This is a genomic window from Streptomyces sp. NBC_01283 (genome assembly GCF_041435335.1).
Lineage (GTDB): Bacteria > Actinomycetota > Actinomycetes > Streptomycetales > Streptomycetaceae > Streptomyces.
This window is the reverse complement of record NZ_CP108430.1, coordinates 7095001-7152671: the sequence shown is the minus strand read 5'-3', so window position 1 is coordinate 7152671 and position 57671 is coordinate 7095001. Positions and strand designations below refer to the sequence as shown.

At 70.9% G+C, this 57671-nt stretch carries 50 protein-coding genes and 3 rRNA genes (2 of these 53 only partly in view); 16 read left to right on the top strand and 37 right to left on the bottom strand.

Features of this window, described 5'->3' with window-relative positions; all coding sequences use genetic code 11:
* From OG302_RS32425 to OG302_RS32415, 3 genes are all read right to left on the bottom strand, one after another.
* Window positions 1–967, bottom strand: the 5' portion of a protein-coding gene (locus OG302_RS32425) for a glycosyltransferase family 4 protein (protein WP_371530007.1). Its footprint begins 314 nt before the window's first position; 967 of the gene's 1281 nt are visible here — the first part of the coding sequence; the start codon lies at window positions 965–967; the stop codon falls past the left edge of the window.
* Window positions 968–1131: 164 nt separating this feature from the next.
* Window positions 1132–2412 (bottom strand): ABC transporter substrate-binding protein, encoded by a 1281-nt coding sequence (locus OG302_RS32420; RefSeq protein WP_371530006.1) that lies wholly within the window; start codon window positions 2410–2412, stop codon window positions 1132–1134.
* Entirely contained in the window at window positions 2387–2896 is a 510-nt protein-coding gene (locus tag OG302_RS32415) for a hypothetical protein (protein WP_371530005.1), read from the bottom strand. Before OG302_RS32415 ends, OG302_RS32420 begins: the two co-directional genes overlap by 26 nt.
* A 201-nt stretch (window positions 2897–3097) precedes the next feature.
* On the opposite strand from OG302_RS32415, the gene OG302_RS32410 reads away from it, so the two are divergent.
* Genes OG302_RS32410 through OG302_RS32400 form a run of 3 tightly spaced genes read left to right on the top strand, consistent with a single transcriptional unit; the run spans window position 3098 to window position 7576 of the window.
* Window positions 3098–3610, top strand: a complete 513-nt coding sequence (locus OG302_RS32410) for a hypothetical protein (protein WP_371750302.1) — start codon at window positions 3098–3100, stop codon at window positions 3608–3610.
* A 4-nt stretch (window positions 3611–3614) separates the two neighbouring features.
* Window positions 3615–6878: an ATP-binding cassette domain-containing protein gene (locus OG302_RS32405; protein ID WP_371530004.1), complete on the top strand. Its 3264-nt coding sequence runs from the start codon at window positions 3615–3617 to the stop codon at window positions 6876–6878.
* Window positions 6875–7576: an ATP-binding cassette domain-containing protein gene (locus OG302_RS32400; RefSeq protein ID WP_371530003.1), complete on the top strand. Its 702-nt coding sequence runs from the start codon at window positions 6875–6877 to the stop codon at window positions 7574–7576. Before OG302_RS32405 ends, OG302_RS32400 begins: the two co-directional genes overlap by 4 nt.
* On the opposite strand, the gene OG302_RS32395 is transcribed toward OG302_RS32400, so the two are convergent.
* Window positions 7551–8495: a transglycosylase family protein gene (locus OG302_RS32395; RefSeq protein ID WP_371530002.1), complete on the bottom strand. Its 945-nt coding sequence runs from the start codon at window positions 8493–8495 to the stop codon at window positions 7551–7553. The genes OG302_RS32400 and OG302_RS32395 overlap by 26 nt on opposite strands.
* A gap of 120 nt (window positions 8496–8615) precedes the next feature.
* On the bottom strand, window positions 8616–9248 hold the full coding sequence (locus OG302_RS32390; protein WP_371530001.1) for a transglycosylase family protein: 633 nt from the start codon (window positions 9246–9248) through the stop codon (window positions 8616–8618).
* 527 nt (window positions 9249–9775) lie between these two features.
* On the opposite strand from OG302_RS32390, the gene OG302_RS32385 reads away from it, so the two are divergent.
* Window positions 9776–10579 carry a hypothetical protein gene (locus OG302_RS32385; protein WP_361833899.1) on the top strand — a complete coding sequence of 268 codons (804 nt, stop codon included), beginning with the start codon at window positions 9776–9778 and terminating at the stop codon, window positions 10577–10579.
* A 178-nt stretch (window positions 10580–10757) separates the two neighbouring features.
* Window positions 10758–11057 (top strand): hypothetical protein, encoded by a 300-nt coding sequence (locus OG302_RS32380; RefSeq protein ID WP_371530000.1) that lies wholly within the window; start codon window positions 10758–10760, stop codon window positions 11055–11057.
* A 72-nt stretch (window positions 11058–11129) separates the two neighbouring features.
* Here the strand turns inward: OG302_RS32380 and der are convergent, their stop codons facing one another.
* The 6 genes from der to OG302_RS32350 all read right to left on the bottom strand — a co-directional run bounded on the left by der (window position 11130) and on the right by OG302_RS32350 (window position 16218).
* Complete coding sequence (gene der, locus OG302_RS32375; RefSeq protein ID WP_371529999.1) at window positions 11130–12602, bottom strand: ribosome biogenesis GTPase Der; 1473 nt, start codon at window positions 12600–12602, stop codon at window positions 11130–11132.
* A gap of 70 nt (window positions 12603–12672) precedes the next feature.
* On the bottom strand, window positions 12673–13359 hold the full coding sequence (locus tag OG302_RS32370; RefSeq protein ID WP_371529998.1) for a lysophospholipid acyltransferase family protein: 687 nt from the start codon (window positions 13357–13359) through the stop codon (window positions 12673–12675).
* Window positions 13317–14000, bottom strand: coding sequence for a (d)CMP kinase (cmk, locus tag OG302_RS32365; protein WP_371750301.1), 684 nt, complete (start codon window positions 13998–14000; stop codon window positions 13317–13319). Before cmk ends, OG302_RS32370 begins: the two co-directional genes overlap by 43 nt.
* A 166-nt stretch (window positions 14001–14166) precedes the next feature.
* The gene (locus OG302_RS32360) at window positions 14167–15252 is read right to left on the bottom strand and encodes a prephenate dehydrogenase (protein ID WP_371529997.1); all 1086 of its coding nucleotides are present in this window, start codon (window positions 15250–15252) and stop codon (window positions 14167–14169) included.
* The gene (gene aroH / locus OG302_RS32355; RefSeq protein WP_361833889.1) at window positions 15249–15611 is read right to left on the bottom strand and encodes a chorismate mutase; all 363 of its coding nucleotides are present in this window, start codon (window positions 15609–15611) and stop codon (window positions 15249–15251) included. Before aroH ends, OG302_RS32360 begins: the two co-directional genes overlap by 4 nt.
* Before the next feature lie 133 nt (window positions 15612–15744).
* Entirely contained in the window at window positions 15745–16218 is a 474-nt protein-coding gene (locus tag OG302_RS32350; protein WP_371529996.1) for a YidB family protein, read from the bottom strand.
* A 190-nt stretch (window positions 16219–16408) separates the two neighbouring features.
* Here OG302_RS32350 and OG302_RS32345 point away from each other — a divergent pair, with 190 nt between their 5' ends.
* From OG302_RS32345 to OG302_RS32330, 4 genes are read left to right on the top strand one after another with little or no spacing between them, the layout of a single operon-like run.
* Entirely contained in the window at window positions 16409–17089 is a 681-nt protein-coding gene (locus tag OG302_RS32345) for a hypothetical protein (protein WP_371529995.1), read from the top strand.
* Window positions 17090–17117: 28 nt separating this feature from the next.
* Window positions 17118–17711, top strand: a complete 594-nt coding sequence (locus OG302_RS32340; RefSeq protein WP_371529994.1) for a DUF6529 family protein — start codon at window positions 17118–17120, stop codon at window positions 17709–17711.
* Window positions 17708–18184 (top strand): Rieske (2Fe-2S) protein, encoded by a 477-nt coding sequence (locus OG302_RS32335; RefSeq protein ID WP_371529993.1) that lies wholly within the window; start codon window positions 17708–17710, stop codon window positions 18182–18184. Before OG302_RS32340 ends, OG302_RS32335 begins: the two co-directional genes overlap by 4 nt.
* A 22-nt stretch (window positions 18185–18206) precedes the next feature.
* A complete protein-coding gene (locus OG302_RS32330; protein ID WP_371529992.1) occupies window positions 18207–18902 on the top strand; it encodes a DNA polymerase beta superfamily protein in 696 nt (231 codons plus the stop codon).
* On the opposite strand, the gene OG302_RS32325 is transcribed toward OG302_RS32330, so the two are convergent.
* The 11 genes from OG302_RS32325 to OG302_RS32275 form a co-directional block, all read right to left on the bottom strand.
* Window positions 18899–19906, bottom strand: coding sequence for an ADP-ribosylglycohydrolase family protein (locus OG302_RS32325; RefSeq protein WP_371529991.1), 1008 nt, complete (start codon window positions 19904–19906; stop codon window positions 18899–18901). The genes OG302_RS32330 and OG302_RS32325 overlap by 4 nt on opposite strands.
* Window positions 19903–20640, bottom strand: coding sequence for an NUDIX domain-containing protein (locus OG302_RS32320; RefSeq protein ID WP_371529990.1), 738 nt, complete (start codon window positions 20638–20640; stop codon window positions 19903–19905). Before OG302_RS32320 ends, OG302_RS32325 begins: the two co-directional genes overlap by 4 nt.
* A gap of 131 nt (window positions 20641–20771) precedes the next feature.
* Window positions 20772–22007 (bottom strand): pseudouridine synthase, encoded by a 1236-nt coding sequence (locus tag OG302_RS32315; protein WP_371529989.1) that lies wholly within the window; start codon window positions 22005–22007, stop codon window positions 20772–20774.
* Window positions 22008–22017: 10 nt separating this feature from the next.
* Entirely contained in the window at window positions 22018–22683 is a 666-nt protein-coding gene (gene scpB / locus OG302_RS32310; RefSeq protein WP_371529988.1) for an SMC-Scp complex subunit ScpB, read from the bottom strand.
* The gene (locus OG302_RS32305) at window positions 22680–23639 is read right to left on the bottom strand and encodes a ScpA family protein (RefSeq protein WP_371529987.1); all 960 of its coding nucleotides are present in this window, start codon (window positions 23637–23639) and stop codon (window positions 22680–22682) included. The genes scpB and OG302_RS32305 overlap by 4 nt, the downstream gene beginning before the upstream one ends.
* Window positions 23640–23657: 18 nt before the next feature.
* A complete protein-coding gene (locus OG302_RS32300; RefSeq protein WP_371529986.1) occupies window positions 23658–24254 on the bottom strand; it encodes a hypothetical protein in 597 nt (198 codons plus the stop codon).
* Complete coding sequence (locus OG302_RS32295) at window positions 24239–25432, bottom strand: ParA family protein (protein ID WP_371529985.1); 1194 nt, start codon at window positions 25430–25432, stop codon at window positions 24239–24241. Before OG302_RS32295 ends, OG302_RS32300 begins: the two co-directional genes overlap by 16 nt.
* Before the next feature lie 324 nt (window positions 25433–25756).
* Window positions 25757–26872 carry an alanine dehydrogenase gene (ald, locus tag OG302_RS32290; RefSeq protein ID WP_361834627.1) on the bottom strand — a complete coding sequence of 372 codons (1116 nt, stop codon included), beginning with the start codon at window positions 26870–26872 and terminating at the stop codon, window positions 25757–25759.
* Between the two features lie 144 nt (window positions 26873–27016).
* Entirely contained in the window at window positions 27017–29116 is a 2100-nt protein-coding gene (locus tag OG302_RS32285; RefSeq protein WP_371529984.1) for a tetratricopeptide repeat protein, read from the bottom strand.
* A 167-nt stretch (window positions 29117–29283) separates the two neighbouring features.
* Window positions 29284–29910, bottom strand: coding sequence for an NUDIX domain-containing protein (locus OG302_RS32280; RefSeq protein WP_371529982.1), 627 nt, complete (start codon window positions 29908–29910; stop codon window positions 29284–29286).
* Window positions 29911–29996: 86 nt separating this feature from the next.
* The gene (locus OG302_RS32275) at window positions 29997–31664 is read right to left on the bottom strand and encodes a CTP synthase (RefSeq protein WP_371529981.1); all 1668 of its coding nucleotides are present in this window, start codon (window positions 31662–31664) and stop codon (window positions 29997–29999) included.
* 415 nt (window positions 31665–32079) lie between these two features.
* Between OG302_RS32275 and OG302_RS32270 the strand changes: the two genes are divergently transcribed.
* Window positions 32080–33891 (top strand): glycoside hydrolase family 15 protein, encoded by a 1812-nt coding sequence (locus tag OG302_RS32270; RefSeq protein ID WP_371529980.1) that lies wholly within the window; start codon window positions 32080–32082, stop codon window positions 33889–33891.
* A 152-nt stretch (window positions 33892–34043) separates the two neighbouring features.
* Window positions 34044–35681: a PucR family transcriptional regulator gene (locus OG302_RS32265; protein ID WP_361833862.1), complete on the top strand. Its 1638-nt coding sequence runs from the start codon at window positions 34044–34046 to the stop codon at window positions 35679–35681.
* A gap of 17 nt (window positions 35682–35698) precedes the next feature.
* Here OG302_RS32265 and OG302_RS32260 read toward each other — a convergent pair whose 3' ends face one another.
* From OG302_RS32260 to recN, 3 genes are all read right to left on the bottom strand, one after another.
* Complete coding sequence (locus OG302_RS32260; protein WP_371529979.1) at window positions 35699–36844, bottom strand: glycosyltransferase family 4 protein; 1146 nt, start codon at window positions 36842–36844, stop codon at window positions 35699–35701.
* 502 nt (window positions 36845–37346) lie between these two features.
* Window positions 37347–38123 carry a hypothetical protein gene (locus OG302_RS32255; RefSeq protein ID WP_371529978.1) on the bottom strand — a complete coding sequence of 259 codons (777 nt, stop codon included), beginning with the start codon at window positions 38121–38123 and terminating at the stop codon, window positions 37347–37349.
* A gap of 46 nt (window positions 38124–38169) precedes the next feature.
* Entirely contained in the window at window positions 38170–39897 is a 1728-nt protein-coding gene (recN, locus tag OG302_RS32250; RefSeq protein ID WP_371750300.1) for a DNA repair protein RecN, read from the bottom strand.
* Between the two features lie 234 nt (window positions 39898–40131).
* Here recN and OG302_RS32245 point away from each other — a divergent pair, with 234 nt between their 5' ends.
* Window positions 40132–41481, top strand: coding sequence for an FtsX-like permease family protein (locus tag OG302_RS32245; RefSeq protein ID WP_371529977.1), 1350 nt, complete (start codon window positions 40132–40134; stop codon window positions 41479–41481).
* Between the two features lie 40 nt (window positions 41482–41521).
* Here the strand turns inward: OG302_RS32245 and OG302_RS32240 are convergent, their stop codons facing one another.
* The 3 genes from OG302_RS32240 to OG302_RS32230 are packed head-to-tail and all read right to left on the bottom strand — an operon-like array spanning window position 41522 to window position 43609.
* Window positions 41522–42427, bottom strand: coding sequence for an NAD kinase (locus tag OG302_RS32240; protein WP_371750299.1), 906 nt, complete (start codon window positions 42425–42427; stop codon window positions 41522–41524).
* 11 nt (window positions 42428–42438) lie between these two features.
* The gene (locus tag OG302_RS32235; protein ID WP_371529976.1) at window positions 42439–43254 is read right to left on the bottom strand and encodes a TlyA family RNA methyltransferase; all 816 of its coding nucleotides are present in this window, start codon (window positions 43252–43254) and stop codon (window positions 42439–42441) included.
* Between the two features lie 7 nt (window positions 43255–43261).
* On the bottom strand, window positions 43262–43609 hold the full coding sequence (locus OG302_RS32230) for a hypothetical protein (protein ID WP_371529975.1): 348 nt from the start codon (window positions 43607–43609) through the stop codon (window positions 43262–43264).
* A 42-nt stretch (window positions 43610–43651) separates the two neighbouring features.
* Here OG302_RS32230 and OG302_RS32225 point away from each other — a divergent pair, with 42 nt between their 5' ends.
* Window positions 43652–43999, top strand: a complete 348-nt coding sequence (locus OG302_RS32225; RefSeq protein WP_371529974.1) for an SCP2 sterol-binding domain-containing protein — start codon at window positions 43652–43654, stop codon at window positions 43997–43999.
* On the opposite strand, the gene OG302_RS32220 is transcribed toward OG302_RS32225, so the two are convergent.
* Genes OG302_RS32220 through OG302_RS32210 form a run of 3 tightly spaced genes read right to left on the bottom strand, consistent with a single transcriptional unit; the run spans window position 43983 to window position 46956 of the window.
* Complete coding sequence (locus OG302_RS32220) at window positions 43983–44873, bottom strand: ABC transporter ATP-binding protein (RefSeq protein WP_371750298.1); 891 nt, start codon at window positions 44871–44873, stop codon at window positions 43983–43985. The genes OG302_RS32225 and OG302_RS32220 overlap by 17 nt on opposite strands.
* Window positions 44874–44887: 14 nt before the next feature.
* Window positions 44888–45916, bottom strand: a complete 1029-nt coding sequence (locus OG302_RS32215) for an iron chelate uptake ABC transporter family permease subunit (RefSeq protein WP_361833846.1) — start codon at window positions 45914–45916, stop codon at window positions 44888–44890.
* Window positions 45913–46956 (bottom strand): FecCD family ABC transporter permease, encoded by a 1044-nt coding sequence (locus tag OG302_RS32210; RefSeq protein ID WP_371529973.1) that lies wholly within the window; start codon window positions 46954–46956, stop codon window positions 45913–45915. Before OG302_RS32210 ends, OG302_RS32215 begins: the two co-directional genes overlap by 4 nt.
* A 355-nt stretch (window positions 46957–47311) precedes the next feature.
* Between OG302_RS32210 and OG302_RS32205 the strand changes: the two genes are divergently transcribed.
* Complete coding sequence (locus tag OG302_RS32205; RefSeq protein ID WP_371750297.1) at window positions 47312–48331, top strand: ABC transporter substrate-binding protein; 1020 nt, start codon at window positions 47312–47314, stop codon at window positions 48329–48331.
* Entirely contained in the window at window positions 48331–49164 is an 834-nt protein-coding gene (locus OG302_RS32200) for a siderophore-interacting protein (RefSeq protein WP_371529972.1), read from the top strand. Before OG302_RS32205 ends, OG302_RS32200 begins: the two co-directional genes overlap by 1 nt.
* A gap of 152 nt (window positions 49165–49316) precedes the next feature.
* On the opposite strand, the gene OG302_RS32195 is transcribed toward OG302_RS32200, so the two are convergent.
* Window positions 49317–50345, bottom strand: a complete 1029-nt coding sequence (locus tag OG302_RS32195; protein ID WP_371529971.1) for an HAD hydrolase-like protein — start codon at window positions 50343–50345, stop codon at window positions 49317–49319.
* 72 nt (window positions 50346–50417) lie between these two features.
* Between OG302_RS32195 and OG302_RS32190 the strand changes: the two genes are divergently transcribed.
* Complete coding sequence (locus tag OG302_RS32190) at window positions 50418–51695, top strand: DUF1015 domain-containing protein (RefSeq protein ID WP_371529970.1); 1278 nt, start codon at window positions 50418–50420, stop codon at window positions 51693–51695.
* Window positions 51696–51772: 77 nt separating this feature from the next.
* Here OG302_RS32190 and OG302_RS32185 read toward each other — a convergent pair whose 3' ends face one another.
* The 5 genes from OG302_RS32185 to OG302_RS32165 form a co-directional block, all read right to left on the bottom strand.
* A complete protein-coding gene (locus OG302_RS32185; protein WP_371750296.1) occupies window positions 51773–52594 on the bottom strand; it encodes a hypothetical protein in 822 nt (273 codons plus the stop codon).
* Complete coding sequence (locus OG302_RS32180; protein WP_371750403.1) at window positions 52486–53844, bottom strand: hypothetical protein; 1359 nt, start codon at window positions 53842–53844, stop codon at window positions 52486–52488. Before OG302_RS32180 ends, OG302_RS32185 begins: the two co-directional genes overlap by 109 nt.
* Window positions 53845–53938: 94 nt before the next feature.
* Window positions 53939–54055 (bottom strand): 5S ribosomal RNA (gene rrf / locus OG302_RS32175).
* A gap of 139 nt (window positions 54056–54194) precedes the next feature.
* A 23S ribosomal RNA gene (locus OG302_RS32170) occupies window positions 54195–57318 on the bottom strand.
* 307 nt (window positions 57319–57625) lie between these two features.
* Window positions 57626–57671 (bottom strand): 16S ribosomal RNA (locus tag OG302_RS32165) (it continues 1480 nt past the right edge of the window).
* Together the 16S, 23S and 5S rRNA genes form the textbook arrangement of a ribosomal RNA operon.

Below are 57671 nucleotides of genomic sequence, written 5' to 3'. Positions count from 1 at the left end.
CGTCGACGCCGTTGTCGATGATCTCGCCGGGCCCGTGCGGGCAGTCGGTGGCGACGACGGGCAGGCCGCAGCGCATCGCCTCGACGATGGTCATGCCGAAGGACTCGAGACTGGAGGTGACGGCCGCGATGGAGCCCTTGGCCCACTCGGGCTCGATGGGGTGGGCGGGTCCCATCAGGAAGACGTGGTTGTAGAGGCCGAGTTCGTCGATCAGGGCGCGCAGCTTGTCCTTCTGCTTGCCGCCGCCGTAGATCCGAAGGCGCCAGTCGGGGCGCTCGGCGCGCACTTGGTCGAAGGCCCGTATCAGCAGGTCGTACCGCTTGACGGGGGCGAGCCGCCCCGCCGCGACGACCCACTTCTGGGAGCCGTCGGCGGGCTCGATGCCGGGCGCGGGCACGGGGTTGGGCACGGCCTGGACGTGGACGCCGGGCAGGCGCATCTTGCGGCGGTAGGCGCGGGCGTCGGCCTCGGTCGTCGTGGTCAGGACGTCGAGGCGGGGGTAGACGCTGCGGAGCTGACGGCGCAGTTCCTTGGAGTGGCTGTCCAGGGTGAGGTGCTCCTGGCCGACGCGCAGCGCGCCGCGCGCGGTCTCGCGGGCGAGGTGCACGTTCAGGCCGGGGCGCGTGCCGACCACCACGTCGGCGCTGACCGAGGAGAGGTGCTCGGCGATGCGCCGGTCGGTGAGGGCGCTGTACTGGTCGTAGCGGCCTTCCGCGCTGGGGAACGTCCGGGCGGGCCGCAGGGCGTCGGCGGCCTCACCCTCGTAGCCGGGGCTTTCCTTGCGCATGTCGACGAGGTGACTGAGCCGGACGCGGGAGTCGGGCGAGAACACGGGTTCGTCGCGGTGCCGGAAGACGGAGACGATCTCGACGTCGTGCTGCTCGGCGAGGGTGTTCGCCAAGTTGTACGTCGTCCGGATCGTCCCGCCGATGCCGTACGCGTTGTGAATAAGGAAAGAGATGTGCATGCGTCCCCGTATCCCACGCTTCCCCGCGGACAGTCCCTCTCGTCCGCCTACCGCAGGGTTAGACGGGGATTACGGACAGAGGGTTGGGTTTCATCATCATCTTGTTCCCGAACAGTTGTGCCATCGGTACCCGGTTTCGGGAACTTTCCTGCTAGGTACATGCATCATGGCTGGTAGGAGAGCTGCGGCACCTTGAAGCAGTTGTCGTTCATGTCCCCCTGTGTGACCCATCCCTCACCGTCCTTCCAGCGGGCCACCGACACACAGGTCCTACGGGTCCCGGGCGGCTCGGCCCGCTTCTCGTACGTCACCGGGAGCAGCAGGCCACGCGCCGTGTAGGACGTGCCGCGGTTCATGAAGCGGTCGACACATGCGCGGGTGACGTCACCCCGGCACGACTTCGCCGCGTCCGTGAACCACATGGCGGCGGCCCAGCCCTCCAGCTGCCACTGGGAGAGCTCCTTGCGGCCCTTCATGGCGGCACGGAACTCGCGTACGGCGGGCTGGTCCGTGTCCTCGTAGTTGCGGCTCGCGCCGGTGGCCCACAGGGCGTTGCGGCAGCGCGGCGCGTCCTTGTAGTCCTCGGGCACGGTGGACGTCCAGTTCTGGACGTTGGTGACCTTGGCGGTGACCCGCGCGCCCACGTCGTCCATCGCCTCGCAGAGCTGGGCGTTGCCGTGGGTGTCCATCGCGTCGAAGACCAGGTCGGCGCCCTGCTCCTTCAGGTCGGCCGCCGCCGCGCGGAAGTTGGGCAGCGCGAAGTCGACCTGCTCGGTGATCACCTTGTAGCCCTCGGCCTTCAGGCCCCGGGTGACGAGACGGGCGTACGCGGCGGACGCGGCCTGGTTGTAGGAGACGACGGCGGCGGTCCGTGCCCCCTGCTCCCGCTTGAAGTAGCGGTAGACCTCGGTCCCGCCGATCAGCTTGCCGTCCCAGCCGGGCTTCCCGTTCCGTGGGGCGAGGCTGCCGTAGATCCCGTACAGGTGCGGATAGGTGTCGTACGCGGAACCGATCGGCTGGCCCCCGACGTCGGGCACGCGGGCGCCCGAGACCCGGGAAGCCCCGGCGTAGTCGAGGGAGGAGGTCGCGACGAGCGCGACCACGCGCTCCTCCTCGATCAGCTTGTGCACGCACTCGTTGTTGCCGACGCCGCTGCCGCCGTCGTCGCACGTGCGCACCTCGACCTTGCGCCCGTCGATCCCGCCCCGCGCGTTCAGCCGCTCGAAGTACGCCTTGGCCCCGTCCCGCGGCCCGGTGAACGCGGAGCCGCCGACCGGGCTCGTCGCACTCGTGATGATGCCGACCCGGACCGGCGCCCGCGACGGGGCGGGCGCCGTGCTCCTGTTCTCGAAGTCGCTCTCGGGGAGCCGGCTGCCGCACCCGGCCACCGCCACCAGCAGCGCGGCTGCGGCCAGTGCCTCAGCAGCCCGGACCGGGCGACTCATTGCCGCTCAGCTTCACCAGGGCGCAGAGCGTCTTGACGGACACCTTCCAGGTGTCGTCCTGGTTGACGGAGGTGCCCGAGGCGTCGGGCAGCGCGGTGGCACCCTTCAGGGTCAGGGCGTACGTCACGTCCGCCCCGGTCGCCGAGCTGAACTCGACCTTGGTGACGTCGGCGCTGACCTGCTTGCCGCGCTTGTCGCCGCTGAAGCTCTCCAGGACGCCCCGCATCTTCGCCCCGTTCTCCAGGACGGCCTCCTTGTCCTTCACGGGGACGGCGGGATCGAAGAACTTCTCGAAGTTCTCCTTGACCTGCTTCTCGGCAGCCGCCGGATCGGCGGGCGCGTCCTCCGACGGAGCTTCGGAAGGGGTGTCCGGGGTCGACTTCTCCGCGGACGGCTTGGGCGGATCGCTGTCGCCGCCCCCACCGCTGTCGTCCCCGCATGCCACGGCGGCCGGGGCGACCAGCAGGACCGCGGCAGCCGCCATCGCCGCGCTCCGCACCCTTCCCCGCCTGAGATCGCTCCCCCGCTTGGGGCTGGTCCAGAGAACCATCTGGCTCACCACCGGGTATCGGTCCGGGCCATCGCGGCCCGGAGCTTTCAGGGTCAGCTTGCAGAAGGCATAGTGCAATCCATCGGCTGACATGGACAGCCCACCGACGCTACGAACGTGTCCCAGGGGGCGCAGATGCGGGCGGCTCAACCGGATCAGACAGCTCGTTCGGCCGGGCTCCGTGCCGTGCGCCCCGTCCTCTGGACGGCCTTCGCCGCCCTCGCCGCCGGTGCGGTCCTCTGCGTGATCGGCTGGTACGGAATGTCGGGCGAACGCTTCGCCGAGCGTCAGCTCCCGTATCTCGCGTCGTGCACGGTGCCGGGCGCGGCCCTGATCATCGCCGGCGCGGTGCTCCTCACTCACGGCAGGAGCACCCTGGCCACGGCGCGCGTCGAGGAGTTGTACGAGCTCCTGGTGGCGGCGGGCACGGCGCCCGCCACGACGGAGCGACCGGCCCCGGTGGCGACCAGCGGCGACCTCCTGATGATCCCCGGCGGGACGCTCTGGCACCGGGCCGACTGTCCCCTGGTGGCGGGCAAACCGGAGGCGGTCCCCGCGGACGCCCACATCCTCGCGACCGGCGATCTGAGCCCGTGCCCCATCTGCGAACCGCAGGCGACCCCCATCACCCCGTCACCGGAGCGATGACCCGGTGGCCTCCCTGAGCTACGACCTGACACTGGCCGGGCTCGCGGTCGGCAGCGCGGCGGCCCTCACCGGCATCGGCCTGATCGTCACGTACCGCGCGACCGGTGTCCTCAACTTCGCGCACGGCGCGATAGCGATGGTCTGCGCGTACGTCCTGCGCCAGCTGGCGGTGGAGTGGCACTGGCCCCTGCCGCTGGCCACGGCGGTCACGCTCCTGCTCGTCGCCCCGGCCATCGGCCTCCTCCTGGAGAAGGCGGTGTTCCGCCCCCTGTCGGTCCTGGGCAGCGACCCGGCCCAGACCTTGGTGGCGTCCATCGGCGTCTTCATCCTGCTGGTCGGCGGGGCCGCACTGATCTGGGGCCCGGGAGCGAAGGCGGACGCCCCCACCCTCGTGTCGGCGGACCCCTGGGCCCCGTTGGCGGTGACGGTCGCCCTCGCCGCGACGGTCTGGGCCGTGACCCGGTGGACCCGCTTCGGCGGCGAGCTGCGGGCCGTGGTCGACAACCGCCCCCTCGCGGTCCTCAGCGGTATCGACGCGGACCGGGTCGCCTCGGCGGGCTGGGCGTTCGGCGCGTTCACGGCGGGCCTCACCGGCACCCTGCTCGCCCCCTTCGTACGCCTGGACCCCTACGGCATGCCGCTGCTGGTCATGGAGGTGATGGCGGTCGCGGTGGCGGCCCGGATGCGCAGCCTGTTCGTCGCTATATCGGTGGCCCTCGGACTGGGCGTGGCCCAGAGCCAGCTGACCCGCCTGCATCCGTCCGGCTGGGCGGAACCGCTCCTCCAGTCCCTGGGCGCGAACCTCTTCGTGGTGGCCCTCCTCGTCGCGGCCCTCGCGCTGCCGGGCCTCGGCTCGCGGAACACGCTCCCGCGCACGGCGACTTCGCGCGTCCCGACGCCGCCGGGGGCGTGGATCGTGGCGGCGGTACTCTTCCTCATCCCGCTGGGCTTCGCGGGCTCGGACCTCACCACGTCCGTCCAGGTCCCGGCCCTGGCGGTGATCCTCCTCTCCCTGGTCATCGTCACCGGCCGAGGCGGCCAGATCTCCCTGGGCCAGGCGGCGTACGCGGGTCTGGGCGCCCTCTTCACCGCACTCCTGGCGGCGGGCCGCTTCCCGGGCCTGCCCCAACTCCCGCACCTGCCCGCCCTGGCCGTGGCCGTCCTCCTGGTGGCCCCCCTCGGTCTCCTCACCGGCTGGCCCGCGATCACCCGCCGGGGTCTCGCGCTCGCCCTTGCGACGTTCGCGGTGGGCGTCGGCGTCAGCCGCTTCGTCTTCGCCCAGCCGTACGCGACGTCGGGCCTCTCCCTGGACCGGCCGGCGGGATTCGACAGCGACCGCGCGTACTACGTCCTCGAACTGGTCCTGCTCGCCGGGGCGTTGCTCTTCGCACTCGGCATGCGGCGGGGCCGTACGGGGCGTGCGCTGGCCGCGATGCGGGACCACGAGGCGGGGGCGGCGGCCGCGGGCGTCCCCGTCCGCACCCTGAAGCTCACGGCCTTCGTGGCCGGTGCGGCGCTGGCCGCCCTGGGGGGCGGGATGCTGGGCATGGGTCTACGGGCCTTCGACCCCGCCGCGTACGACCCCGTGCGCGGGCTCCTCTGGTTCGCGGCGGTGGTGGTCCTCGGCGCGGACAGCCTGCTGGGGGCGCTGGTGGCGGCGGCGCTGCTTGTGGGCCTGGACGCGGGGGCCCGGGGCGGGGTGGCCGCCGCGGTGATCGGTGTCCTCGCGGTCCTGGTGGGCCGCATCCCGGCTACCGCCAACTGGAACCACCCCCGCCGCTCCTTGACCCCGTTGGCCACCCGAGCCGCCACAGCCCTGCTCCCCGCCCCCCGGGCCCTCCGCACCTCCACCTCCGCCTCCACGAACAACCTCTCCCACCCACCCACCCGATCACCCGGCAACATCCCCACCACGAACAAGCCCTCCCACCCACCCACCCGATTGCCCGGCAGCGGAGGGGCAGGTCCTGCCCGCTGGCTTGGTCGGCGGACGGGCCCTATCCGATGCCCAGGCAGCGGGCGAGCGAGTCCCATCCGACGGCTTCGTGGACGGGCAAGCCCCACCCAATCGCCCCGCAACGGACAGGCAGGCCCTATCCCAGGGCTTGGCCGGCGGACAGACCCCAGTCGAACGCCCGGCAGCAGGCAGGCAGGTGCCACCCGATGGCTTCGCTGGCGGCCAGGACCCAGCCGATCGCCCCTCAACCGACGGACGGGTTCCATCCAGCGGCTTCGTGGGCGAGCAAGCCCCACCCAACCGCCCCGCATCGGACGGGCAAATCCCGTCCCATGGCTTCGTCGGCGGGCGGGCCCCGGCCGATCGCCCCGCGACGGACAGGCGGGCGCCGTCCCGTGGTTCGGGCGGCGGGTGAGGTTCGTTTCGTTGCCCGGCAGCGGGCGGGGCCGTGACGGGGGGCGGGAAAGTGGCGCCGGGGTGCAGGCGTCGGGGCGGGACGATGGGGTGGTTCGGGAGGGTCGCTCGGAGCGTGGTTCGCGGCCCTTCGGGGGCGCGGCAGCCCCGCGGCCACCGGACCGTACCGAGGCGGGCCCGACCCCGAGCCGAGCCCGTCGCGACGTCCCGCTTCCCCTGACGGCTCACCACATCACCGCCGCCTACGACGGTTTCACGGCCCTCGACAGCGTCGACCTCTCCGTACCCCCGGGCCACATCACCGCCGTAGTAGGCCCCAACGGCGCGGGCAAAAGCACCCTCTTCCACTGCCTGGCCGGCACCCTCCGCCCCGAGACCGGCCGCATCACCCTCGATGGCCAGGACATCACCCGTACCCCCGCCCACGCCCGCACCCGCCTGGGCGTGGCCCGCACGTTCCAGCAACTGGCGGTGTTCCCGTCCCTGACCATCACGGAGAACGTCCGAGTGGGCGCGGACCAGACCGGCGGGCCCCGGAGCCCCCATGCCACCACCCAAGCGCTCCGCCTTCTCTCCCTCCACCACGACACCACCCGCCACCACCCCGCCGCGGACCTCCCCACCGGCACCCTCAGACGCGTAGAACTGGCCCGAGCCCTCGCAGGCCACCCCCACACGCTCCTCCTCGACGAACCGGCAGCGGGCCTGGACACCGCCGAAGTGGCCGCACTGGCCCGCGTCCTGCGCGCCCTGGCCGCCGACGGCATGGCCCTCCTGGTGGTCGAGCACGACATCGACCTGGTGGCCGATCTGGCCGACACCGTGCACGTCATGGCAGCAGGCCGCATCGTCACGTCGGGCCCGCCGGCCGAAGTCCTCCCCAGGGCTGCCCCATGAGGACCGGCATCGAACTCCGCGAGGCCCGCGTCCGCTACGGCCCCCTCGAAGCCCTGCACGGCGTGAGCATCGCCGCCCCCTCCCCGGGCCTCACCGTCCTCCTGGGCCGCAACGGCTCCGGCCGCACCACCGCGCTGCGCGCCCTGGCAGGCACGGTCCCCCTCACCACCGGCACCGTCACCTGGGACGGCACCGACATCACCCGGCTCACCGCTCACGCACGCGCCCGGCGCGGCCTGTGTTTCGTACCGGACGGGCAAGCGGTGTTCGGCCACCTCACCGTCGCCGAGAACCTCGGCCTCTCCGGCCCCGGCGGCAAGGCCGGCCTCACCCCGGCCCTGGCCGCGTACCCCGAGCTGCGCCCGCTCCTCCCCCGCCCCGCAGGCACCCTCTCCGGCGGCGAACAACGCATGCTCGCCCTCTCCCGCGCCCTCCTGGCCTCCGACGCCCGGGTGATCCTGATCGACGAGCCCACCCAGGGCATGTCCCCCGCCGTCGCGTCCCGGACGTACGACCTCCTCATCGCCCTGAGCACGCGCGGCCCGGACACCTGCGTCATGACGGCGGAACAACGACTGCCGCCCGGCCTGCGCGAACATGCGGGCCGGACGGCAGTGGTGGTGCACGAACTGCGCCGCGGCGCGGTCGTATTCAGCGGTGAGGCAACGGAACTCAGCCGCCCGAGGCCGTCGGCCTGACCGGCCCAGAGGCCTTGGCCGACTCGACAGGCTGAACAGGCTGAACTGGCGCAGCCGACGCGCCAGGCTCAACAGGCGCAGCCGACACCTCAGGCTTCACCGACTCCGCAGGCTTACCCGAGGCGCCAGGCTCAGCCGACTTCGACGGCTCAGAAGGCTTAGACGGCTTCGCGGGCTCAGCAGGCTTACCCGATTCCTGCGGCTTACCAGGCTTACCCGGCTTCCCCGGCTTCGACTGCTCAGCAGGCTTACCCGGCTTCGCAGGCTTCGGCTGCTCGGCAGGCTTGGCGGGCTTGGCGGGCTTGGCAGGCTTCGCCCCCACCAGCTCGGCCACCTTCGCCGCCTTCTTCGGGATGACCAGCTTCGTGCCGACGGCCAGCCGGTCGGGACGGCTCCCGACCTCCTTGCGGTTGGCTCGATACAGGGCTTGCCATCCGCCCTTCACGTCATAGCGGCGGGCGATGGAACTCAGCGTCTCCCCCGCCTTGACGACGTGCACGGCGCCCCAGCCCTCGCGGATCTCCCTGGGGATCTTCTTCGAGCACACGGGCCAGGCCTTCCAGCCCTGGACCCGCAGCACCTCCTTGGCGACCTTGATCTGCTCCGCCTTGGTGGCGAGGTCGGCGCGCCGCGCGTACTTGAGCCCGCCGAACTCCTCCCAGGTGGACTGCTTGAACTGCAGCCCTCCGTAGAAGCCGTTCCCCGTGTTCACGTGCCACCGGCCCGTGCTCTCGCACTCCGCGAGGCAGTTCCAGGGCCCCTCGGTGCGGGAGCAGTCGTACGCGGCGGCGGACCCCGGCCCCGGCAGGGGCCGTGGCGGCGTCGGAGCCGCGTGCGCGGACACGGGGAGCAGCAGCGAGGAGACGGCGGCGATGACCAGACCAGCGGGCCACGACGACCGGAGACTCTTGATCGGCATCGGATACATCCGCCCACGCTAGGCAGCGCCACCGCGGCGCGGAGCCGTGCCGCGCCGCCGCGGGCGCGGCCCCACCCGGTCGGGCGACCGGGCGGGACCGCGCCCCTGGACGGCCGGGGCTCAGAGGTCGAGCCGCTGCCCGGGCAGGATCACGTTCGGATTCCCGCCGATGACCGCCTTGTTGGCGGAGTACACCTGCCGCCAGTTCACGCCGTGCGCGGCAGCGATCCGGCCGAGGGTGTCCCCCTGCCGAACGGTGTAGTCACCGCGCCCGGATCCCCGGTTCGCGTGACTCGGCGTCCGCGTCCGCGGCCCAGCGGGCTGCTGCCGGGCCTTGGGGGCCTGGGGAGCCTTGGCCGCCTTGGGGGCGGCCGGAGCGGCTGCCGCCCCCGGCGCACTGCCGGACGCACCCGCTCGGGCCGAGCAGCTGGGCCAAGCGCCCCATCCCTGGGCTCGCTGGACCTTGGAGGCGACAGCGATCTGCTGCGCCTTGGACGCCTTGTCGGCGGTCGCCGCATAGGCGCCTCCGCCGTACGCGCGCCAGGTACCGGCGGAGAACTGCAGTCCTCCGTAGTAGCCGTTCCCGGTGTTGGTGCGCCAGTTTCCGCCGCTCTCGCACTGAGCGATGCGATCCCACACTCCGCCGTCCGCCGCCGACGCCTGGCCGGTGGCGGTGAGCAGTCCCAGCGGGGCGAGCAACGCCGCTCCGCCGATCACTGCTGTCCTGCGAACGCACTTGGGACGTGCGGACATGAATATCCCTCTCGAAGGACCCGGGGTCCCCCAGGTGTCCCGGACCTCCTCGCGCGTCTGACGCCGGAGGTCCGCTCACCCCGTCCGCCGGAGTTCGGCACATGCGTGCCGTGGTGCTTGAGCTGGCTGCCTGGTGCGGCCGGCGGACGTACCCGAGCGGTGCTCGCTGCACACGGCGGTGGAATCTAGGCGCCTTCTCGCCCCGATATCAACCAACTCCTTGTCATTCCAGGCCAGTTAGCCGTTACCCCCGGTATCAGCCAATTCAAGCCAGCCACTTAATTCCCTGATTTCAGCATTTGTCGACCTGTCGCCATGGTGATCTGTGACCCACCTCACCGACCCAACTTGCCTGTACGCAGACGACGTTGGCGCGGAGTGACGGATCCCGCCGGGCAACTCACCCTCCGCTGCGGATGGTTCGATTCCGTTCGCCTTCGCGCGTGACCTGCGCCACTGATCGCCCGTTGTCTCCTTATGAGCCGGGCACCCCCCGGTCCGCACTCAACGATTCCGAGGAGCCCCCCGTGCCGCGCATGCTCGACGTCGGCGACGACGTACGCGCCGAGATCGGCGACGAAGAAGCCGACCGGCTGCTCGCCGGAGAGAACGCCCCGGGCAGTTACGACTGCACCTCCTGCCGTACCCCCGGCGACACCGAACAGGAACGCACCAGCACGGTCCTGTTCATCGGCGACGAGACCGCCGTGCTCGCCTTCGCCCACGCCACCTGCCTGCCCTCCCAGATCGTCCAGGTCTCCGAGGAGCAGCTGCAGGGTGCCGTGCGCTCCATCACCGGTGAGGACGGCACCGGCCTCGCCGGTGTCGCGGGATCCGGTGGTGAAGGCGTGCCCGACCAGGCGGTCCTCGGCGTGACCAGCGGTCTCGTACTCATCGAGGGCGAGCTGCGGCCCGCCCTCGTGGTCGAGCCGACCGGCGCCATCGCGCGCCCGGGGTCCGCCCCCGGCGGCGGCGACGACTTCCTGCAGCTCCTGGTGGAGCAGGGCTTCACGCCGGCGGCCTCGCTGGACGTCGTACCCCCCGTGCTGCACGGCTGGTCGGTGCTGCTCGCCGCGGGCCAGCTGCACGCGGTGCTCCAGCCCGCGGCAGGCGGCGGCTCCCCCGTCGCCTGGTGGCAGGCCCACCACCCGCTCCAGGTCACCGAGGACTGGCGCTCGGCGGCGAACAAGCTCCAGAGCGTGCTCCTGTTCGCGGCGCCGGTCGGCTCCATCGGCCGCCAGCCCCGCGAGGACCTGCTGCGCGGCGCCCTGGACAAGGCGGCGACGCACGGCCGCCTCGTCGCGGCGTCGATGCCGCTCGCGGGCACCTGAGCCCGTGCGGGCCGCGCCGCCCTCACGCCCCGAGCCCCGGCCGCGCCGGTCACGCTCCGGGCGCCCCGTGAAAGCGGCGCGGCCCCCGCATCCGTACGACCACGGGGTCGTTGGCACATACGTGCACACATACGACCCCTCCCGCCCCCGGCCGGCGTACCAGGCCCCCATTCCCTCCATGCGCTCGGCGCAGGACACGGGGGGCGACCACTCGGCCACACCGATCTACGACGCGCTCTACTCGGAGTACCGCAGGTCGTTCAAGGCCCTTCCGGGAGACCGGACCGGCGAGGAGGATCTGGGCTTCACATCGTTCGGCAGCGCGCCGTACGGCACGCACCGCGTCGGTGACCGGCTCGACCCCCGGCACAACACCTTCAGCCAGCTGCACGTCACCCGCTACGGCCACGAGCAGCACGGCACGGCGCACCAGCAGTTCCCCGCGGCGCTGCCGCCGGGGCCGCGCAGGGGGTTCTGAGGCACCACCGCCGATGGGCCGGGCCCCGCCTTCGTGAAGAAGGCGGGGCCCGGCCCATCGGTCCATCCGTGCCTACTTCTTGCGGCCGCGCTTCTCGCGGACCCGCACCGAGATGTGGATCGGCGTGCCCTCGAAGCCGAACTCCTCACGGAGCCTGCGCTCCACGAAGCGGCGGTAGCCGTGCTCGATGAAGCCGGACGAGAAGAGCACGAACCGCGGCGGCTTCGTGCCCGCCTGCGTGCCGAAGAGGATGCGGGGCTGCTTGCCGCCGCGGATCGGGTGCGGGTGCGAGGCCACGAGCTCGCCGAGGAAGGCGTTGAGCCTGCCGGTCGGGACGCGCGTCTCCCAGCCCGCGATGGCCGCCTCGATCGCCGGGACGAGCTTCTCCATGTGGCGGCCGGTCTCGGCGGAGACGTTGACGCGGGGGGCCCACGCGACCTGGAGGAGCTCGGTCTCGATCTCCCGCTCCAGGTAGTAGCGGCGCTCCTCGTCGAGGGTGTCCCACTTGTTGTACGCGACGACGATGGCGCGGCCCGCCTCGACGGCCATCGTGACGATGCGCTGGTCCTGGACGCTGATCGACTCGCTGGCGTCGATCAGGATGACCGCGACCTCCGCCTTCTCGACGGCGGCGGCGGTACGCAGCGAGGCGTAGTAGTCGGCACCCTGCTGGAGGTGCACGCGCTTGCGGATGCCCGCGGTGTCCACGAACTTCCAGACGATGCCGCCCAGTTCGATGAGCTCGTCGACCGGGTCACGGGTGGTGCCCGCCATCTCGTTGACGACCACGCGGTTCTCGTTCGCCACCTTGTTGAGCAGCGACGACTTGCCGACGTTCGGGCGGCCGATGAGCGCGATGCGGCGGGGGCCGCCGATGCCGGCGCCGAAGGACTGGGCGGGCGCCTCGGGCAGCGCGTCCAGGACGGCGTCCAGCATGTCGCCGGTGCCGCGGCCGTGCAGCGCGGAGACAGGGTGCGGCTCACCGAGACCGAGCGCCCACAGGGCGGTGGCGTCGGCCTCGCCGGACTGGCCGTCGACCTTGTTGGCGCACAGGACGACGGGCTTGCCGGACTTGCGCAGGAGGCGCACGACGGCTTCGTCCGTGTCGGTGGCGCCGACCGTGGCGTCCACGACGAAGACGACCGCGTCGGCGGCCTCGATCGCGTACTCGGCCTGGGCGGCCACGGACGCGTCGATGCCGAGGACGTCCTGCTCCCAGCCACCGGTGTCGACGAGCTTGAAGCGGCGGCCCGCCCACTCGGCCTCGTACGTCACGCGGTCGCGGGTCACGCCGGGGCGGTCCTCGACGACGGCCTCGCGGCGGCCGATGATGCGGTTGACGAGGGTCGACTTGCCGACGTTCGGGCGTCCGATGACGGCGAGGGCGGGCAGCGGGCCGTGGCCCGCCTCACCGATGGCGCCCTCGACTTCCTCGGCGTCGAAGCCCTCTTCCGCGGCGAGCTCCATGAACTCCGCGTACTCGGCATCGCCAAGCGCCCCGTGCTCGTGTTCAGCCGAGCCTTCGGGCTGGATCTGGTCGTTCATGAAGTCCGTACCTCTGTCGTATTCGTGATCGGTGGACCGCCTCGCGACGCTCCACTACTGAAAGTCTCGCTCAGCGCCCGGTCAGGCGCCTGGCGTCCGCCAGGTGCGCGGTGAGCCGCTGCTGGATGCGCACGGTCGCCTCGTCCAGCGCCTTGCGCGTACGCCGTCCGCTGTCGTCGCCCGCTTCGAAGGGGTCGCCGAAGATGACGTCGACCCTGCTGCGCAGCGGGGGCAGCCCCTTCAACAACCGTCCGCGCTTCTCCGTGCTTCCCAGGACCGCGACCGGGACGATCGGCGCCCCGCTCCGCACGGCGAAGTAGGCGAGCCCGGCGCGCAGCGAGGCGAAGTCGCCCTCGCCCCGGGTGCCCTCGGGGAAGATCCCGAGGACGCCGCCGTGGTCGAGCACGCCGAGGGCCCGGGTGATCGCCGTGCGGTCGGCGATCTCACGGTCCACCTTGACCTGCCCGATGCCGTGCAGGAAACGGTCCAGGGGGCCTATGAACGCTTCCTTCTTGATGAGGAAGTGCGTCGGCCTGGGGGCCGTCCCCATCACCATCGGGCCGTCGACGTTGTGGGAGTGGTTCACGGCCAGGATCACCGGGCCGGTCGCGGGGACCTTCCAGGCGCCGAGGACGCGGGGCTTCCACAGGCCGTACATGAGGCCGACGCCGATGCGGCGGCCGACCTCCGCACCCCGTTCCGACGGCGCCGCGGTCACTTCGCTGCCCGCTTCTCCTCGACGAGGGTGACGACGCACTCGATGACCTGCTGCAGTGTGAGCTCGGTGGTGTCCACCTCGACGGCGTCGCCGGCCTTGGCCAGCGGGGACGTCTTGCGGCTCGAGTCGGCCGTGTCCCGCTTGATGAGCGCCTCACGCGTGGCGGCGACGTCGGCACCCTTGAGCTCGCCGCTGCGGCGGGCGGCGCGGGCCTCGGGCGAAGCCGTGAGGAAGATTTTCAGGTCGGCGTCGGGCAGGACGGTCGTACCGATGTCACGCCCCTCGACGACGATGCCCTTCTCGGCGGAGGCGGCGATGGTGCGCTGCAGCTCCGTGATGCGGGCACGCACCTCGGGGACGGCGCTGACGGCGCTGACCTTCGAGGTGACCTCGGTCGTACGGATCGGCCCCGCGACGTCCGTGCCGTCGACCGTGATGGTCGGGGCGAGCGGGTCGGTGCCGGAGATGATCTCGGGCTTGCCCGCGACATCGGCGATGGCGGTCGGGTCGCTCAGCTCGATGCCGTTGTGCACCATCCACCAGGTGATCGCACGGTACTGGGCGCCGGTGTCGAGGTAGCTGAGGCCGAGCTGGGCGGCGACGGCCTTCGAGGTGCTCGACTTGCCCGTGCCGGAGGGCCCGTCGATGGCGACGATCACTGATGCCGGGGCGGTTTCCACGGTTTCCACGGGGTGCGGGCACCTTTCTGTGTGCACGGGGCGAGAGCAGGGCGGCATTCTTGCCCTGCATAAGGTTACTGGCTCCCGTGGCCGCCTCTTACTGCCCGGGGGGCGACCCCTGTCCCGCCCGCCCCCGCCCGGTCGCCCCGCGGCCGGCCGGCCCGGGTCACTGCCGGATGGACCAGCCCCGCTCGCGCAGCGCCGCGGCGAGTATCGGGACCGCCTTCGGCTCCACCAGGAGCTGCACGAGGCCCGCCTGCTGCCCTGTCGCGTGCTCGATGCGGACATCCTCGATGTTCACCCCGGCACGGTCCGCGTCGGCGAAGATCCTGGCCAGCTGTCCCGGCTGGTCGTCGATGAGCACCGCGACGACCTCGTACGCGGCCGGAGCGGCGCCGTGCTTGCCGGGCACCCGGACCTGTCCCGCGTTGCCGCGCCGCAGCACGCTCTCGACCCCCGCGGCGCCCTCGCTGCGCTTCGCGTCGTCCGCCGACTGCAGCGCCCGCAGCGCCGTCACCGTCTCGTCGAGATCGGTGGCGACGGCGGACAACAGATCGGCGACGGGACCGGGGTTGGCCGACAGGATGTCGATCCACATCCGCGGGTCCGACGCGGCGATCCGCGTGACGTCACGGATGCCCTGCCCGCACAGGCGCACCGCCGTCTCCTCGGCGTTCTCGAGGCGGGCGGCGACCATGCTGGAGACCAGGTGCGGCATGTGCGAGACGAGCGCGACCGCGCGGTCGTGGGCGTCGGCGTCCATGACGACCGGCACGGCGCGGCAGAGGGCGACGAGCTCAAGGGCGAGGTTGAGGACCTCGGTGTCGGCGTCGCGGGTCGGCGTGAGGACCCAGGGCCGCCCCTCGAAGAGGTCGGCGGTGGCGGCCAGCGGGCCGCTGCGCTCGCGGCCCGACATGGGGTGCGTGCCGATGTACGGGGTGAGGTCGACACCGAGCGCTTCGAGCTCCCTGCGCGGGCCGCCCTTGACGCTCGCCACGTCGAGGTAGCCGCGGGCCACGTCGCGCCGCATGACGTCGGCCAGGGTCGCCGCGACGTGCGCGGGTGGCACGGCGACGACACACAGGTCGACCCGGCCCTCGGGCATCTCGTCGGTGCCGGCGCCGAGCGCGGCTGCCGTACGGGCCTGCCCGGGATCGTGGTCGGCGAGGTGCACGGTCACGCCGCGCGAGACGAGGGCGAGGGCGGCGGAGGTGCCGATCAGGCCGGTGCCGATGACGAGAGCAGTTCTCACTGGGCGATGTCCTTGCGCAGAGTGGCCGCGGCGCCCAGGTAGACGTGCGTGATCTCGGCGCGGGGCCGGGGGGACTCTATGTGCGCGAGGACGCGGACGACCCGCGGCATGGCGCCCTCGATCTGCAGCTCCTGCGCGCAGATCAGCGGGACGTCCACGATGCCGAGCCTGCGCGCGGCCGCGGCGGGGAAGTCGCTGTGCAGATCGGGCGTCGCGGTGAACCAGATGCTGATCAGGTCGTCCTGGGTCAGCTCGTTCCGCTCGAGGATGGCGGTGAGCAGCTCGCTGACCTGCTCGTCCATGTGGTCGGCGGTGTCCCGCTCCAGTTGGACGGCGCCCCGGACCGCTCGTACCGCCACAGTGCTGCTCCTCGCTCGCGTACGTATGACTGCTGTACCGACAAGGGTAGTCAGGGCCCCGGGGACGAGTGCGCGGCGCCCGCCTGCCGAGACGGACGCCGCGTGCCTCACCGGGGTGGGAGCCCGGGTGGGGTCAGAGCTTCTGCTCCCTGATGATGTCCTCCAGCGAGCCCGTCGGGACCTGCCCCTCGGGGGTCAGCTTGTCGACGGCCTGCGGGAGCTGCCGGGCGATCTGGTCGGCGGCCTCGTCACGGCTGACGCCCGCGTCGGTGGCCACCTTGTCCAGGGTCTCGTCGGGGACGGCCTGCTTGACCTGGTCCGGGCTCAGCGGCTGGTTGTCGCCCTTGCCGACCCAGGAGTCCAGCTGGTCCTGGCTGACCAGGCCCGACTTCGTGATCATGTCCATCAGGCCGCCCAGCGGGTTGCCGCCGCCGGAGCCGCCCTGACCGCCGCCGCTGCCCGCGCCGCCCGCGCCGCCGCCCAGCAGGCCGCCGAGCAGCGAGCCGAGGACGTTGCCGCCTCCGGAGCCACCGGCCTGGCCGCCTTGGCCCCCCTGACCGCCGCCGAGGAGACCGCCGAGCAGGCTTCCCAGATCGTTACCCGCCATGGTCACGCCTTTCGAGTGAGTGGCCGGGTCGGCGCCTCGAAGGGGCACGGACCTCAGACCATGCCAATGTCACCCGAATCGACCCCTGTCGCCACTTGGCCCGATTGGTGGGCGTTCAACTATGGACGCCGGGGGCACGGGTCCGCTTGCATGGAGGGGCCGGCAAGGCCCACGCCTCGGGGGAGGCCGCATGAAGCGCTCAGGCCCGCTCTACACGCTTCTCGGGGGGCTGCTGCTCGCCCTGTTCATGCTGTCGCTCAACGCGACGACAGGGGCGGGCAATTCGTCGTACGGAGGGGACTCGCCCGGCGGCGCACCACCGGCCCCCTCCGCCTCGAAGCCCGCCAAGGACACCCCGTCCCCCACGCCCACCAAGAGCCCCTCGAAGAGCCCGTCGAAGAAGCCGGCCGGGAAATCCGAGTACGCGGGCCGCACGGCCGACGACGCCGCCGCCGTCTCCATCTCGATCCGGGACGACAAGGCCATCGCGTACTACTGCAACGGCCGTGACGCGGAGTCCTGGCTGAAGGGCGATGTCGAGGACGACGGCTCCATGCGTCTCACCGGCAAGCACGGCGCGAAGCTGGACGGCACCCTCGCCGGCAACGCGGTCACCGGCAAGGTCGAGGTCGGCAAGCAGCCGCGGGACTTCACCGCCGCCAGGGCCAAGAAGCCGTCCGGGCTCTATCGAGCGACCACCGAGGTGCGCGGCGCGAAGATAGACGGCGGCTGGATCGTCCTGCCCGACGGGCGGCAGGTCGGCATCGTCAAGCGCGACGACAAGCCGCGGAAGGCACCGCGCCTCGACCCCGAGACCGGCGCCGTCACGGTCGACGGCGCCCGCATCACCGCCCGCCCCGTCGTCCCCTGACCCGCTCCGCCCCGACCAGGGAGCCGCCATGAGCGTCGATCCGAACGCCGCGACACAGGGCGGCTTCGGCCCGCCTCCGGGCATGGGCGACCACCGCCGCCCGCACCCGGCCCGCTACGTCGTCCCCGCCCTCGTCGCCGCCGTGGTCGCGATCGGCCTCGGGGTGTACGGCAGGACGCACGACCCCGAGGGCACGGCCTTCAACCTCGCCGGGTTCAGCAGCACGAGCGCGGTCAAGGCCTGGCTCGGCACGACGGCGTTCGCCTTCGCGCTGGTCCAGGTCGTCTCGGCGTTCATGGTGTACGGACGCCTGCCGGGCCCGTCCTGGTCGTCGGCGCTGCACCGCTGGTCGGGCCGGATCGCGTTCCTGACGGCGGTCCCGGTGGCGGTGCACTGCCTCTACGCGCTCGGCTACCAGACGTCCTCGTCCCGGGTGATGTGGCACTCGCTGCTCGGCTGCTTCTTCTTCGGCGCGTTCAGCGCCAAGATGCTGCTGCTCCGCTCGGAGAAGCTGCCCGGCTGGCTGCTTCCGGTGGTCGGCGGACTGCTCTTCGTGGTCCTCACGGTGGTCTGGCTGACGTCGGCACTGTGGTTCTTCCGTACGTTCGGGGTGACGACATGAGCGGCGCACCGCCCTCACGGCGCACGGTCATCGCCGCGGGCGGCGCGGTCGCGCTGACCGCCGGGTGCAGCAAGTACGGGGACGAGGGCGCGGCGGAGCCGGAGGAGCCGCCGAAGTCGGAGACCAGCTCGGCAGCGCCGTCGAAGTCCGGCGGGAAGCGCGGGAAGGAGCAGCCGCCGCCCCAGGCCGAGGAGCTGGCCAAGACGTCCGACATCCCGGTCGGCGGCGGGAAGATCTTCAAGGACAAGAAGGTGGTCGTGACCCAGCCGGAGAAGGGTGACTTCAAGGCCTTCTCCGCGGTCTGCACCCACTCGGGCTGCACGGTCGGCTCGGTGGAGGGCGGCACGATCAACTGCCCCTGCCACGGCAGCAAGTACCGGGTGGCGGACGCCTCGGTGGCGGACGGCCCCGCGCCGCGCCCGCTGCCCCCGCGGAACATCGACGTCACCGGAAATTCGATCACGCTCGGCTAGCCCGCCCCCGTACGCTCCCCGCATGCACCGCCCCACGGACCTGGACCTCGTACGCGACCACACCGTCTACGCCTGCGTGATGGGCTCGCGCGCCTTCGGCCTGGCCACGGACGGCAGCGACACCGACCGCAGGGGCGTCTTCCTGGCCCCCACGCCGCTCTTCTGGCACTTCGAGAAGCCGCCCACGCACGTGGACGGCCCCGCGGACGAGCAGTTCAGCTGGGAGCTCGAGCGCTTCTGCGAGCTGGCCCTGCGCGCCAACCCGAACATCCTGGAGTGCCTGCACTCCCCCCTCGTGGAGCAGCTCACGGACACCGGCCGCGAACTCCTGGCCCTGCGCGACGCGTTCCTGTCCCGCCAGGTCCACACCACCTTCGGCCGCTACGCACTCGGCCAGCACAAGAAGCTGGAAGCGGACGTACGCCTGCACGGCGCTCCCCGCTGGAAGCACGCCATGCACCTCCTGCGCCTCCTGACGAGCTGCCGCGACCTGCTGCGCACCGGCAGCCTGACGATCGACGTCGGCGACCAGCGAGAGCCCCTGCTGGCGGTCAGGCGCGGCGAGGTGTCCTGGCAGGACGTCGAGTCCTGGATGACCCGCCTCGCGGCGGAGGCGGACGAGGCAGCCACCCGCACCCCGCTCCCCGCCGGGCCGGACCGCCGCCGGATCGAGGACTTCCTGTTCCGTGTACGACGGGAGTCGGCGGGCGCGGCCTAGGCGTCCCCGTCCCAGAGCGCCCCGAATTCGAGCAGCTCGTCGCGGTACTCGATCCGCCCGGCCCACTCGGCGGGCCAGGCGTCCGCGCCCAGGTGCGCGCCCGCGAAGGCGCCGGCCAGGCAGGCGATCGAGTCGGAGTCGCCCGAGGTGCAGGCGGCCCTGCGCAGGGCGGTGAGGGGCTCGTCGGGGAACATCAGGAAGCAGAGCAGTCCGGTGGCGAGGGCCTCTTCGGCGATCCAGCCCGCGCCGGTGGCCAGGCAGGGGTCGGTCTCCGGATTGGCGCCGCGCAGTGCGGACTCCAGGCGTTCCAGGACGGCGAGACACTCGTCCCAGCCCTCGGCGATGAAGGCCCCCGGGGTCGGCGCCCCGCCGCGCGTCCACAGGTCACCGAGCCAGCGGTGGTGGTACGTCTCGCGGTTCTCGTACGCGTAGGAGCGCAGCAGCCCCACGAGCCCCGTGAGCTCGGCCCCCTCCGCGAGCAGCCGCACGGCGTGCGCGGTCAGGTCGGAGGCGGCGAGCGCCGTCGGGTGGCCGTGCGTGAGCGCGGACTGCAACTGGGCGGCGCCCGCCCGCTGTTCGTCGCTCAGGCCGGGGACGAAGCCGAGGGGCGCGACCCGCATGTTGGCTCCGCAGCCCTTGGATTGCACCTGGCTCGCCTCCTCCCACGGCTTGCCGGTCTTGAGGAGGTAGCAGGCCTTCAGGCAGGTGTTGCCGGGCGCGCGGTTGTTCTCCGGTGACTGGTACCACTCCACGAACTCCTCGCGTACCGGCCGCTCCATCCGCTTCGGCCCGAGCAGCCCCCGGTCCATGGCGGTCCGCAGCCCGCGCGCCAGGGCCAGCGTCATCTGCGTGTCGTCCGTGACGATCGCGGGCCTCGGCAGCTCCATCTCCCGCCAGGGCCCGCACTTGGCGAGGATCGACGGCACGTCGTTGAACTCGGTCGGGAAGCCGAGCGCGTCCCCCAGGGCCAGGCCTATGAGGGATCCGGTGGCGGCACGCTTCATGAGGGCTTTCCTTCCGAGGGTTCCGCGGGAATGACCGAGGGCCGGAGCAGGGGCGGGTGCAGGGAGGTGGCGGGCCCGGCGCGGTACAGGGCCGCCGGTTTGCCCCGGCCGCCCGTCAGGCGCGCGGCACCGGGGATCGCCTCGACGAAGCCGGAGGTGCCGAGCACCTTGCGCCGGAAGTTGGCCGGGTCGAGCTCGGCGGCCCACACCGTCTCGTAGACCTGCCGCAGCTCGCCGAGCGTGAACTCGGGCGGGCAGAAGGCCGTGGCCAGGCCGGTGTACTCGAACTTGGCGCAGACGCGGTCGTGGGCGTCGGCCAGGATCCGGTCGTGGTCGAAGGCGAGCGGCCCCTGGGTGCCGTACGGCAGCCACTCCGCGCGGGCCGCGTCGCTGCCCGCGCGCACGGCGGGCGGATCGGGGACGAGCGCCGCGAAGGCGACCGAGACGACGCGCATCCGCGGGTCGCGGTCCGGTTCGCTGTAGGTGCGCAGCTGCTCCAGGTGGAGCCCGGCGCTGTCGGTGAGGCCGGTCTCCTCGGCGAGCTCGCGTCCCGCCGCGGTCTCGGCGGACTCCTCCGGCAGCACGAATCCGCCGGGCAGCGCCCAGCGGCCCGCGTACGGCTCCTGGCCGCGCTCGACGAGCAGCACGTGCAGGTGGCCGGCGCGGACGGTGAAGACGGCGAGGTCGACGGTGACGGCGAACGGCTCGAAGGCGTACTTGTCGTAGCCCTGCATGGTCCCGACCCCCTCCCTTTATGGTCAGCTCGACTATAAAGGGAGGGGATGGCGCCCCGCAAGACACGAAAAGGCGGCCGGCCCCCGCACACGCGGGAACCGGCCGCCTCTCCTCAGCCTGAGGCCGTCGCCTAGAGGTCGACTTCCTGCATCAGCATGCCGACCTCGGTGTTGGACATCCGGCGCAGCCAGCCCGACTTCTGGTCGCCCAGCGTGATCGGCCCGAAGGACGTCCGCACCAGCTTGTCGACCGGGAAGCCCGCCTCGGCGAGCATGCGGCGCACGATGTGCTTGCGGCCCTCGTGCAGGGTCACCTCGACGAGGTAGTTCTTGCCGGTCTGCTCGACGACGCGGAAGTGGTCCGCGCGGGCGTACCCGTCCTCGAGCTGGATGCCGTCCTTGAGCTGCTTGCCCAGGTCACGCGGGATCGGACCGACGATGTGCGCGAGGTAGACCTTCTTCACGCCGTACTTCGGGTGCGTGAGGCGGTGGGCCAGCTCACCGTGGTTGGTGAGCAGGATGACGCCCTCGGTCTCCGTGTCCAGGCGGCCGACGTGGAACAGCCGCGTCTCGCGGTTGGTCACGTAGTCGCCCAGGCACTGGCGGCCCTCGGTGTCCTCCATGGTGGAGACGACACCGGCGGGCTTGTTCAGCGCGAAGAACTGGTACGACTGGGTGGCGACCGTCAGGCCGTCGACCTTGATCTCGTCGCGCTCCGGCTGGACCCGCAGGCCCTGCTCCATCACGATCTCGCCGTTGACCTCGACGCGCGCCTGCTCGACCAGCTCCTCGCAGGCACGGCGCGAGCCGTAGCCCGCGCGGGCGAGGACCTTCTGCAGCCGCTCGCCCTCCTGCTCGGCGCCCGGGAAGGTCTTGGGCGGGCTGGCCTTCGGCTTGCCCGCGTAACGCTCGCGGTTGCGCTCTTCCTGCCGCGCGTCGTACTCACGGGACGTCGCGGGCGCTCCCGCGCCGCGCCGGGTACCGCGGTCCGAGCCCTGGGGCGCCCTGGGGCCACCCTTGGCGCCGCCGCGCGCAGCCGCGCCGCGGCCCTTCCTGGAGGCGTCGCCGCCTACGTCATAGCGGCGCTCCTCGGGACGGGGCTTGCTCTCGCGCTTCGGCGCGGCCTGGTCGTCGCGCGCGCCACCGGCGCCGCGACCCTGCCGGTCGGGGCTGTTACCGGAACCCCGGTAGTCACGGCCGCCACCGCCGCCGCCACTGCCGCCACGGCCACCGCCGGTCGGGCGGCCACCGCCGCTCCCGCGACCGCCGCCGCTCGGGCGCCCACCGCTGCTGCCACGGCTGCCGCTGTTGCCACCACGGCTCCCGCCGTTGTTTCCGCTGCTGTTCCTGCCGTTGCTGCTTCGCATCAAATTTCCGTTAGTCGACTGTGCCCTCGGTGTACTCATAACCCGGCGCATCGGGTGCGTCCGGGTCGAACGACGGAACGCCTTCCAGCGTCTCGGCCTCGATCGCCTCCGCCTCGGGGAGGAAGGGCGCGAGCTCCGGGAGCTCGTCCAGGCCGCGCAGGCCCATCCGCTCCAGAAAGTAGTTCGTCGTCCTATACAGGATCGCACCTGTTTCGGGTTCCGCGCCCGCCTCCTCCACCAGACCCCTCTGGAGGAGCGTCCGCATCACGCCGTCACAGTTCACTCCGCGCACCATCGAGACCCGGGAACGGCTGACCGGCTGGCGGTACGAGACGACCGCGAGGGTCTCCAGGGCCGCCTGGGTGAGCCGCGCCTGCTGCCCGTCGAGGACGAAGCGCTCCACGGCCGCGGCGTACTCGGGCCGGGTGTAGAACCGCCAGCCGCCCGCCACGAGCCGCAGCTCGAAGCCCCGCTTCTGCACGGTGTACTCGTCGGCGAGCTCCCGCAGCGCGTCGGCGACCTGCCGCCGGGGCCGGTCGACGATCTTGGCGAGATGCTCCTCGGTGGCCGGTTCGTCGACGACCATGAGGACGGCCTCCAGGGCGGGCCGCAGCTCCAGATCGGCGACGGCGCCCGCCAGGTCTCCCGCAGGACTCTCGGCACTCGTGGGGTTCATGTGGCCTTCTCCTCACTCACCGGCTCCGGGGCGCGGTCGAACTCGTCGGTCACCGTCGGCTGTCCGTCGCCGTCCCCGCCGGTCCACCGCACCATCAGCTCGCCCAGGGCGGCCTCCTGGTCCAGCTCCACGGCCTTCTCGCGGTACAGCTCCAGGAGCGCGAGGAAGCGGGCGACGACGGTGAGGGTGTCCCCCGCGTCCTCGACGAGCACCTGGAAGCTGACCTCGCCCCGCTCCCGGAGCCGGGCCACCACGACCCCGGCCTGCTCCTGCACGGAGACCAGCGGGGCATGGATGTGGTCGACGTACACCTGGGGCTTCGCCCGGGGCTGCATCGCCTTCACGGCGAGCGCGGCGAACCCCTCGGCGCCGATGCTGATGACGACCTCGGGCAGCAGCTCGGCGTGGTGGGCCTCAAGACCGACGGTCCGCGGATAGCGCCGCGCCTCCGCCTCCAGCCGCTCGCTGAAGATGTCGGCGATCCGTTTGTACGCGCGGTACTGCAGCAGCCGTGCGAAGAGCAGGTCCCGCGCTTCGAGCAGCGCGAGATCCGCCTCGTCCTCGACCTCCGCGGAGGGCAGCAAGCGGGCCGCCTTGAGGTCGAGCAGGGTGGCGGCGACCACCAGGAACTCGGTGGTCTGATCCAGGTCCCAGTCGGGCCCCATGGCGCGGATGTGCGCCATGAACTCGTCTGTCACCGTGGACAGCGCGACTTCGGTGACGTCCATCTTGTGCTTCGAGATGAGCTGGAGCAGCAGGTCGAAGGGGCCCTCGAAGTTGGCGAGACGGACCTTGAACCGCCCGTCGTCCGGCTCGGGGAGAGTATCCGGCTCGGGCTCCGGGGACGGCTCGGGCTCGGGCTGAGGCTCCGGTTCGGGCTCCGCGGGAGCCACACCGGGGCCCCGCCCCAGGGCGCGGCGAGGGGCAGGCGGTGCGGAGTCGTCAGTCGTGGCCATCAGGCGGGAACGCTACCGCTACCGCCCGCGAAGCCGTCGTACGAGAATGCTCGCGTCCCCGCGTGACTCCAGATCGGCGAGGACGACGGCCACCGCCTCACGGACGATGCGCCCGCGGTCGACCGCGAGCCCGTGCTCGCCCCGCAGCACCAGACGCGCGTGCTCGAGGTCCATCAGCTCCTCGGCGGACACGTACACGGTGATCTTCTCGTCGTGCCGCTCGCGCCCGCTGGGCCGCCGGTTGGCGGCCCGTGCGCGCCGCCGCGCCTGTGCCGTGGAGGAGGAGTTCGCGGACCGGCCGCCGCCGCTCTGTGCGGCGGCGCCTTCCTGGCCCTGGGCGGGACGGCGCCCGTCCTTCTCGCCCTCGGCGGCCGAGCGGCTGCGGGATTCACCCGACTCCGCGTCGGCGGCGCCGTGTTCGGCGGCGTCACCGCCGTCTCCCGCCGCGGCGCCACCGTGGGTGTCACCGGCTGCGGCCTCGTCGCTCTCGCCCGCGGGCGGGGGCACCCTCGCCTCGCCGTTCGCCTGGCGTCGCGGGGAGGACGACTGCAGCGCCATCCCCCCGGTCGTACGGAACAGTTCGTCGGCCCCCGGCAGACTCACTCGGCGTGACACCGGGCGAGCACCTCCCTGGCGAGCTGGCGATAAGCGGCCGCGCCGACCGAGTTCGATGCGTACGTCGTGATCGGCTCACCGGCGACCGTGGTCTCCGGGAAACGGACCGTGCGTCCGATCACCGTGTGGTACACGTGATCGTCGAAGGCCTCCACCACCCGCGCGAGCACCTCACGGCTGTGCACCGTGCGGGAGTCGTACATGGTGGCCAGGATGCCGTCGAGCTCCAGGTCGGGGTTGAGCCGCTCCTGGACCTTTTCGATGGTCTCCGTCAGCAGGGCCACACCGCGCAGCGCGAAGAACTCGCACTCGAGCGGCACGATCACCTTGTGAGCCGCCGTCAGGGCGTTCACGGTGAGCAGGCCGAGCGAGGGCTGACAGTCGATCACGATGTAGTCGTAGTCCTGCATCAGCGGCTTCAGCGCCCGCTGCAGCGTGGACTCGCGCGCGACCTCGCTCACCAACTGCACTTCGGCGGCCGACAGGTCGATGTTGCTGGGCAGCAGGTCCATGTTCGGGACCGCCGTCTTCAGCAGCACCTCGTCGGCCGACATGCCCCGCTCCATGAGCAGGTTGTAGACCGTCAGGTCCAGCTCCATCGGGTTCACCCCGAGGCCCACCGAGAGCGCGCCCTGCGGGTCGAAGTCGACCAGCAGGACCCGGCGTCCGTACTCCGCGAGCGCGGCACCCAGGTTGATGGTCGACGTCGTCTTGCCCACGCCGCCCTTCTGGTTGCACATCGCGATGATCTTCGCGGGACCGTGATCGGTCAGCGGACCCGGAATCGGGAAGTACGGCAGCGGGCGTCCCGTGGGACCGATGCGCTCACGGCGCTGACGGGCCGCGTCCGGGGCCAGCGTGGCCGCGTACTCGGGATCGGGCTCGTACTCGGCGTCAGGGTCGTAGAAGTGCCCCTGGGGCAGTTCCTCGTAGTCGGCGAGTTGGGTGTGGGTGGTGTTCTCGCCACTCCGGTCGCCGGCCATGGCGTTCACGTGATGGCCATCCATGCTCTGGGGTGCAGACGATGTCGGCTGGGTCGCCCCAGTCGGCTGCGGTTTCTGGCGGGCTTCGAAGGTGCGGACAGCGACGGAGCCGACAGCCTCGAGCCCCACGGGTCCTTGGCCCCGCTCAGAGGTTCCTGGTTGACCACCCCCGGGAGCAAATGTCGACTCATTCACAAGTCGTCTTACCTCCTTGGTGACCAGGAAATTTCTCGATAGGTCAGCGTGGCACCATGCCGACGGTTGGCGACTCTATGGCGTGTCACCGGTCCGCAGCAACACAATCCGCCGGACCCGGCCCGATGTGTCGGCAATCGAACGCCCCCATGTCAAGGGTGCACGGCGTGTCTTCGGCACGATTCCGGGGTGTGCGAATCGGTTAAAGGGTTACGTTCAAGGCGAGTTGACCATGTCCACGGACATACGCATACGGCCGGACCCCTCTCAAGGTCCGGCCGTTGGCGTGAGATTGACGACTTTCGTTGACGAAAGCGGTCAGGTTCAGCCGAGGAGCGTCTCCAGCTCCACGTGCTCGAGACCGTGCGACTCGGCGACCTCCTTGTAAACGACCTTGCCGTCATGGGTGTTGAGGCCCAGGGCGAGGGCCTTGTCGCGGCGGAGCGCCTCGACCCAGCCGCGGTTCGCCAACTCGACGATGTACGGCATCGTCGCGTTGGTCAGCGCGTACGTCGAGGTGTTGGGCACCGCGCCGGGCATGTTGGCGACGCAGTAGAACACCGAGTTGTGGATCGGGAAGGTCGGCTCGGCGTGCGTCGTCGGGTGCGAGTCCTCGAAGCAGCCGCCCTGGTCGATCGCGATGTCGACAAGGACACTTCCCGGCTTCATGCGCGACACGAGCTCGTTGGTGACGAGCTTGGGGGCCTTCGCACCCGGGATGAGGACGGCGCCGATGACGAGGTCGGCCTCGAGGCAGGCCTTCTCGAGCTCGAAGGCGTTGGAGACGACGGTCTGGATCTTCGTGCCGAAGATCTTGTCCGCCTCCTTGAGCTTGTTGATGTCCTTGTCGAGCAGGGTCACGTGGAAGCCCATGCCGATGGCGATCTGCATGGCGTTCCAGCCGGAGACGCCGCCGCCGATGACGACGGCCTTGCCGGCCGCGACACCGGGGACACCGCCGGGCAGGACACCGCGGCCGCCGTTGGCGGCCATCAGGTGGTAGGCGCCGACCTGCGGGGCCAGGCGGCCCGCGACCTCGGACATCGGGGCGAGCAGCGGGAGCGCGCGGTTCGCGGTCTCGACGGTCTCGTACGCGATGGCGGTCGTGCCGGAGTCCAGGAGCGCGTCCGTGCACTCCTTGGACGCCGCCAGGTGCAGGTAGGTGAAGAGGGTCTGGTCCTTGCGGAGGCGGTGGTACTCCTCCGCGACCGGCTCCTTGACCTTCAGGAGGAGGTCCGCGGTGGCCCAGACCTCGTCGGCGGTGTCCAGGATCCGGGCGCCCGCGGAGACGTACTCCGCGTCCGTGATCGAGGAGCCGACCCCGGCGTTCCGCTCGATGACGACCTGGTGGCCGTGGCGCACCAGCTCATGCACGCCGGCGGGGGTGATGGCCACCCGGAACTCGTTGTTCTTGACCTCGCGGGGGATGCCGACCTTCACGTCGATCACGGTCCTCTTGGCTCAGGGATCTTTCGGGCAATGAACTACATACCGATACACAAGAGGGCGCATCGGAGACACCGCGGAAGTACGCGGCGGAGCCAGTCTAATGAAGGACTTCTCGCTGTCTAGCCTTTCAATGCATCAATCTTCTGCGGAAGCGCTACGGATTTCGTAGGCGGAAGCCGTTGCTCCATCTTTCGATGCAAGCCCTGTGACCTCGTCGAGCTCACTTCCCAGCATGCGCTCGGCGGCACTGCGGTGCAGCCGGGCGGCAGCCGGGTCGCCGAGCCGGTCCAGGGTGTCGGCCAGCCTGAGCTGAAGCGCCGCCTGGAGACGTACGTCACCGGCCTGCCGCGCCCACTCGACGGCCTCCTGGCAGGTGCGCAGCGACTCCTCGGGTCGCCCGGCGTACTCCTGCACCCGCGCCAGCTCGCTCAACGCCCGCGCCTGGCCCGCCACATCACCGGTCTTGCGGTGCCCGGTGACGGCGGAGCTCCAGTTGCGCAGCGCCTCGCCGTAGCGGCCCGCATAGGTGTGCGCCGTCGCGATGCGGCCGTAGAGGCGGGCGGCGTCGGTGCGCTCGTCGCGCGCGAGCCGATGGGCGAGGGCGCGCCCGAACCAGTCCGAGGCCCGCGACCAGTCCCCCAGCTCCTGGTGGGCACCACCTACGGATTCCATCGCGCGACCGGTCGCGTACGGATCATTTGCTTCCCGTCCGGCGTCCAGAGCGAGCCGATAGCGCACCAGCGCCTCCTGCGTGCGTCCCGTCCGCGCGTCCAGATCCGCGAGATTCAGGAGGGCCGCCGCCTTCTCACGGGGCAGATTCCGGCGTTCGGCGACATCGAGGACGAGCCGGTGGATTCCGTACAGCTCCGGAGCCGCCTCCTCCGTGCCCCGGTGGGCGACCAGGGCCCGTGTCAGGGCCGCCATCAGGCGTCGCGCGAGGGTGTCGAGCTCCCCGTCGGCGACCGCGAGGCGTGCGGCGGCCAGCAGGGCGGGCTGCCGGATGCGCAGCCACTCCGAGGCCGCGGCGGGGCTGGGGAACCGCAGGGCGCGCGGCAGGCCCGCGAGCTTCTTGCGGGCCCCGGAGCCGTCCGGCTCCGTGATCGCCCGGCAGGACTGGAGGAGGCGCACGGTCCGCTCCAGCATCCTGGCCCGCGCGAGCTGCACCTCGGCGGCCCGGTCCTGGCTCTCGGTGCGCGCCCGCAGGAGCGGCACCAGGCAGGCCGGCAGCTCGTACTGCGGAAGCGGTGAATCCACGGCCCTGACCAGGCCGAGCTTCACGAAGTCGTCCAGGGTCGTGCGGGCCGCGGAGACCGAGCAGCCGGCGAGCGCGGACGCGGTGTGCGGGTCGATGTGACCGGCGGGGGCGAGGGAGAGGTAACGCAGTATCCGCGCGGCCGCCCCGGGCAGCGAGGCGTACGAGAGCTGGAACATGCGGGAGAGCGCGCCGGGCGCCGATTCGTCCTCGGGCCGGTCGTGCACCTGCTTGGCCAGGTCGGCGACGGCCGCCTTGGGCCGCCCGGAGAGCCAGCCGCCGGCCAGGACGAGCGCGGCGGGGTGCGCGGCGCACGCCTCGACCAGGCTCTCCGCGGACCGCGGGTCGACGGTGATGCGCACCGGGCCCGCCGCACGGGAGAGCAGTTCGACGCCCGCCGCGGTGTCCAGGCCGCCCAGCGTGCACGGCCGCACGTCCGGGATCCCGGTGAGCGGGCCCTCCGACACGGCGACGACCAGGCACTCGGGCGCGTCCGGGAGCAGCGGGTCGACCTGCTCGGCGTCCGCGGCCCCGTCCAGGAGGAGCAGGGCCCGGCGTCCGGAGAGGGCCTCGCGGAGCACTTCGGCGAGCTCGTCCTCGTCCGCGCCCGCCGGTGCGGGCACATCGAGGGCGTCCAGGAGTTCGCGGGCGGTGCGTTCCGTGGGCACGCGCGTGCCGTCGGGTTCGGTGAGCTGGGCGCGCAGCACCCCGTCGGGGTAGGCGTCGGCGACCTGCCGGGCGAGTTCCTCGGCGAGTGCGGTGCGGCCGGATCCGGGGCGGCCCGCGATGAGGAGCACCCGGGCCCGTGGCGCCTTGCGGCCCGAGATGGTGTCGAGCCCCGCGCGGTCGATGTCGGCGCGGAGCTCTTTCAACTCCCTGCGACGGCCGACGAATTGACCGCCCTCGGAAGTCTGGGCCGGAGCGGGCCGGGGCACCGCGCCGCCCGCCGCCGAACCGTCCGTGTCGACCGCCTGATCCGTCACGGGCCATGCTCCGTCCGCCTGCGCGCGAACCCGCCGGGACTCCGGTCGGGACGCTTCCAGAGCCTAGTTCAGGCCGTGGCGCCTCCCCCGGCGAGCGGCGCGCACAAGTCCCCCGATCGGATCAGCAGATCGTCACACCGGAGAGCCCTGATGGCCCCTCAGGCCCCTCAGGCCTCGAAGGGGCGCGCCGGCCAGGGCGCGTCGGCGGGACGCAGCGCGTCGACGCCGTCGCCCGCCAGTGCGGCGGTCAGCGAAAGGACGCCCACGACGAGGCAGTTGTTGTGCAGTTCTCCGGCGAGCACACCGCGTACGAGCTCGTCGAGCGGTACGCGCGCCAGCTCCATGTCGGACTCCTCCTCGGAGACCTCGAAGCGCTCGCCGTCGGCCTCGGACAGATCGCGGGCCAGGAAGATCCGCACGGCCTCGTCGCAGCCGCCGGGCGTGGTGTAGACGTCGGTCAGGACGCGCCAGTCCTCGGCCTTGACGTGCGCCTCTTCGTAGAGCTCGCGCTGGGCCGCGTGCAGGGGGTTCTCGCCGGGGACGTCGAGCAGCCCGGCCGGGATCTCCCAGAGCTTGTGGCGGACGGGGTGGCGGTACTGGCGCAGGACCAGGACGCGGCCCACGTCGTCCAGGGCGACCACGGCGACCGACCCGGGGTGCACCTGGTAGTCACGGGTGACGACCGTGCCGTCGGGCATGACCACGTCGTCCGTACGGACGGAGGTCTTGTTCCCCACGAAGGGCGTCTGCGTGGCCGTGACCTGCCACTCCTCGGCAGTGTCCTTGATCGTCATGTCGCCCTGTCCTCCCACACGTGCAAACAGAAACCGGGGCACGCGCCTCACAAGGCTCGTCCCCCGGCAACCGTATCGCTCTTGTGCTACTTACCCGTCTGGCGCTCCACCGAGGCCTTCACCAGGCCCGCGAAGAGCGGGTGCGGGCGGGTCGGGCGCGAGCGCAGCTCCGGGTGCGCCTGCGTGGCGACCAGGTAGGGGTGCACCTCGCGCGGGTACTCGACGTACTCGACGAGCTTGCCGTCCGGGGACGTGCCGGAGAAGAGGATGCCGGCCTTCTTCTCGAGCTCGGCGCGGTAGGCGTTGTTCACCTCGTAGCGGTGACGGTGGCGCTCCTCGACGTACTCCTTGCCGTCGTAGACCTCGCGCGCGATGGAGCCCTCGGCGAGCTTCGCCGGGTACATGCCCAGCCGCATCGTGCCGCCCATGTCGCCCTCACCGGCGACGATGTCCAGCTGCTCCGCCATGGTCGAGATGACCGGGTGCGCGGTCGCGGAGTCGAACTCCGTGGAGTTGGCGTCGGGGATGTCCGCGAGGTTGCGGGCGGCCTCGATCACGATGCACTGCAGGCCGAGGCAGAGGCCGAGCAGCGGGATCTTGTTCTCACGGGCGTACGTGATGGCGCCGACCTTGCCGGTCACGCCACGGTCGCCGAAGCCGCCGGGGATGCAGATGCCGTCGACGTCGCCGAGCTGCTTGGCGGCGTCCGCCGGGGTCTTGCAGTCGTCGGAGGTGACCCACTTGACCTTGACGCGGGCACGGTTGGCGAAGCCGCCGGCGCGCAGCGCCTCGGTCACCGAGAGGTAGGCGTCGGGCAGGTCGATGTACTTCCCGACCAGCGCGATGGTGACCTCGTGGTTCGGGTTGTGCACCCGGTCCAGGAGGTCCTCCCACTGGGTCCAGTTCACGTCGCGGAACGGCAGGTCCAGCTTGCGCACCACGTAGGCGTCGAGGCCCTCGGTGTGCAGGACCTTCGGGATGTCGTAGATCGACTTGGCGTCGACACAGGCGACGACCGCGTCCTCGTCGACGTCGCACATCAGCGAGATCTTGCGCTTGATGGCGGTCGGCACGTCGCGGTCGGCGCGCAGCACGATGGCGTCGGGCTGGATACCGATGTTGCGCAGGGCCGCGACGGAGTGCTGGGTCGGCTTGGTCTTCAGCTCACCGGACGGGCCGATGTAGGGCAGCAGCGAGATGTGCACGACGAAGACGTTGTCGCGGCCGACCTCGTGGCGGACCTGGCGGACGGTCTCCAGGAACGGCAGCGACTCGATGTCGCCGACCGTGCCGCCGACCTCCGTGATGACCACGTCGACGTCGTCGGTGGCCATGCGGCGGATGCGGTGCTTGATCTCGTTGGTGATGTGCGGGATGACCTGCACGGTGTCGCCGAGGTACTCGCCGCGCCGCTCCTTGGCGATGACCTGCGAGTAGACCTGGCCGGTGGTGACGTTGGCCGAGCCGTCGAGGTCGACGTCGAGGAAGCGCTCGTAGTGACCGATGTCCAGGTCGGTCTCGGCGCCGTCATTCGTGACGAACACCTCACCGTGCTGGAAGGGGTTCATCGTGCCGGGGTCGACGTTCAGGTACGGGTCGAGCTTCTGCATGGTGACCCGAAGACCCCTGGCCTTGAGCAGCGCGCCGAGACTGGAGGCCGTCAGCCCCTTCCCGAGGGAAGACGCGACACCCCCGGTGACGAAGATGTGCTTGGTCGTCGTGGCTGTGCTGTTTCGAAAAGCAGCGGGCTGCATGGCCAAGAGGGGGCTCCCGTGGTCGCGGTCTGGAGGGTGCGTACCGGCGTCGTCCTCAGGTGGTTCTGGAGGAGGTGCCGTCGCTGCGGTTCGGGGGTTCAATGACCACCGGCTCACGGGCTACCAGGGTATCAGCGACCGGGGGAGGCTGCTTCCGGCCACGCTCGGGCACTCCCGTCACACCTCCCTCACCTGGCGCTCACCCGTTCGGCGCAGGCTCGTTGCCGGGAGCGGCGCGCAGATCACCTGGGTGCGTCGTATCCTGCTCGGACACTCGCTGCCGAGCCGGACCGATCAACGGCAATCACCCCCGTCCGTTCGCCCGGAACAAGAGGCTCGTGCAGTTCGTTTTACAGCGAACCCTTGACCGTAGAGCGAGCGCCCCCGAGAGGGCGACGTGGCCGTTTGACTGGAGATGCACGTGGCCGGGCGCATCGAGGATTACGCACTCATCGGAGACATGCAGACCGCTGCCCTGGTCTGCCGGGACGGCACGGTCGACTGGCTGTGCCTGCCCCGCTTCGACTCTCACGCCATCTTCGCCGGATTGCTCGGCACGGAGGAGCACGGATTCTGGCGTCTCGGGCCCGCTCACAGCCCCGACGCACCACCGCCGACCGCCGCGCGGCGCACCTACCGCGGCGACTCGCTGATCCTGGAATCCGAGTGGGACACCCCGCGCGGCACGGTCCGCGTGACCGATTTCATGCCGCCGCGCGACACGGACGCCCCGCAGCTCGTGCGGATCGTCGAGGGCGTCAGCGGCCGGGTACCGATGCGCTCCGCCCTGCGGATGCGTTTCAGTTACGGCCGAGTGGTGCCCTGGGTGCACAAGGTCGACGGGCGCACGGTGGCCGTCGCGGGGCCCGACTCGGTGTGGCTCGACACGTCGGCCGAGACCTTCGGCAAGGACCTCACGACGTACTCGGACTTCACGGTCGCGCCCGGTGACCGGATCGCGTTCACCATCTCGTGGCAGCCCTCGCACAAGGAGCCGCCCGCGCCCGCCGAGCCGGAGAACGCCCTCGTGGCCACGCAGGACTTCTGGCGCGAGTGGGTGGATCACTGCACGTACCACGGCCCGTACCGCGAGGCCGTGGTCCGCTCGCTGATCACGCTGAAGGCCCTGACGTACGCCCCCACGGGCGGCATCGTCGCGGCGCCCACGACGTCGCTGCCGGAGGACGTCGGCGGCTCCCGCAACTGGGACTACCGCTACACCTGGCTGCGCGACGCCGCGATCACCCTCTCCTCGCTGCTGCGCACCGGGTACCGCGAGGAGGCCCGCGCCTGGCGCGAGTGGCTGCTGCGCGCGGTGGCCGGCGACCCCGAGAACCTGCAGATCATGTACGGCATCGCGGGCGAGCGTGAGCTCGGCGAGGCGGAGCTCGACTGGCTGCCGGGATACGAGGGCTCGACACCGGTGCGGGCGGGCAACGGCGCCGCGCACCAGCTCCAGCTCGACGTGTACGGCGAGGTCACCGAGGCCCTGCACCTGGCGCACATGACGGGCCTGGCCCGCAGTGACTACGCCTCGCTGCTCCAGCTCAAGCTGATCCGGTACCTGGAGACGAACTGGGACCAGCCGGACGAGGGCATCTGGGAGGTCCGCGGCCCGCGCCGGCACTTCGTGCACTCCAAGGTGATGGTCTGGGTCGCCGTGGACCGCACGATCAAGCTCATCGAGTCCGGCGACGCGGACGGCCCCCTGGAGAAGTGGCGCGAGCTGCGCGACGACATCCACCGGGACGTCTGCGAGAAGGGCTACGACAAGGAGCGGAACACGTTCACGCAGTCGTACGGCTCCAAGGAGCTGGACGCCTCGCTGCTGCTCATCCCGCAGATGGGCTTCCTGCCGCCGGACGACAAGCGCGTGATCGGCACGATCGAGGCGATCCAGCGGGAGCTCTCGACGTCGGACGGCTTCATCCTGCGCTACCCCACGACCGGCGACGACGCGGGCGTGGACGGCCTGGAGGGTGACGAGGGTGCCTTCCTGGCCTGCTCGTTCTGGATGGCGGACGACCTGGCGATGATCGGTCGGGTGGACGAGGCCCGCAAGCTCTTCGAGAAGCTGCTCGCGCTCCGCAACGATCTGGGGCTCCTCGCGGAGGAGTGGGATCCGCGGCTGCAGCGCCAGGTCGGCAACTTCCCGCAGGCCTTCAGCCACGTGCCGCTGATCGACACGGCACTGCGGCTGACCGCCAGCGGGGCGTACGGCGGCTAGCGAGGCCCTCCGGGTCCGGACGGCGACGGGATCCCCGTCGCCGTCCGTTTTCCGTTCCGGGGCGACCGGTTGCCGGGACATGAGCGGAACAGATCACTCCCGTAATCGGCCGGAGATGTTCCCGGAGCGTATGCGCAGGTAGCGTCCGCTCCATGGAAAGTCAGGGCACGCAGGGCACCCAGGGCGGCATCACCGTGCAGCGCGCCCTGGAACTACCGGGGCTGCGCGGTGGCCTCCCCGAGGTGGTCGCGGGCGCCGAACGGCTGCAGCGCACGGTGCGGTGGGTGCACGCGGGCGAAGTGCCGAACATCGCCTCGCTCCTCAAGGGCGGCGAGCTGCTCCTGACCACGGGCCTCGGCCTGGGCGCACGCCCCGCCGAGCAGCGCGTCTTCGTGCGCAAGCTCGCCGAGCGCGGCATCGCTGCCCTCGTCGTCGAACTGGGCCCGCGCTTCACGCGGCTACCGGCGGCCATAGTGGAGACGGCGCGCGCCGCGGGTCTCCCACTGGTGCAGCTGCACCGCGAGGTGCCCTTCGTGACGGTCACCGAAGAGGTCCACACAGAGATCGTCAACGGCCACTACGCGCTGCTCCAGCGGGCCGAGGAGGTCCACCGGCGCTGCACGGAGGCGCTGCTCGGCGGGGGCGGCGTACCCCAGGTCCTGAACGTCCTGGCGGACTTCAGCGGTAACCCGGTGTTCCTGGAGACGGCGGACGGGCAGCTCCTGTACGCCGCCGGGGCGGGCACGGAGTGCGCCGATCCGCTCCAGGTGTGGGAGGGGCTGCGGGGCCAGCACAAGGACGGGCCGCCGGCCGGCGCACTGCTCGTCGACGTGCCCGGCGGCGGTCCCGGCTCGGGCTCGGTACGCGCCCGTCTGGTGCTGCTCGCCGTGGAGTCCGCGCTGCTTCCGGTGCACCGGATCGCGGCGGAGCGGGCAGCGGGCTCGCTCGCGGTGGTCCTGATGCAGGCACGCCAGGAAGAGGAGCTCGCCGCGCGCGGCCGTGGCGACTTCCTGACCGATCTGGCGGAGGGACGGATCCAGGCCGACGACGCGCCCGCCCAGGCGCGGGTGCTCGGCTTCAAGCCCGGCGAGAGCCCGCTGCTCCCGGTGGTGATGCGGCTCGCGGACGGTCTTCCGCCCGGGGGCGGCTGGGCCGTGCTCGCGCGTGCGGTGGCGGAGGAACTCGCCGCGGTGGGGGTGCCGGTGCTGCTCGGCGTACGTCCGGTCGAGGGGCGCGTCCCGCTGCTGCTCGGCCTGCGCTCGGAATCCGAACGCACCGCGGTGGCCGACCGGGTCGCCGCCGCGCTGCGGGCGGGCGTGGAGCGGGCGGGGATGCAGCGGGCCGGGGCGCTGCCGCCGGTCGTGGTGGTCGGGGTGGCGGGCGGCTGGGCGGCGGCCTCGGCGGGGCTGCGGCACGCGGCGGAGACGGCGACGGCCGCGCAGGGCCTCTCGGACCGCCCCTGGTACGACGCGCGGCGGCTGGACATCGACCTGCTGCTGTGGCGCCTGCACAACTACGACGACTCGGCGCTCGCGGCGTTCGTGGACCGCGCGATCGGCCCGCTGCGGGCCCATGACCGGCGATCGAAGCCACCGCTGCTGCCCACCCTGCAGACGTACCTGGCCCATGCGGGACGCAAGGCGGAGACGGCGCGCGAACTGCACCTGAACCGTCAGACGCTCTACAACCGCCTCGCCAGGATCAGTGAACTCCTGGGCACGGACCTGGACGACCCGCAGACGGTGCTCGCGCTGAGCCTGGCGCTGCGGGCCCGGAGGCATGTGGCGTAGCGCGTGGGCCCCGGGCCCTAGGTGGCGAAGGGCTGGGTCAACTCGTCGTAGACACTCAGGACTTGGGTGACCGTCTCGTCCTCGGTCGGCCATGTCGCCGCCTGGGCGGTGCCCTTGTCCTTGAGCCGCTCCCTGAGCGCGGGGTCGGCGAGGAGGCGTGCGACGGCGGTGGCCAGCGCCTCGGCGTCGCCGTACGGGACGAGCGCGGCGGCGTCACCGACCAGTTCGGGGATGCCGCCGACAGCGGTCGCGACGAGCGGCACGCGCGCGTGCAGAGCTTCCTGGGCGAGTACGGAGCGGGACTCCCAGCTGCTGGGCAGCACCACGAGATCGGCCGCCGCGAGCATCTCGGGCACGTCGTCGCGCCGCCCGACGAGCCGGACCGGGAGGCCTTCGCCCTCGATGCGGCGCTGCAGTGCGGCGCGCTCGGGCCCTTCGCCCGCGATGACGACGAGCGGCAGGGGGTCGAGGTGGCGCCAGGCGCGCGCGGCCTCCAGGAGGACGTCGTGGCCCCGCTGCCGTTCGAGCGTGCCGACCGTGACGACCAGCGGGCGTCCGACGGCGCCGAGTTCGGCGAGGGCCTTGTGGCGCAGCCCCTCGGCATCCTCGGCCGCCCCTGACGTCCCGGCCGCCGCGCGCGGCGCGGGGAACGTGACGGGGGCGAGGCGGGCGTCCCGTGCGCCCCTGCTGCGGGCGCGGTCCACGAGGTCGGACGAGGTGCCGAGGACCACGGCGGCGGCCTTGGCGACGCGTCGCTCCAGGAGGTGCAGGAGCCGGGCGCGGGCGCCTTCCGCGTGCGCGCGCGTGTGCCAGGTGACGACGAGGGGGATGCGGCGTCCGGTGAGCGCGAGGGCGGCGCGGAGCGCGGCATGCAGTCCGTGCGCGTGCACGAGGTCGGCGTCCACGCAGGCCATCCGGAGGGCGGCGACGGATGCGGGGTCGCTGCTGCGGGGCACGTGCACGTGCCGGGCGCCGGTGCCCGTCAGGTCGTAGGCGCCGGCCGCCTCGGAAGGGGCGCACACCGTGACCCGCACGCCCCGCGCCGCGAGGCCCGCGGCGAGCGACCTGACGTGGGCACTGCTGCCCGCGCTGCCACCGCCCAGCACCTGCACGGTGTGCAGCGGGATCTGACCGTGCGGTGAGTGGCTGCTCACGTGGCTCACGTAGCCGGGGCTCCTGGGTCGGCGTCGGGGGGCTGCGCCAAGGATGCCAGTCCGTACGGACGTTCCGGCACCGCCGAAAGGCCTCTTCCGTGTCGGGGCGGGCAACTCCCTGACCCGGATCACCCACACGGGTGAGGACAACGGGGATTCAGCACCGTGGACGACCTGCGGCCCCCGCATCTTCGCAGCGCCACCCCTTCAAGCGAAAGCCTTTCAGAAGCTCGGCGCGGCAGGCCGCTGGCCAGACGGGGCTTCGGCTGTGCGGCGCTTTGGCTGTGCAAGGCCCTGGCCGGGCAGAGCCCCGGCTGGGCAGGACCTTGGTATGGCACACCCCGGCCGGGCAATGCTCCGGCGTGGCTCGACCATGACGCCAAGCTGCCTGGCTCTGGGCCCTGCTGATCTTCTTCCCTCACACGGCAGCTGCCACCAGGGCCGTCTCATGGGTGGTGAGGCTCGCGCAGCCGTACCGTGCCCGAGTCCCGGCCAGGCATGCCCCCGCCCCCTAACCCCGACTCCCGGCCACCGCGCTCACCCTCTCCCCGCACACAGCAGCCGCAACCAGGGCCGCCGCGTGGGCGGTGAGGCCCAGGCGGCCGTTGCCTGCGGCGATGGCGGTGCCGAGGGCCGCGCCCAGGGCGTGTGCGCCCGCGTCGCCGATCATGGCTCGCTCCCCGATGTCGTCCGGCAGCACGGCCGCCGCGGCCCCCACGGAGGCGGCGGCGAGGGCCCCGGCGGTGCCTCGGCGCAGCAGCCCCGGAGCCCCCAGCGCGACCACCGCTCCGGCGGCCTTTCCCGGGCGTACGTCCACGAGGTTGACGAAGTGGGCGGTGCCCGCGATCACGACGCCCGCAAGGAGCTTGTCCACCGGCCGCTCCTTGAGCAGCGCACCCGCGGCGAGCCCCGCCACGGAGATCCCGAACAACTTCACGGCCCCACTGGTCACTTCGCCGTCCCGCAGCGCGCCCAGGTGCGCACGGAAGCCACGGCGCGGATCGCCCTCCCCCGCCGTGTCGTCGTACGCCCCGCAGGCCCCCGCCGCGAGCACGGCGAGCGCGGCGGCGGCCCGGGTCCTGGCTGGCAGCGCCACGGCTCCGGCCGCCGCACCAAGGGCGGCGGCGGGCCCGGCGTACAACTCCACCGCCCGTCCCGCGTAGTTCTTCCGCTGCCAGCGGTCGGGGCCGCCGGGGGCGCGTGAGCGCAGCACGGTGGTGGCCGCACGGGTGACGGTGGCGGAGGCGAGGAGGGCCGGGAGGCGCCGGGCGGGCTTGCGGTCGATCATGCGGCCAGCCTAGGGCCGGGCGCGCGCCCGGCCCCGACCCGTCCCCCTAGCCGTCCCCGCGGGCCGTCGCCAGCAACTCCTCGGCATGCGCCCGCGCGGTCTCCGAGTCCTCCTGGCCCGCCAGCATCCGGGACAGCTCCCGGACCCGGTCCTCGCCCTCGAGGACCAGCACGCCGGAGCGCGTGACGCTCCCGTCGTTCGTCTTCTCGACCAGCAGCTGCCGGTCGGCGAAGGCCGCCACCTGGGGCAGATGCGTCACGACCACGACCTGCGCGGACTTGGCGAGGCGGGCGAGCCTGCGGCCGATCTCGACCGCGGCCTTGCCGCCGACACCGGCGTCGACCTCGTCGAAGAGGTACGTCGGCACGGGATCCGTGCCCGCGAAGACGACCTCGACGGCGAGCATCACGCGCGACAGCTCACCGCCGGACGCGCCCTTGGCGATCGGCCGCGGCGGAGCTCCCGGATGCGGGGCGAGGAGGAGTTCCACCTCGTCGACGCCCGCAGGGCCGTATGCGACGACGCGTCCGCCGACCGGCACGCCGTCCGCGCCCTCCGGCACCTCCGTACTGGTGATGTCGATCGTCACGCGCGCGTGCGGCATCGCCAGCGAGGCCAGCTCCGCGGTGACGGCCGCCGCGAACCGCGACGCCGCCTCCATCCGGGCATCGGTCAACGCCTGCGCGAGCCCCGCGAGTTCGCTCCGCAGGGCGTCCCGCTCGGCGGTCAGTTCCTCCAAGCGGTCGTCGTCGCCCTCGAGTTCGGTGAGCCGCGCGGCCCCTTCCTGGGCCCAGGCCAGCACGGAGTCGATGTCGGAGCCGTACTTCCGCGTCAGCTGGGTGAGCGCGGCACGCCGTTCCTCCACCGCCGCGAGGCGCAGGGGATCGGCGTCGAGGTCGTCCGCGTACCCCGCGAGCTCACCCGCCACATCGCCCAGCAGAATCCCGATCTCGCCGATCCGCTCGGCAAGGGCGGCCAGCGCGGGGTCGTGCGAACGCACCGCCTCAAGAGCTCGGTGGGCGCCCGCCACCAGCGTCGCGGCGTCGACGCCCTCCGGGTCCTCTGGGATGCCCGCGAGCGCGGAGTGCGCGGCCGTGGCGGCGGAGGCGAGCGCCTCCGCGTGACCGAGCCGCTCGGCCTCGGCGGCCAGTTCGGTGTCCTCGCCCTCGCGCGGCTCCACGCCCGCGACCTCGTCGAGGCCGAAGCGCAGCAGATCGGCCTCCTGGGCCCGTTCACGCGCACGCGTGGTGATCTCGTCGACCTCGGTCGTCACGGCCCGCAGCCTGCGGTACGCGGCCGTGTACTTGGCCAGCGGCACGGCGACCGCGTCGCCCGCGTACCGGTCGAGGGCCCCGCGCTGCCTGGCCGGTTTGAGCAGGCCCTGCTGGTCCGTCTGGCCGTGCACCGCGACGAGGTCGTCGGCGAGTTCGGACAGCAGGCCCACCGGGACCGAACGGCCGCCGAGGTGCGCACGGGAGCGCCCCTCCGCCGAGACCGTACGGCTGATGAGCAGCGCTCCGTCGTCGAGTTCGGCCCCCGCTTCCTCGGCGCGCACGGCGGCCGAGGTGCCCTCGGGCACAGTGATCCGGCCCTCCACCACCGCCGCCTTGGCACCGATCCGTACCAAGGCGGCATCGGCGCGACCGCCGAGCAACAGGCCAAGGCTGGTGACCACCATCGTCTTGCCCGCACCGGTCTCGCCCGTGACCGCGGTGAACCCCGGCGACAGCTCGACCACCGCGTCGTCGATGACTCCGAGCGACCGTATCCGCATCTCCTCCAACACGGACACGACCTTACGAGGTCATGGGCCAGGTGTGCGACGGCCCCTGGTCTCCTTCCGCTTTCCGTCCACGAAGACGCAGGTGGCAAAGGCGGACCGAACGGACGCGTCACCCGCAGGGGTACGGATCGAGGGGTGGGAGTTCGGTGGTGGGGATTACCCCCACAAGGATCTTCCTGCCAGCCTCCTGGTGGGCGGATACCCCGGCAGCCCACCATGATCAGTATGGGAACGGGACTGGCACAGGCGGCGCTGCGCGCGCATCGCCCGGCATTCATGGGCACAGCGGTGGCCGCGCTCTTCGCGGCGACGGTGGTGAGCGCGTCGACGATGATGCTCGGCACGACGGGCACGGAAGGGCTCTCCACACGGGCCCGCAGGCAAATCACGGAGAACGGCGTCGGCGACATGGCCGTGGTCCTTCTCATCGGATCGGTCTACATGTCGATATTCGTGGTCGCGTCGACGATGGGTACGGCCGTCACGCAGCAGCACCGCGAGCTGGCCATGGTCCGTTCCATCGGCGCCAAGCCCCGCCAGGTGCGCCGCGCGGTCGCCGTTCAGGCCCTCGCCGCGTCGGTCCCCGCTGCGCTGGCCGGCTTCGTCCTGGGCGGCTTCGTCGCGCGCTGGTGGCACGCGGGCATGGTGGCGCACGGGCTGCTCCCCGCGGAGGCGGGCTTCCGGTTCGGCTGGGTCGCCCTGCCGGTGTGCCTCGGCGTGGCCGTGGTGACGACGACGCTCGCCGCGCTCCTCTCGGCACTGCGGTTCTCGCTGCTCCGACCGGCCCGCGCCCTGAGTGAGGCGGCGACCGGGCGGCGGGGGCTCGGCATGCTCCGGGCGCCGCTCGGCCTGATCGCGGTCGCGGGGGCCTGCGCGATCTCCGTCCTTCTGTCGAAGCAGCCGTCGGACGAGGCGAGCGAGGGCGCCTTCCTCGTCCTGATCCTCTTCTGCGTCGGCGCGGGGCTGCTTGGCCCGCGGATCATCGGGCCCGCGGCCTGGCTCGTCTCCGCCCTGGTGGGCCGGTTCGGCGCGAGCGCGCGCCTGGCGATGCTCAACGTCCGCTCGCAGCCCCGCCGTTTCTCCGCCGCGGTGGTGCCGCTCCTGCTGGTCGTGGGGTTCGGCCTGACGAAGATCGGCATGCACACCACGGCGCAGCACCACACGGGTTCGGCGGGCAGCACGGGCGAGGTCTGGCTCGACTACGTGGGCACGGGGCTCTACGCGGGCTTCGCCGCCATCGCCGCGGCGAACACCCTCGCCATGATCTCCTTCGAGCGGCGCCGCGATGTCGCCCTGCTGCGGGTGGTGGGCAGCCAACGTGCCCAAGTGCGGGCGATGGCCGCCTGGGAGGCCGTGGTCGTCGCCGGGACGGCGCTGCTGCTCGGCACCGCGATCGCGCTCGGCACGCTGGCCCCGATCCTCAGCACCGCCTTCGGCTCGGCGCTCCCGTACCTGCCGTGGGGTGTGCCGGCGGGGATCGCGGCGGGCACGCTGCTCCTCACGCTGCTCGCCACCGGCCTCCCGGTGGCGAGCGTGATGCGGCGCCGCGCGATAACGGTCGTCGCCACGGCGTGACGGCGCGCCCTGCCGCGGCTCCCGGAGATCCGGCGTACGGCTACTGAGGGGCCCCGCGCCACCCGGCCACCGGCAGGGCGAACTTCGCGACCAGCCGGTCGGTGAACGACGCGTGGTGCAGCCGCGCGAGCCGCACCGGCACCCCGCCCCTGCGCACCTCGACCCGCGCGCCCGGTGGCAGTTCCACGGTCCGGCGCCCGTCGCACCACAGCACCCCGTGCGACGTGTGGTGCTGGACCTCCACGGCGAGCACCGAGTCCGGCGAGGTCACCAGCGGCTTGGCGAACAGGGCGTGGGCGCTGATCGGCACCATCAGGAGCGCCTCCACCTCCGGCCACACCACGGGCCCGCCCGCGGAGAAGGCGTACGCGGTGGAGCCGGTCGGGGTCGCGCACACGATGCCGTCGCAGCCGAAGCCGGTGACCGGACGCCCGTCGATCTCCAGGACGACCTCGAGCATCAGCTCGGCCGACATCTTCTGCACGGCCGCTTCGTTGAGCGCCCAGTCGCGGTGCACGACATCGCCGTTGCTGTGCACGACGACGTCGATGGTCATCCGCTCCTCGACCTCGTACGCCTTGGTCACCACCCGGTCGACGACCTTGTCGAGGTCGTCGCGCTCGGCCTCGGCGAGGAAGCCGACACGGCCCAGGTTCACGCCGAGCATCGGCACCCCGGAGGCGCGGGCGAACTCGGCGCCGCGCAGCAAGGTGCCGTCCCCACCGAGGACGACGAGCAGTTCACAGCCGTCGAGGCACTGGGGCGTGGCCTCCTTCACGGTGCCCACCTCGGGCGGCAGCGGCAGATCGGCCGCCTCCGCCTCCAGGACCCGTACGCCGATGCCGCTGCGCAGCAGCCCCTGCACGACGAGTTCGGCACTGCGGATGGCGGCAGGCCGTCCGGTGTGCGCGAGCAGGAAAACGGTACGAGCTCGGGTCTGGGTCACTCGGGTCTGAGTCAACGGGGCCCCTCCGCCACGGCACGGTCAACGTCCGCCGGGTCCAGTTCGGGCGCCCCGGCACGCAGCCACAGAAAGTACTCGACATTTCCGGAAGGTCCGGGCAGCGGGCTCGCAGTCACGCCACGCACACCGAGCCCGAGCCCCCACGCCTGCCGGGCCACACCGCGCACGGCGTCGGCCCGCAGTTCCGCGCTGCGCACCACTCCGCCGCTGCCCAGGCGCTCCTTGCCGACCTCGAACTGCGGCTTGACCATCAGGACCAGGTCCGCGTCGGGGGCGGCGCACCGCGCGAGGGCGGGCAGCACCAGGCCGAGCGGGATGAACGAGAGGTCGCCGACGACCAGGTCGACGGGGATCCCGTCGATGGCCTCCAGCGTCAACTCCCGTACGTTCGTGCGGTCCTTGATGGTGACCCGGTCGTCGCTCTGCAGCGACCAGGCGAGCTGGCCGTACCCGACGTCCACGGCGACGACGCCCGAGGCGCCAGCACGCAGCAGCACATCGGTGAAGCCGCCGGTGGACGCGCCCGCGTCGAGCGCGCGCCGCCCCTCGACGGCCAGGCCCTGCGGCACGAACGCGGCGAACGCGCCCGCCAGCTTGTGGCCACCCCGCGAGACGTAGTCGGGATCGCTCCCGTCGGTCGCGACCACGATGGCTGCGGCGGTCTCCACCTGCGTCGCGGGCTTCGTCGCGGTGTTCTTGCCGACGGTCACACGCCCGGCGGCGATCAGCTGGCTCGCATGCTCGCGCGAGCGCGCGAGCTTGCGCCGGACCAGCTCGGCGTCGAGGCGGCGGCGTGCCACTCCTGCCACGTTCTGTTCAGCTCCTGTTGTACGGGGGTGAGTGCTGGGACGAAGCGGCGGGCGTCCCCATGGGTGAGGACGCCGGCGGCCCGGGGCGTGCGTCGAGCGCGGTCAGCGCATCACGCAGTCCCCGGTGTACATCCTCGTACACCTCGATGTGGCCGTCCGTGGCGAGGTGGTCGGCATCGCCGAGCCGCCCAAGCAGGCCGTCCACCTCCGCGTCGCCGGTCGGGACACGCTCCACCCCGAGGGGCGCGGGCCCGACCGGGTCGTACGTCTCCGCCCGGACCTCGGAGGCCTCGGGGGCCGCAGGGACCTCGGGCTCCACCGGCTCGGGCTCGGGGCCCGGCAACGAGTCGCTCATGCCCCGACGCTACCGCGAAGCGCTGCGGTACCGTCGATCACGATGGCGACGATCGAAGAGTGCCGCACGGCACTGGACAAACTCTCGGACAACCTGGCGGGCGCCGAAGGCGGCGTGCGCGGCGCCGCCGCGCTCAACCGCTCGCTGAGCTGCCACATCACCGATCTCGACGTGACCTTCACGGGCCGCCTCGAGAACGGCCGGATCACGGTGCTCGACACGCACCCGGGCGCCCCTCGCGAGAAGGCCGAGATCCGGCTCGCCATGTCCGGCGACGATCTGGTGGCGATGGTCGACGGCGAGCTGAACTTCGCGAAGGCCTGGGCCTCCGGCAGGGTCAAGCTGGAGGCGGGCCTGCGCGACATGCTCCGCCTCAGGTCGCTGCTCTAGCCCCCGCGCCCGCCGCTTCCACCGGCTTCTTGCGGCCCCGCCGCGCCGCGGGCACCACGAGCGGCGTCCCGGTCTCCGGGTCGTCGATGATCTGGCAGTCCATCCCGAAGGTGTCCCGCACCAGCTCCGTCGTGACCACGTCGGCCGGCGCGCCCTCGGCGATGACCTGACCGTCGCGCAGGGCAATGAGGTGGGTCGCGTACCGAGCAGCGTGGTTGAGGTCGTGCAGCACGGCGACGAGCGTGCGGCCCTGCTCCTCGTGGAGGTCGGCGCAGAGGTCGAGCACGTCGATCTGGTGCTGGATGTCCAGGAACGTCGTGGGCTCGTCCAGGAGGAGGAGCGGGGTCTGCTGGGCGAGGGCCATCGCGATCCAGACGCGCTGGCGCTGTCCGCCCGACAGTTCGTCGACATAGCGATCGGCCAGTTCGGCGACGCCGGTCGAGGCCATCGACTCGCCCACGATCCGCTCGTCCTCGCCCGACCACTGCCGCAGCAGCCCCTGGTGGGGGTAGCGGCCGCGCGCCACCAGGTCGCCGACGGTGATCCCGTCGGGTGCGATGGACGACTGCGGGAGCAGGCCGAGCGTCCGTGCCACCTTCTTCGCGGGCATCGACTGGATGACGTTCCCGTCGAGCAGGACACGGCCCGCCGAGGGCTTGAGCATCCTCGACAGGGCGCGCAGCAGGGTGGACTTGCCGCAGGCGTTCGGGCCGACGATCACCGTGAAGGAGTTGTCGGGGATCTCGACGGACAACTGTTCCGCGATGACGCGCTGGTCGTAACCAAGGGTCACGTCGTCCGCGATGAGCCGGTTCACTGCGGCACGCTCCTGCCTGTCGGTGCTCTCAGAGGTATCGGAGGTCTTCGTGTCCATGGCGGTGCGCTTCCTCATATCCGCCCCGCCTTTCGCTCGATGACGAGGAGCCACAGCAGGTAGATGCCGCCGAGCACACCCGTGACCACACCGACGGGCAGCTGGTCGGCGCCGAAGGCCCGCTGCGAGGCCCAGTCGGCGACGATCAGCAGGGTGGCGCCCATGAACATCGCGGGCATCAGGTTCGGCCCCGGCGAGCGGGTGAGCCGCCTGGCGAGCTGCGGCGCGGTGAGCGCGACGAAGCTGACGGGTCCCGCCGCCGCGGTGGCGGCAGCGGTGAGCAGCACGGCCGAGGCCATCAGGACGATGCGGGTGCGCTCGACGGGCACGCCGAGCGCGTACCCGACGTCGTCGCCCATCTCCAGCATCCGCAGCGGACGCGCGTACGTCATGACGAGCGGTACGAGGATCGCGCACAGGACGAGCAACGGCCAGACCTGATCCCAGTCCCGGCCGTTGAGCGAGCCGGTCATCCAGACGACGGCGCGAGCGGCGTCGACGAGGTCCGCCTTGGTGAGCAGATAGCCGTTGATCGCGGTGACGAAGGCGGAGACGCCGATGCCGACCAGCACGAACCGGAAGCCGTGCACGCCCCGCTTCCAGGCGAGCACGTAGATCGCGAAGCCGGTCACCAGACCGCCCACGAGCGCGCCGCCCGCGACCTGCACCGCGGTGCCCTGGAAGAGCACGATCATGATGAGCGCGCCCGCGGTGGACCCCTGCCCGAGGCCGAGGATGTCCGGACTGCCCAGCGGATTGCGGGAGATGGACTGGAAGATCGCGCCGCCGAGCCCGAGCGCGGCCCCCACGAGGAGACCGACGATGACCCGCGGCAGCCGCAGGTCGTTGATGATGAACTCCTGCCCGGCGTCCCCGTTGCCGAGCAGGGTGCGGATGACGTCGGCGGCGGGGATGGGGAAGTCGCCGGTGCCGATCAGGACGACGCTCGCGACGAGCGCGGCCAGGATGAGCACGGCGACGACCACGGCCGTGCGGACGTCGAGGCGGAAGCTGAGGCCGCCCCGGGTGCGTATCGCCTTCACAGCTGTGCCAGCCTCCGCCGTCGTACGAGAAAGATGAAGACCGGAGCGCCGATCAACGCGGTGATGATGCCGACCTGCAGTTCCGCGGGCCGCGCGACCACGCGTCCGACGACGTCGGCGCCGAGCAGCAGGACCGGCGAGAGGATCGCCGCGTACGGCAGGATCCAGCGCATGTCGGGCCCGGTGAAGGAGCGCACGATGTGCGGCACCATCAGGCCGACGAACACGATGGGTCCGCAGGCCGCGGTGGCGGCCCCGCAGAGCAGGGTCGCGGCGGTCATGGACAGGGCGCGGGTGCGATTCAGGTGGGCGCCGAGCGCGCGGGCGGTGTCGTCGCCCATCGCCATGGCGTTCAGTGGCCTCGCGAGGGCGAGGGCGAGCACGATGCCGATCACGAGGAAGGGCAGGACCTGCAGGATGGTCTCGTTCTTGGCGGAGGCCAGCGAACCGACCGTCCAGAAGCGCATCTTGTTGAGCGCGGCGTTGTCCATGATCATCACGGCCTGCAGATAGCCGTAGAGCGCGGCGCTCAGCGCGGTGCCGGCGAGCGCGAGCCGCACGGGCGTGGCGTTGCGGGTGCCGCCGAGTGCGTAGACGGCGGCGCCGACGACTGCCGCCCCGAAGAAGGCGAACCACACGTAGCCGCTCAGCGAGGTGACGCCGAAGAAGCTGATCGCGGTGACGACGGCGGCCGATGCCCCGAGGTTGATGCCGAGCAGTCCCGGGTCGGCCAGCGGGTTCCGGGTCAGCGCCTGAAGGACGGCGCCCGCGAGGCCGAGGGCCACACCGACGAGCACACCGAGCAGCGTCCGCGAGAGCCGCTCTCCGACGACGACATCGCCGTACGTCCCGGTGTCCTGGAAGAGGCCGTGCCAGACCTGGTCCAGAGACATCTGTTTGGCTCCGACCGCGATGCTCGCCACGACGACGAGCAGCAGCACACAGACCGAGACGAGGAGCCCGGCGCTGCGTATCGCGCGGCGGTTGGGTGGCGCGGGGGCGGTCTCCGCGCCGGCTTCTGGGGGACTGTCGACCAACACCAGGTTAGGTTAGCCTACCCTCGCACTCGACTTCGACGAGAGAAGCACCACCGATGCATGCCCGCCGCCCGATACCTCCTGGTCCGAGCCGTCGAGGTCCGAGCCGTCGAGGTGCGCTCGGCGCGGGCGGCGCCCTCGGTATCGGCGGACTCGGGACAGCATGCGGCGGCAGGGACGGCGGCGCAAGATCGCCGGTCGGCGGCTCGGACCGGAGCTTCGAGGACGACGGCTTCGAGGACGACCGCGAAGCCACCACGCAAGCCACGGCGAAAGCCACGAAGAAGGCGGCAGCCTGATGCCCACCACCCACCGCTCCCCCGCCTCCGGGCCCACCCCCGGCCTCACCTCTGGGGGCATGTCCCGCCGCGGCCTGCTCGCCTCCGGCGGAGCCCTCGGCCTCGGCGCCCTGCTCAGCGCCTGCGGGAGCGAGGAGAAATCCGGGAAATCCGGGAAAGCGGGGAAGTCCGGGGAGCGCACGGGCTCCGGGCCCTGGAGCTTCAAGGACGACCGCGGCAGGACCGCCAAGGTGGACCACGCCCCGAAGAACATCGTCGCCTTCGTCAGCACGGCCGCCGCCCTGCACGACTACGGCGTCTCGTGCACCGGCATCTTCGGCCCGTCCAAGCCGGTGGGCGGCAAGCCCAACCCGCAGGCGGGCGATCTCGATGTCGACAAACTGACCAGCCTGGGAGAGTCCTTCAACCAGTTCAGCATCGAGAAGTACGCGGCCCTTGAACCCGACTTGCTGATCAGCAACATGTTCCCGCCCCCCGCCCTGTGGTTCGTGCCCGCGGACAGCGCCAAGAAGATCGAGTCGCTCGCGCCCACCGTCGGTATCAACGGCGCACGCGCCTCGCTCCTGGAACCGCTGAAGCGCTACACCGAGCTCGCCGAATCCCTGGGCGCGGACCTCGGTACGGAGAAGGTACGGGCGGCCAAGGCCCGCTTCGACAAGGCCGAGCGGACCCTGCGCAAGGCCGCGAAGGCCAACCGCGGCCTCAAGGTCCTGGCGATGACGGGCGACGACGACCAGTTCTACGTCGCCGTGCCCGACTCGTACTGCGACCTCAACTACTTCAAGGACCTGGGCGTCGAGTTCGTCGAGGGCAAGAAGAGCGACGACTGGGGCTTCTGGGAATTCCTCAGCTGGGAGAACGCCGACAAATATCACGCCGATCTCATCATGATCGACAACCGGTCGAGCGCGTTGCAGCCCAAGGATCTCGCGAAAAAACCCACCTGGAAGCTGCTCCCCGCCGTCAAGGCCGGCCAGACCGTGCCCTGGTCGATGGAGGAGCGCTACAGCTACGCCGGTTACGCCCCCGTGCTCGAACAACTCGCCGCCGCCATCGAGAAGTCGAAGAGGCTCACCTGATGACTGACTCCCCGTACCACTTCTTCGACGTCCACGTGCTGCGCACCGAGTACGTCACGCCCTCCATGATCCGCGTGGCCCTCGGCGGCGAAGGACTGGCCCGGATGGGCTCCGCGGGCCGCGACCAGCGCATCAAGGTGTTCCTTCCGCACCCCGGACAGGACGCGCCCGTCATGCCGGACACCTCGGAGGGGAACGCGGCCGGCTGGTACGCCGACTGGCTCGCCCTCGATCCCGCCGTCCGGGGCATCATGCGCACCTACACCACACGTGAACTGCGCCGGGATCCGGACGAGCTGATCGTCGACTTCGCGGTCCATGGCGCGGCTCCCTCGCCGAACGACGGCCCGGCCACTCGTTGGGCGCGGTCCGCACGCCCCGGCGCTCGGATCGGCGTACTCGCCCCGATCGAGGAGGAGAACGGCGCCTACGATTTCAGGCCCCCGCCGGACACCGACTGGGTCCTGCTGACCGCCGACGAGTCGGCGCTCCCGGCGGTCGCGGCCATCCTGGAGACACTCCCGGCGGCGACGCCCACCCGCGTCTGGATCGAGGTCCACGACCTGGCGGACAAGCAGGAGCTGTCCACGAAGGCCGACGCCGAGATCACCTGGCTCACGGAGCAGGACACGACGCCGTCGGCGATCCGTGCCGCCGAGCTCCCTTCGGGCACTCCGTACGCCTGGGTCACGGGCGAGTCCGCGACGGTCAAGACGGTCCGCCGCCATTTGGTCGGCGACCGAGGCTTCGACCGCAAGCGGATCTCGTTCTCCGGCTACTGGCGCAGGGGCACCACCACGGACGAGCTGATCGACCGCAACGAGACGGCCTGACCTCTCTCCCCACCCCTTCACGGCACGCCGAGGCCCCGACCACCCTCCAGCCGGGGCTTCGCCACGAGGCGGGCGTTCAGCACAGGGTCCCCCGGCCCCAGGCCGGAACAGCCGAGCCCGGCAAGCGGGGTCGGAGCTACGGCGTGCTCCGGCTACAACCCCAGCCGTGACAACGCCTTCTCCCCGTCCAGCGTGCACTTCCCGTCCCCCGCCTCCGTCCACGCCGCCGCGCACAGCGCCCGCAGCCCGTCCATGGCATCGCCCTCACCGTCCAGCACCAACTCCTGGCCTCGCACCGCGGCCGTCCACCCGCCGCAGCCGAAGCCGCCCTCCACCGGGGCCACTTCGGGCTGGCCGGTCAGCATGCCGCGCAGATCCGCGTCCACGTACGTGGGCCGGTGCTCGGGCGGGGCAGCCAGCAGCTGGGCGCCGTCCGTCACCCCGGTCAGGACGAGCAGCGAGTCCACCTCGCCGTTGAACGCGCCCTCGATGTCCGTGTCGAGCCGGTCCCCCACGACCAACGGCCGCTCGGCGCCCGTCCGCAGGATCGTCTCGCGGTGCATCGGCGGCAGCGGCTTACCCGCGACCTGCGGCTCCGCGCCCGTCGCGATGCGTACGACCTCGACCGCCGCGCCGTTGCCGGGCGCGATGCCCCGCGCGCTGGGAATCGTCAGATCCGTGTTGGACGCGAACCACGGCACCCCCCGCGCGATCGCGAAACAGGCCTCGGCGAAACGGCCCCACGCCATGTCGGGACCGCCGTACCCCTGCACGACCGCCACCGGATCGTCGTCCGCCGACTCCACCGGCTCCAGCCCGCGCTCCCGCAGCGCGACCCGCAGCCCCTCCCCGCCGATCACGAGGACCCGCGCCCCCGCGGGGACTTGCTCGCTCACCAGCCGCGCCGCCGCCTGCGCGGACGTGATGACGTCCGCGGCCCCGGTCGGGATGCCGAGCTCCGTCAGATGCCCGGCCACCGCGTCCGGCGTGCGCAGCGCGTTGTTCGTCACGTACGCGAGATGCATGCCGCCGGACCGGGCCGTGCCGAGCGACTCGACGGCGTGGGCGATCGCGTGACCGCCCGCGTACACCACCCCGTCCAGGTCGAGCAGCGCCGTGTCATACGCCTCGCTCAGCACATTTCGGCTGCCTTCGGGCCGCGTCCTGGCGGTCTGGCTCATTACGCATCGCTCCTCGATCGATCCCACTCCCCCGATCATCGCTCATGCCACTGACACACATACGATGCAGCAATGAACACAGCGGGTCATACCGACGACCAAGGCCTCGACCTGATCCCGTTCCGAGGCGTGCGCTACGTCCCTGAGCAGGTCGGCAGCCTTGCCGCCGTGACGTCCCCGCCGTACGACGTGGTCGTACGGCCCGACGGCCTGCTCCACCTGGAGTCCGCCGACCCGCACAACATCGTCCGGCTGATCCTCCCGCAGGCCACCACACCGGAGGCCCGCAACCACCAGGCAGCCGAGACCCTGCAGACCTGGCTCTCGCAGGGCATCCTCGCGCCCGACCCGGAGCCGAGCCTCTACATCTACGAACAGCGCGACGGCAGCATCCTGCAGCGCGGCGTCATCGGCGCACTGCGCCTCTCCGAGGCGGACGAAGGCATCGTCCTGCCCCACGAAGGCGTCATGACCCATGTCGTGGAGGACCGCGCGGCCCTGATGCGCGCGACGAGCGCCAATCTCGAACCGCTGCTCCTGACGTACCGCTCGAACGGCGACGCCACCGGCGCGACAGCCGTCATCGAGCGCACCGTGACGCACGAGCCGCTCCTGTCGACGACCACGGAGGACGGCTTCAGCCATCGTCTGTGGGCGGTCACCGATCCCGCCGATCTCGCCGAGATCCAGTCAGATCTCGCCCGCCACCAGGCTCTGATCGCGGACGGCCACCACCGCTGGGCGACCTATCTCCGGCTGCGCTCCGAGCACCCGACGTCCAGCCCGTGGGAGTACGGCCTGGTGCTCCTGGTGGACACCGCGCGCTACCCGCTCCGGGTCCGCTCCATCCACCGCTACCTGCACCGGCTCCCGGTCTCGGACGCCCTCGCCGCCCTCGCGGACTCCTTCCGCGTACGCACCGTCGAAGGCCCCCTGCCGCACGCACTCGAAGCCCTGGCCGACGCGGCGGCCGAAGGCAACGCGTTCCTCCTCGTGGGTGACGGCGCCTTCCACCTCATAGACCGGCCCGACCCCGACCTGCTGGCCCGCACGATCCCGGCCGACCTGCCTGAGGCCTGGCGCACCCTGGACGCGACGGTCCTGCACTCCACGCTCCTCGATCACATCTGGCAGATCCCGGACGCCCCGGAGCACATCGCGTACATCCACGACACCGGTGCGACCGTGGAGAAGGCGGAACGTGATGGCGGCACGGCCGTCCTGATGCACCCGGTCCGCGAAGAGGTCGTACGCGACCTGGCCCGCCAGGGGGTCACGATGCCCCGCAAGTCCACGTCCTTCGGCCCCAAGCCGGCATCGGGCCTGGTCCTGCGCAGCCTCGGCCTCTGAATCCGCCTCTTCCGGATACGACAACGGGCGGGATCCCTTCAGGGATCCCGCCCGTTGTCGTACTACCAGGTCAGTGCTCAGGCCTTGCGGTCCTCGTCACCCTCGTCGTCCAGCTCGAAGTCGTCCTCGTCGTAGTACTCCTCGACGCCCTCGTCCTCGTCCTCGTGGACGGGGGTGGCATCGACGACCGCGGGCTCCGCGACCGGCGCGTCCGCGTCGCCATGGAGCGCATCGACGAACTCGACACCGTCCAGCTCGGCCAGGCGGTCCGACGCGTCGGTGCTGCCGTCCTTGTCGGACTCGATGACCTTGGCGAACCACTCGCGCGACTCGTCCTCACGACCCGCCGCGAGCAGCGCGTCGGCGTAGGCGTACCGCAGTCGCGCGGTCCACGGCTGGACGGAGTTCGATGCCAGCTCGGGGCCCTGCAGAGTGACGATGGCGGCATCGATCTGCCCCAGGTCACGCCGCGCACCGGCGGCGACGAGACGCATCTCGACCTGCCCCGGCTTGTCCAGTTTCTGCACCTCGGGCGCACCGGCCATGTCCAGCGCCTTCTCGGGCCGGCCCATACCGCGCTCGCAGTCCGCCATGACGGGCCAGAGCTCGACCGTGCCGGTCATCCGCTTGGCGGCCCGGAACTCACCGAGCGCCTCGTTGTACTTCTGGGTCGCGTACGCGGCGAATCCCGCGGCCTCTCGTACGGCGGCGACGCGCGAGGCGAGCCGCAGCGCGATCCGCGAGTACTCGTAGGCCTGCTCGGGCTCGTCGTCGATGAGGTTGGCGACCATCACCAGGTTCCTGGCGACGTCCTCAGCGAGCCCCTTGGGAAGACTCTGCAGCTCCTGCTGCACGTCCTTGTCGATCTCGCGGCCCGTGACGTCATCGGGGATCGGCAGCCGCTTGATCGGCTCGCGGTCACGGTCGTCACGCCCGCGGTATCCACCGCGGTCGCCGTCACGCCGGTCGTCGCGCCCACGGAACCCGCCGGGCCGCCCACCACGGTCGTCGCGCCGCGGTCCGCGGTCATCACGCCCGCGGAAGCCGCCACCGCCGCCGCCACGGTTGTCATCGCGACGGAAACCACCACGGTCACCACCGCGATCGCCACCACGGTCGTTGCCGCGGTCGTTGCCGCGGTCGTTGCCGCGGTCGTCACGGCGGAATCCACCGCGGTCGCCGCCACGGTCATCCCGACGGTCGTCACGACGGAACGGAGGACGGTCGCCGCCACCACGGTTGTCGTCACGCCGGTCATCGCGCTGGAAAGCGGGACGGTCGCCACCACGGGGCCGGTCATCGCGCCGGTCGTCCCGGCGATCGTCACGACGGAAACCACCGCGGTCGCCGCCACCGCCAGCACGGTTGTCATCGCGACGGAAGCCGCCACGGTCACCGCTGCCACCACGGTTGTCGTCACGCCGGTCGTCACGGCGGAACGCCGGACGATCCCCGTCACGACGGAACCCCGGACGGTCGCCGCCACCACGGTTGTCGTCCCGGCGGAAACCGCCACGGTCACCGCCGCGGTCATCACGCCGGTCATCCCGACGGTCGTCACGGCGGAACGGGGGACGGTCGCCACCACGGTCGTCGCGGCGCGGGGCGCCGGAAGTGGAGCGGTCGTCACGACGGAAAGCGGGACGATCGCCGTCGCGGCGGTCGTCGCGACGCGGTGCGCCGGAGGTCGAGCGGTCGTCACGACGGAACGGAGGACGCCCGCCACCATCACGGTCGTCACGCCCACGGAAGCCGCCGCCACTGCCGCCGCCACGGTTGTCATCGCGACGGAATCCACCGCGGTCACCGCTGCCGCCCCGGTTGTCGTCACGTCGGAAACCACCACGGTCACCGCCGCCGCCACGATTGTCATCACGGCGGAAGCCGCCACGGTCACCGCTGCCACCACGGTCGTCACGACGAGGGGCACCCCGGTCGCGGTCGTCGCGTCGGGGACCACCGGAGGTGGGGCGGTCGTCGCGGCGGAACGGAGGACGCCCGCCACCGCTGCGGTCGTTGTCGCGACGCGGTGCGCCGCCACGGTTTCCGCCCCGGTCGCCACCGTCCCGGCTGCGCTGCCCGCGCTCCGGTCGCTCGTCGGGAGAGTTGGTGGACATCGGTGACTCCTAGTCTTCGGTACCGCAGTCATTCTCGCGCAGCCGGGTAGCCGGCGCGCTTCGACAAAACAAAAAAGGACCCTTGGTCCCAGCGTGGACGCTGGGACCAAGGGTCCTCCAAAGATTGTTCGGCGGCGTCCTACTCTCCCACAGGGTCCCCCCTGCAGTACCATCGGCGCTATGAGGCTTAGCTTCCGGGTTCGGAATGTAACCGGGCGTTTCCCTCATGCTATGACCACCGAAACCCTATGAAATATCCCGCCGCAAAAGCGGGATCTCAAACAGGGCAGCGAACAAGCACACTCTTCAATTAAGTGGTGTAACTGTTCAGCCGACACAACTGTTCGTTGTTTCAGAACCAACACAGTGGACGCGAGCAACTGAGGACAAGCCCTCGGCCTATTAGTACCAGTCACCTCCACCCGTTACCGGGCTTCCAGATCTGGCCTATCAACCCAGTCGTCTACTGGGAGCCTTAACCCCTCAAAGGGGGTGGGAATACTCATCTCGAAGCAGGCTTCCCGCTTAGATGCTTTCAGCGGTTATCCTTTCCGAACGTAGCCAACCAGCCATGCCCTTGGCAGGACAACTGGCACACCAGAGGTTCGTCCGTCCCGGTCCTCTCGTACTAGGGACAGCCCTTCTCAATATTCCTACGCGCACAGCGGATAGGGACCGAACTGTCTCACGACGTTCTAAACCCAGCTCGCGTACCGCTTTAATGGGCGAACAGCCCAACCCTTGGGACCGACTCCAGCCCCAGGATGCGACGAGCCGACATCGAGGTGCCAAACCATCCCGTCGATATGGACTCTTGGGGAAGATCAGCCTGTTATCCCCGGGGTACCTTTTATCCGTTGAGCGACGGCGCTTCCACAAGCCACCGCCGGATCACTAGTCCCGACTTTCGTCCCTGCTCGACCCGTCGGTCTCACAGTCAAGCTCCCTTGTGCACTTACACTCAACACCTGATTACCAACCAGGCTGAGGGAACCTTTGGGCGCCTCCGTTACTCTTTGGGAGGCAACCGCCCCAGTTAAACTACCCATCAGACACTGTCCCTGATCCGGATCACGGACCCAGGTTAGACATCCAGCACGACCAGAGTGGTATTTCAACGTTGACTCCACGAACACTGGCGTGCCCGCTTCAAAGTCTCCCACCTATCCTACACAAGCCGAACCGAACACCAATATCAAACTGTAGTAAAGGTCCCGGGGTCTTTCCGTCCTGCTGCGCGAAACGAGCATCTTTACTCGTAGTGCAATTTCACCGGGCCTATGGTTGAGACAGTCGAGAAGTCGTTACGCCATTCGTGCAGGTCGGAACTTACCCGACAAGGAATTTCGCTACCTTAGGATGGTTATAGTTACCACCGCCGTTTACTGGCGCTTAAGTTCTCAGCTTCGCACACCCGAAAGTGCACTAACCGGTCCCCTTAACGTTCCAGCACCGGGCAGGCGTCAGTCCGTATACATCGCCTTACGGCTTCGCACGGACCTGTGTTTTTAGTAAACAGTCGCTTCTCGCTGGTCTCTGCGGCCACCCCCAGCTCACGGAGTAAATCCGATCACCGGTGATGGCCCCCCTTCTCCCGAAGTTACGGGGGCATTTTGCCGAGTTCCTTAACCATAGTTCACCCGAACGCCTCGGTATTCTCTACCTGACCACCTGAGTCGGTTTAGGGTACGGGCCGCCATGAAACTCGCTAGAGGCTTTTCTCGACAGCATAGGATCATCCACTTCACCACAATCGGCTCGGCATCAGGTCTCAGGCTTAATGCGTGACGGATTTACCTATCACACGCCCTACACCCTTACCCCGGGACTACCACCGCCCGGGCTGGACTACCTTCCTGCGTCACCCCATCACTCACCTACTACCACCTTGGACCGGCGGCTCCACCACTTCCCTTTGCCCGAAGGCTCCAGGACGGCTTCACGGCCTTAGCATCAATGGGCTCGATGTTTGACGCTTCACAGCGGGTACCGGAATATCAACCGGTTATCCATCGACTACGCCTGTCGGCCTCGCCTTAGGTCCCGACTTACCCTGGGCAGATCAGCTTGACCCAGGAACCCTTAGTCAATCGGCGCACACGTTTCTCACGTATGTATCGCTACTCATGCCTGCATTCTCACTCGTGAACCGTCCACCACTAGCTTCCGCTGCAGCTTCACCCGGCACACGACGCTCCCCTACCCATCACAGCAGGCGTTGGCCCTATTGCTGCAATGACACGACTTCGGCGGTACGCTTGAGCCCCGCTACATTGTCGGCGCGGAATCACTTGACCAGTGAGCTATTACGCACTCTTTCAAGGGTGGCTGCTTCTAAGCCAACCTCCTGGTTGTCTCTGCGACTCCACATCCTTTCCCACTTAGCGTACGCTTAGGGGCCTTAGTCGATGCTCTGGGCTGTTTCCCTCTCGACCATGGAGCTTATCCCCCACAGTCTCACTGCCGTGCTCTCACTTACCGGCATTCGGAGTTTGGCTAAGGTCAGTAACCCGGTAGGGCCCATCGCCTATCCAGTGCTCTACCTCCGGCAAGAAACACACGACGCTGCACCTAAATGCATTTCGGGGAGAACCAGCTATCACGGAGTTTGATTGGCCTTTCACCCCTAACCACAGGTCATCCCCCAGGTTTTCAACCCTGGTGGGTTCGGTCCTCCACGACCTCTTACAGCCGCTTCAACCTGCCCATGGCTAGATCACTCCGCTTCGGGTCTTGAGCGCGCTACTGAATCGCCCTATTCGGACTCGCTTTCGCTACGGCTTCCCCACACGGGTTAACCTCGCAACGCACCGCAAACTCGCAGGCTCATTCTTCAAAAGGCACGCAGTCACGACGCAAGGAACAAGTTCCTTGCGCGACGCTCCCACGGCTTGTAGGCACACGGTTTCAGGTACTATTTCACTCCGCTCCCGCGGTACTTTTCACCATTCCCTCACGGTACTATCCGCTATCGGTCACCAGGGAATATTTAGGCTTAACGGGTGGTCCCGCCAGATTCACACGGGATTTCTCGGGCCCCGTGCTACTTGGGTGTCTCTCAAACGAGCCGCTGATGTTTCGACTACGGGGGTCTTACCCTCTACGCCGGACCTTTCGCATGTCCTTCGCCTACATCAACGGTTTCTGACTCGTCTCACAGCCGGCAGACTGTGAAAGAGAGATCCCACAACCCCGCACACGCAACCCCTGCCGGGTCTCACACGTATACGGTTTGGCCTCATCCGGTTTCGCTCGCCACTACTCCCGGAATCACGGTTGTTTTCTCTTCCTGCGGGTACTGAGATGTTTCACTTCCCCGCGTTCCCTCCACACTGCCTATGTGTTCAGCAGCGGGTGACAGCCCATGACGACTGCCGGGTTTCCCCATTCGGAAACCCCCGGATCAAAGCCTGGTTGACGACTCCCCGGGGACTATCGTGGCCTCCCACGTCCTTCATCGGTTCCTGGTGCCAAGGCATCCACCGTGCGCCCTTAAAAACTTGGCCACAGATGCTCGCGTCCACTGTGCAGTTCTCAAACAACGACCAACCACCCGTCACAGCCCGCCGAAGCAGACTTACACCGGGGTCGGCAGTGAAGGCAGCCATACGGCCATACCCTCAGATACCCAACAGCGTGCCCGACCCAGTCATCCCACCCGTATCGCGTTCCACGCCCCGAAGGACAGTACTTGCGGCCCGAGCAGGCCAACTGTGCCGAATAGTCAACGTTCCACCCATGAGCAACCAGCATCAGACGTTCGCTGATGAACTGGCCTCTGACCAACCGAAGTTGGTGAGAAGTGCTCCTTAGAAAGGAGGTGATCCAGCCGCACCTTCCGGTACGGCTACCTTGTTAC

Excerpts from the sequence above, each read along its gene's own strand:
- OG302_RS32340 (WP_371529994.1), top strand. The coding sequence starts at position 17,118 with ATGAGCGTCGATCCGAACGCCGCGACACAGGGCGGCTTCGGCCCGCCT.
- OG302_RS32280 (WP_371529982.1), bottom strand. The coding sequence starts at position 29,910 with ATGACGATCAAGGACACTGCCGAGGAGTGGCAGGTCACGGCCACGCAG.
- OG302_RS32270 (WP_371529980.1), top strand. The coding sequence starts at position 32,080 with ATGCACGTGGCCGGGCGCATCGAGGATTACGCACTCATCGGAGACATG.
- OG302_RS32205 (WP_371750297.1), top strand. The coding sequence starts at position 47,312 with ATGTCCCGCCGCGGCCTGCTCGCCTCCGGCGGAGCCCTCGGCCTCGGC.
- OG302_RS32220 (WP_371750298.1), bottom strand. The coding sequence starts at position 44,873 with ATGGACACGAAGACCTCCGATACCTCTGAGAGCACCGACAGGCAGGAG.
- OG302_RS32180 (WP_371750403.1), bottom strand. The coding sequence starts at position 53,844 with ATGACTGCGGTACCGAAGACTAGGAGTCACCGATGTCCACCAACTCTC.
- OG302_RS32410 (WP_371750302.1), top strand. The coding sequence starts at position 3,098 with ATGCGGGCGGCTCAACCGGATCAGACAGCTCGTTCGGCCGGGCTCCGT.
- OG302_RS32200 (WP_371529972.1), top strand. The coding sequence starts at position 48,331 with ATGACTGACTCCCCGTACCACTTCTTCGACGTCCACGTGCTGCGCACC.
- recN (WP_371750300.1), bottom strand. The coding sequence starts at position 39,897 with ATGCGGATACGGTCGCTCGGAGTCATCGACGACGCGGTGGTCGAGCTG.
- OG302_RS32350 (WP_371529996.1), bottom strand. The coding sequence starts at position 16,218 with ATGGCGGGTAACGATCTGGGAAGCCTGCTCGGCGGTCTCCTCGGCGGC.
- OG302_RS32380 (WP_371530000.1), top strand. The coding sequence starts at position 10,758 with ATGCGCTCGGCGCAGGACACGGGGGGCGACCACTCGGCCACACCGATC.
- OG302_RS32225 (WP_371529974.1), top strand. The coding sequence starts at position 43,652 with ATGGCGACGATCGAAGAGTGCCGCACGGCACTGGACAAACTCTCGGAC.
- OG302_RS32320 (WP_371529990.1), bottom strand. The coding sequence starts at position 20,640 with ATGCAGGGCTACGACAAGTACGCCTTCGAGCCGTTCGCCGTCACCGTC.
- OG302_RS32395 (WP_371530002.1), bottom strand. The coding sequence starts at position 8,495 with ATGCCGATCAAGAGTCTCCGGTCGTCGTGGCCCGCTGGTCTGGTCATC.
- OG302_RS32400 (WP_371530003.1), top strand. The coding sequence starts at position 6,875 with ATGAGGACCGGCATCGAACTCCGCGAGGCCCGCGTCCGCTACGGCCCC.
- OG302_RS32325 (WP_371529991.1), bottom strand. The coding sequence starts at position 19,906 with ATGAAGCGTGCCGCCACCGGATCCCTCATAGGCCTGGCCCTGGGGGAC.
- OG302_RS32305 (WP_371529987.1), bottom strand. The coding sequence starts at position 23,639 with ATGGCCACGACTGACGACTCCGCACCGCCTGCCCCTCGCCGCGCCCTG.
- OG302_RS32330 (WP_371529992.1), top strand. The coding sequence starts at position 18,207 with ATGCACCGCCCCACGGACCTGGACCTCGTACGCGACCACACCGTCTAC.
- OG302_RS32195 (WP_371529971.1), bottom strand. The coding sequence starts at position 50,345 with ATGAGCCAGACCGCCAGGACGCGGCCCGAAGGCAGCCGAAATGTGCTG.
- OG302_RS32335 (WP_371529993.1), top strand. The coding sequence starts at position 17,708 with ATGAGCGGCGCACCGCCCTCACGGCGCACGGTCATCGCCGCGGGCGGC.
- der (WP_371529999.1), bottom strand. The coding sequence starts at position 12,602 with ATGAACGACCAGATCCAGCCCGAAGGCTCGGCTGAACACGAGCACGGG.
- OG302_RS32230 (WP_371529975.1), bottom strand. The coding sequence starts at position 43,609 with ATGAGCGACTCGTTGCCGGGCCCCGAGCCCGAGCCGGTGGAGCCCGAG.
- OG302_RS32390 (WP_371530001.1), bottom strand. The coding sequence starts at position 9,248 with ATGTCCGCACGTCCCAAGTGCGTTCGCAGGACAGCAGTGATCGGCGGA.
- OG302_RS32420 (WP_371530006.1), bottom strand. The coding sequence starts at position 2,412 with ATGAGTCGCCCGGTCCGGGCTGCTGAGGCACTGGCCGCAGCCGCGCTG.
- OG302_RS32345 (WP_371529995.1), top strand. The coding sequence starts at position 16,409 with ATGAAGCGCTCAGGCCCGCTCTACACGCTTCTCGGGGGGCTGCTGCTC.
- OG302_RS32255 (WP_371529978.1), bottom strand. The coding sequence starts at position 38,123 with ATGATCGACCGCAAGCCCGCCCGGCGCCTCCCGGCCCTCCTCGCCTCC.
- OG302_RS32275 (WP_371529981.1), bottom strand. The coding sequence starts at position 31,664 with ATGCAGCCCGCTGCTTTTCGAAACAGCACAGCCACGACGACCAAGCAC.
- OG302_RS32415 (WP_371530005.1), bottom strand. The coding sequence starts at position 2,896 with ATGGCGGCTGCCGCGGTCCTGCTGGTCGCCCCGGCCGCCGTGGCATGC.
- OG302_RS32315 (WP_371529989.1), bottom strand. The coding sequence starts at position 22,007 with ATGCGAAGCAGCAACGGCAGGAACAGCAGCGGAAACAACGGCGGGAGC.
- OG302_RS32245 (WP_371529977.1), top strand. The coding sequence starts at position 40,132 with ATGGGAACGGGACTGGCACAGGCGGCGCTGCGCGCGCATCGCCCGGCA.
- OG302_RS32265 (WP_361833862.1), top strand. The coding sequence starts at position 34,044 with ATGGAAAGTCAGGGCACGCAGGGCACCCAGGGCGGCATCACCGTGCAG.
- OG302_RS32190 (WP_371529970.1), top strand. The coding sequence starts at position 50,418 with ATGAACACAGCGGGTCATACCGACGACCAAGGCCTCGACCTGATCCCG.
- scpB (WP_371529988.1), bottom strand. The coding sequence starts at position 22,683 with ATGAACCCCACGAGTGCCGAGAGTCCTGCGGGAGACCTGGCGGGCGCC.